General features: G+C 48.1%; 55 protein-coding genes (2 of these 55 running past the window's edge). 50 read left to right on the top strand and 5 right to left on the bottom strand.

The annotated features are described in order from the left end of the window. A protein-coding gene (locus ACWHX8_RS12220; protein ID WP_447968405.1) for a DJ-1/PfpI family protein crosses the window boundary here: on the top strand, window positions 1–386 show its 3' portion. Its footprint begins 235 nt before the window's first position; only the last 386 of its 621 coding nucleotides appear in the window; its start codon lies off the left edge, out of view; the stop codon is at window positions 384–386. A 371-nt stretch (window positions 387–757) separates the two neighbouring features. Here ACWHX8_RS12220 and ACWHX8_RS12215 read toward each other — a convergent pair whose 3' ends face one another. After that, window positions 758–898, bottom strand: a complete 141-nt coding sequence (locus ACWHX8_RS12215) for a hypothetical protein (protein WP_447968404.1) — start codon at window positions 896–898, stop codon at window positions 758–760. Between the two features lie 128 nt (window positions 899–1,026). Between ACWHX8_RS12215 and ACWHX8_RS12210 the strand changes: the two genes are divergently transcribed. The 6 genes from ACWHX8_RS12210 to ACWHX8_RS12185 all read left to right on the top strand — a co-directional run bounded on the left by ACWHX8_RS12210 (window position 1,027) and on the right by ACWHX8_RS12185 (window position 7,783). Beyond that, on the top strand, window positions 1,027–1,917 hold the full coding sequence (locus ACWHX8_RS12210; RefSeq protein WP_447968403.1) for a serine hydrolase domain-containing protein: 891 nt from the start codon (window positions 1,027–1,029) through the stop codon (window positions 1,915–1,917). A 344-nt stretch (window positions 1,918–2,261) separates the two neighbouring features. Further along, window positions 2,262–3,248: an aldo/keto reductase gene (locus ACWHX8_RS12205; RefSeq protein WP_447971909.1), complete on the top strand. Its 987-nt coding sequence runs from the start codon at window positions 2,262–2,264 to the stop codon at window positions 3,246–3,248. 216 nt (window positions 3,249–3,464) lie between these two features. Further along, window positions 3,465–6,005 (top strand): squalene--hopene cyclase, encoded by a 2,541-nt coding sequence (gene shc / locus ACWHX8_RS12200; RefSeq protein WP_447971908.1) that lies wholly within the window; start codon window positions 3,465–3,467, stop codon window positions 6,003–6,005. Between the two features lie 140 nt (window positions 6,006–6,145). Next, window positions 6,146–6,439, top strand: a complete 294-nt coding sequence (locus ACWHX8_RS12195) for an iron chaperone (RefSeq protein WP_447968402.1) — start codon at window positions 6,146–6,148, stop codon at window positions 6,437–6,439. Between the two features lie 57 nt (window positions 6,440–6,496). After that, window positions 6,497–7,183 (top strand): SAM-dependent methyltransferase, encoded by a 687-nt coding sequence (locus ACWHX8_RS12190; RefSeq protein WP_447968401.1) that lies wholly within the window; start codon window positions 6,497–6,499, stop codon window positions 7,181–7,183. A gap of 159 nt (window positions 7,184–7,342) precedes the next feature. Then, the gene (locus ACWHX8_RS12185) at window positions 7,343–7,783 is read left to right on the top strand and encodes a hypothetical protein (RefSeq protein ID WP_447968400.1); all 441 of its coding nucleotides are present in this window, start codon (window positions 7,343–7,345) and stop codon (window positions 7,781–7,783) included. On the opposite strand, the gene ACWHX8_RS12180 is transcribed toward ACWHX8_RS12185, so the two are convergent. Beyond that, complete coding sequence (locus tag ACWHX8_RS12180) at window positions 7,780–8,118, bottom strand: Rieske (2Fe-2S) protein (RefSeq protein WP_447968399.1); 339 nt, start codon at window positions 8,116–8,118, stop codon at window positions 7,780–7,782. The two genes, ACWHX8_RS12185 and ACWHX8_RS12180, sit on opposite strands and share 4 nt — an antisense overlap. Window positions 8,119–8,298: 180 nt before the next feature. Between ACWHX8_RS12180 and ACWHX8_RS12175 the strand changes: the two genes are divergently transcribed. After that, a complete protein-coding gene (locus ACWHX8_RS12175; RefSeq protein ID WP_447968398.1) occupies window positions 8,299–8,829 on the top strand; it encodes an HNH endonuclease in 531 nt (176 codons plus the stop codon). A 374-nt stretch (window positions 8,830–9,203) separates the two neighbouring features. Here the strand turns inward: ACWHX8_RS12175 and ACWHX8_RS12170 are convergent, their stop codons facing one another. Beyond that, window positions 9,204–9,359, bottom strand: coding sequence for a hypothetical protein (locus tag ACWHX8_RS12170; RefSeq protein WP_447968397.1), 156 nt, complete (start codon window positions 9,357–9,359; stop codon window positions 9,204–9,206). A gap of 337 nt (window positions 9,360–9,696) precedes the next feature. Between ACWHX8_RS12170 and ACWHX8_RS12165 the strand changes: the two genes are divergently transcribed. Together ACWHX8_RS12165 and ACWHX8_RS12160 are read left to right on the top strand one after the other, a co-directional pair. Continuing rightward, on the top strand, window positions 9,697–10,725 hold the full coding sequence (locus ACWHX8_RS12165) for a putative zinc-binding metallopeptidase (protein ID WP_447968396.1): 1,029 nt from the start codon (window positions 9,697–9,699) through the stop codon (window positions 10,723–10,725). Next, on the top strand, window positions 10,722–11,744 hold the full coding sequence (locus tag ACWHX8_RS12160; RefSeq protein WP_447968395.1) for a D-alanine--D-alanine ligase family protein: 1,023 nt from the start codon (window positions 10,722–10,724) through the stop codon (window positions 11,742–11,744). Before ACWHX8_RS12165 ends, ACWHX8_RS12160 begins: the two co-directional genes overlap by 4 nt. A gap of 371 nt (window positions 11,745–12,115) precedes the next feature. Here ACWHX8_RS12160 and ACWHX8_RS12155 read toward each other — a convergent pair whose 3' ends face one another. Beyond that, window positions 12,116–12,466 (bottom strand): DsrE family protein, encoded by a 351-nt coding sequence (locus tag ACWHX8_RS12155; protein ID WP_447968394.1) that lies wholly within the window; start codon window positions 12,464–12,466, stop codon window positions 12,116–12,118. A gap of 183 nt (window positions 12,467–12,649) precedes the next feature. On the opposite strand from ACWHX8_RS12155, the gene moaC reads away from it, so the two are divergent. The 8 genes from moaC to ACWHX8_RS12115 all read left to right on the top strand — a co-directional run bounded on the left by moaC (window position 12,650) and on the right by ACWHX8_RS12115 (window position 20,784). Further along, complete coding sequence (moaC, locus tag ACWHX8_RS12150; RefSeq protein ID WP_447968393.1) at window positions 12,650–13,147, top strand: cyclic pyranopterin monophosphate synthase MoaC; 498 nt, start codon at window positions 12,650–12,652, stop codon at window positions 13,145–13,147. Between the two features lie 27 nt (window positions 13,148–13,174). Further along, the gene (locus ACWHX8_RS12145) at window positions 13,175–13,453 is read left to right on the top strand and encodes a MoaD/ThiS family protein (protein WP_447968392.1); all 279 of its coding nucleotides are present in this window, start codon (window positions 13,175–13,177) and stop codon (window positions 13,451–13,453) included. 104 nt (window positions 13,454–13,557) lie between these two features. After that, the gene (locus tag ACWHX8_RS12140; protein WP_447968391.1) at window positions 13,558–14,001 is read left to right on the top strand and encodes a molybdenum cofactor biosynthesis protein MoaE; all 444 of its coding nucleotides are present in this window, start codon (window positions 13,558–13,560) and stop codon (window positions 13,999–14,001) included. Between the two features lie 75 nt (window positions 14,002–14,076). Beyond that, complete coding sequence (moaA, locus tag ACWHX8_RS12135) at window positions 14,077–15,153, top strand: GTP 3',8-cyclase MoaA (protein ID WP_447968390.1); 1,077 nt, start codon at window positions 14,077–14,079, stop codon at window positions 15,151–15,153. Window positions 15,154–15,579: 426 nt separating this feature from the next. Beyond that, window positions 15,580–16,419, top strand: coding sequence for an acetyl-CoA carboxylase, carboxyltransferase subunit beta (gene accD / locus ACWHX8_RS12130; protein ID WP_447968389.1), 840 nt, complete (start codon window positions 15,580–15,582; stop codon window positions 16,417–16,419). Window positions 16,420–16,540: 121 nt separating this feature from the next. Further along, complete coding sequence (locus tag ACWHX8_RS12125; RefSeq protein WP_447968388.1) at window positions 16,541–17,821, top strand: bifunctional folylpolyglutamate synthase/dihydrofolate synthase; 1,281 nt, start codon at window positions 16,541–16,543, stop codon at window positions 17,819–17,821. 11 nt (window positions 17,822–17,832) lie between these two features. Next, entirely contained in the window at window positions 17,833–20,100 is a 2,268-nt protein-coding gene (locus tag ACWHX8_RS12120; protein WP_447968387.1) for an LPS-assembly protein LptD, read from the top strand. Window positions 20,101–20,142: 42 nt separating this feature from the next. Then, complete coding sequence (locus ACWHX8_RS12115) at window positions 20,143–20,784, top strand: hypothetical protein (RefSeq protein ID WP_447968386.1); 642 nt, start codon at window positions 20,143–20,145, stop codon at window positions 20,782–20,784. Window positions 20,785–20,874: 90 nt separating this feature from the next. Here ACWHX8_RS12115 and ACWHX8_RS12110 read toward each other — a convergent pair whose 3' ends face one another. Continuing rightward, the gene (locus ACWHX8_RS12110; protein WP_447968385.1) at window positions 20,875–21,243 is read right to left on the bottom strand and encodes a hypothetical protein; all 369 of its coding nucleotides are present in this window, start codon (window positions 21,241–21,243) and stop codon (window positions 20,875–20,877) included. Window positions 21,244–22,227: 984 nt separating this feature from the next. Here ACWHX8_RS12110 and ACWHX8_RS12105 point away from each other — a divergent pair. From ACWHX8_RS12105 to ACWHX8_RS11950, 32 genes are all read left to right on the top strand, one after another. Beyond that, window positions 22,228–23,691 carry a sigma-54-dependent transcriptional regulator gene (locus ACWHX8_RS12105; protein WP_447968384.1) on the top strand — a complete coding sequence of 488 codons (1,464 nt, stop codon included), beginning with the start codon at window positions 22,228–22,230 and terminating at the stop codon, window positions 23,689–23,691. Between the two features lie 254 nt (window positions 23,692–23,945). Beyond that, complete coding sequence (locus ACWHX8_RS12100) at window positions 23,946–25,991, top strand: tetratricopeptide repeat protein (RefSeq protein ID WP_447968383.1); 2,046 nt, start codon at window positions 23,946–23,948, stop codon at window positions 25,989–25,991. 14 nt (window positions 25,992–26,005) lie between these two features. Then, the gene (locus ACWHX8_RS12095) at window positions 26,006–27,175 is read left to right on the top strand and encodes a sensor histidine kinase (protein WP_447968382.1); all 1,170 of its coding nucleotides are present in this window, start codon (window positions 26,006–26,008) and stop codon (window positions 27,173–27,175) included. Next, entirely contained in the window at window positions 27,172–28,554 is a 1,383-nt protein-coding gene (locus ACWHX8_RS12090; RefSeq protein WP_447968381.1) for a sigma-54-dependent transcriptional regulator, read from the top strand. The genes ACWHX8_RS12095 and ACWHX8_RS12090 overlap by 4 nt, the downstream gene beginning before the upstream one ends. Window positions 28,555–28,842: 288 nt before the next feature. After that, complete coding sequence (gene flgB / locus ACWHX8_RS12085) at window positions 28,843–29,256, top strand: flagellar basal body rod protein FlgB (RefSeq protein ID WP_447968380.1); 414 nt, start codon at window positions 28,843–28,845, stop codon at window positions 29,254–29,256. A gap of 84 nt (window positions 29,257–29,340) precedes the next feature. Next, window positions 29,341–29,784, top strand: a complete 444-nt coding sequence (gene flgC, locus ACWHX8_RS12080) for a flagellar basal body rod protein FlgC (RefSeq protein ID WP_447968379.1) — start codon at window positions 29,341–29,343, stop codon at window positions 29,782–29,784. A gap of 27 nt (window positions 29,785–29,811) precedes the next feature. Beyond that, window positions 29,812–30,117 carry a flagellar hook-basal body complex protein FliE gene (gene fliE / locus ACWHX8_RS12075; protein WP_447968378.1) on the top strand — a complete coding sequence of 102 codons (306 nt, stop codon included), beginning with the start codon at window positions 29,812–29,814 and terminating at the stop codon, window positions 30,115–30,117. A 135-nt stretch (window positions 30,118–30,252) separates the two neighbouring features. Further along, entirely contained in the window at window positions 30,253–31,875 is a 1,623-nt protein-coding gene (gene fliF, locus ACWHX8_RS12070; protein ID WP_447968377.1) for a flagellar basal-body MS-ring/collar protein FliF, read from the top strand. A gap of 1 nt (window position 31,876) precedes the next feature. Further along, a complete protein-coding gene (gene fliG, locus ACWHX8_RS12065; RefSeq protein ID WP_447968376.1) occupies window positions 31,877–32,872 on the top strand; it encodes a flagellar motor switch protein FliG in 996 nt (331 codons plus the stop codon). Between the two features lies 1 nt (window position 32,873). Beyond that, window positions 32,874–33,557 (top strand): FliH/SctL family protein, encoded by a 684-nt coding sequence (locus ACWHX8_RS12060; protein WP_447968375.1) that lies wholly within the window; start codon window positions 32,874–32,876, stop codon window positions 33,555–33,557. Next, a complete protein-coding gene (locus ACWHX8_RS12055; protein ID WP_447971907.1) occupies window positions 33,517–34,878 on the top strand; it encodes a FliI/YscN family ATPase in 1,362 nt (453 codons plus the stop codon). The genes ACWHX8_RS12060 and ACWHX8_RS12055 overlap by 41 nt, the downstream gene beginning before the upstream one ends. Next, entirely contained in the window at window positions 34,875–35,318 is a 444-nt protein-coding gene (locus tag ACWHX8_RS12050) for a flagellar FliJ family protein (RefSeq protein WP_447968374.1), read from the top strand. The genes ACWHX8_RS12055 and ACWHX8_RS12050 overlap by 4 nt, the downstream gene beginning before the upstream one ends. 930 nt (window positions 35,319–36,248) lie before the next feature. Next, the gene (locus tag ACWHX8_RS12045) at window positions 36,249–36,860 is read left to right on the top strand and encodes a MotE family protein (RefSeq protein WP_447968373.1); all 612 of its coding nucleotides are present in this window, start codon (window positions 36,249–36,251) and stop codon (window positions 36,858–36,860) included. A 38-nt stretch (window positions 36,861–36,898) separates the two neighbouring features. Then, window positions 36,899–38,320, top strand: coding sequence for a hypothetical protein (locus ACWHX8_RS12040; protein ID WP_447968372.1), 1,422 nt, complete (start codon window positions 36,899–36,901; stop codon window positions 38,318–38,320). Between the two features lie 61 nt (window positions 38,321–38,381). Further along, complete coding sequence (locus ACWHX8_RS12035) at window positions 38,382–39,056, top strand: flagellar hook assembly protein FlgD (RefSeq protein WP_447968371.1); 675 nt, start codon at window positions 38,382–38,384, stop codon at window positions 39,054–39,056. Window positions 39,057–39,108: 52 nt separating this feature from the next. Beyond that, on the top strand, window positions 39,109–40,458 hold the full coding sequence (locus ACWHX8_RS12030; protein WP_447968370.1) for a flagellar hook protein FlgE: 1,350 nt from the start codon (window positions 39,109–39,111) through the stop codon (window positions 40,456–40,458). Between the two features lie 723 nt (window positions 40,459–41,181). Further along, entirely contained in the window at window positions 41,182–41,688 is a 507-nt protein-coding gene (locus ACWHX8_RS12025) for a flagellar basal body-associated FliL family protein (protein ID WP_447968369.1), read from the top strand. Between the two features lie 94 nt (window positions 41,689–41,782). After that, window positions 41,783–42,766 (top strand): flagellar motor switch protein FliM, encoded by a 984-nt coding sequence (gene fliM / locus ACWHX8_RS12020; protein WP_447968368.1) that lies wholly within the window; start codon window positions 41,783–41,785, stop codon window positions 42,764–42,766. A gap of 48 nt (window positions 42,767–42,814) precedes the next feature. After that, a complete protein-coding gene (fliN, locus tag ACWHX8_RS12015) occupies window positions 42,815–43,234 on the top strand; it encodes a flagellar motor switch protein FliN (RefSeq protein ID WP_447968367.1) in 420 nt (139 codons plus the stop codon). A 69-nt stretch (window positions 43,235–43,303) separates the two neighbouring features. Continuing rightward, on the top strand, window positions 43,304–43,693 hold the full coding sequence (locus ACWHX8_RS12010) for a FliO/MopB family protein (RefSeq protein WP_447968366.1): 390 nt from the start codon (window positions 43,304–43,306) through the stop codon (window positions 43,691–43,693). A gap of 38 nt (window positions 43,694–43,731) precedes the next feature. Then, a complete protein-coding gene (gene fliP, locus ACWHX8_RS12005) occupies window positions 43,732–44,526 on the top strand; it encodes a flagellar type III secretion system pore protein FliP (RefSeq protein WP_447968365.1) in 795 nt (264 codons plus the stop codon). A 115-nt stretch (window positions 44,527–44,641) separates the two neighbouring features. Continuing rightward, window positions 44,642–44,911: a flagellar biosynthesis protein FliQ gene (gene fliQ, locus ACWHX8_RS12000; protein ID WP_447968364.1), complete on the top strand. Its 270-nt coding sequence runs from the start codon at window positions 44,642–44,644 to the stop codon at window positions 44,909–44,911. Between the two features lie 190 nt (window positions 44,912–45,101). After that, window positions 45,102–45,842, top strand: coding sequence for a flagellar biosynthetic protein FliR (fliR, locus tag ACWHX8_RS11995; RefSeq protein ID WP_447968363.1), 741 nt, complete (start codon window positions 45,102–45,104; stop codon window positions 45,840–45,842). After that, window positions 45,835–46,914 (top strand): flagellar biosynthesis protein FlhB, encoded by a 1,080-nt coding sequence (gene flhB, locus ACWHX8_RS11990; protein ID WP_447968362.1) that lies wholly within the window; start codon window positions 45,835–45,837, stop codon window positions 46,912–46,914. Before fliR ends, flhB begins: the two co-directional genes overlap by 8 nt. A 164-nt stretch (window positions 46,915–47,078) precedes the next feature. Then, a complete protein-coding gene (flhA, locus tag ACWHX8_RS11985; RefSeq protein ID WP_447968361.1) occupies window positions 47,079–49,151 on the top strand; it encodes a flagellar biosynthesis protein FlhA in 2,073 nt (690 codons plus the stop codon). After that, window positions 49,132–50,472 carry a flagellar biosynthesis protein FlhF gene (flhF, locus tag ACWHX8_RS11980; protein WP_447968360.1) on the top strand — a complete coding sequence of 447 codons (1,341 nt, stop codon included), beginning with the start codon at window positions 49,132–49,134 and terminating at the stop codon, window positions 50,470–50,472. The genes flhA and flhF overlap by 20 nt, the downstream gene beginning before the upstream one ends. After that, window positions 50,469–51,410: a MinD/ParA family protein gene (locus ACWHX8_RS11975; RefSeq protein WP_447968359.1), complete on the top strand. Its 942-nt coding sequence runs from the start codon at window positions 50,469–50,471 to the stop codon at window positions 51,408–51,410. Before flhF ends, ACWHX8_RS11975 begins: the two co-directional genes overlap by 4 nt. Beyond that, a complete protein-coding gene (locus ACWHX8_RS11970) occupies window positions 51,407–52,186 on the top strand; it encodes a sigma-70 family RNA polymerase sigma factor (protein ID WP_447968358.1) in 780 nt (259 codons plus the stop codon). Before ACWHX8_RS11975 ends, ACWHX8_RS11970 begins: the two co-directional genes overlap by 4 nt. 205 nt (window positions 52,187–52,391) lie before the next feature. Next, on the top strand, window positions 52,392–53,618 hold the full coding sequence (locus ACWHX8_RS11965; protein ID WP_447968357.1) for a PP2C family protein-serine/threonine phosphatase: 1,227 nt from the start codon (window positions 52,392–52,394) through the stop codon (window positions 53,616–53,618). Window positions 53,619–53,758: 140 nt separating this feature from the next. Then, window positions 53,759–54,691: a response regulator gene (locus tag ACWHX8_RS11960; RefSeq protein ID WP_447968356.1), complete on the top strand. Its 933-nt coding sequence runs from the start codon at window positions 53,759–53,761 to the stop codon at window positions 54,689–54,691. Window positions 54,692–54,981: 290 nt separating this feature from the next. Beyond that, on the top strand, window positions 54,982–57,306 hold the full coding sequence (locus ACWHX8_RS11955) for an ATP-binding protein (protein WP_447968355.1): 2,325 nt from the start codon (window positions 54,982–54,984) through the stop codon (window positions 57,304–57,306). A 252-nt stretch (window positions 57,307–57,558) separates the two neighbouring features. After that, on the top strand, window positions 57,559–57,671 hold the beginning of the coding sequence (locus ACWHX8_RS11950) for an STAS domain-containing protein (protein WP_447968354.1). The gene runs 172 nt beyond the window's last position; the window shows 113 of its 285 coding nt (coding positions 1–113); its start codon is at window positions 57,559–57,561; its stop codon lies off the right edge, out of view.

Here is a 57,671-nt window from a genome sequence, read left to right as displayed (position 1 = left end):
AAGAAGTGGGCAATCGAAACCTCATTGAGTTTGTTGTGACGCAAGCCAAAAATGCTAAGGCTGTGCTTTCCGTCTGTACCGGTTCATTTCTTTTGCATGCCGCCGGCTTGCTGTCAGGCAAGAACGCTACGACTCATTGGGGATCGTTAGAACGTTTACGCACACTTGGTGATGTGACGGTGGTCGAGGATCGGTATGTCCAAGACGGCAACGTCTGGACCTCGGCGGGAGTGTCTGCCGGTATCGATCTCATGCTGGCGTTTATTGCCAGCGAAGCTGGCGAGGAGACCGCAGGTAAAGTCCAGTTTGGTGCGGAATATTATCCATCGTCCATCAAATACGGTGGCTTTGAGACGCAAGCATCCGCTTATATCAAACGCTTCTGAGCTTTTGTCATGATACGTCAAAGGTTATAGAGACTGTTAGAGCTAAATCTCAAGTATGAGTGTTGCGTCGTGTCTTTAACATTGCGGCATTACCCACAAAAGTTTCTCATGTTTCATAAGAAACGGAGAGGATTCGCTTCATTTCTTTATGCATTCTCATTCTGCTGCTCATTTTTGCTTCTACGAAAGGGGGCTTGCTATATAGCCTCCTCGCGACGTCATATTCTTATTGAAGATCAACTTCATCTCCATTTGTGGTGCAGAAATCTTTTTGAAGTATCATGGTGATGGTGTGCCTCCGATCTTCTTTGCATGGTAATCCTGATACCGCTGATATCTGAGATGAGGTGATTGCTCACCTTCATCATCAGTTACGTTGCCTGGTTCCCGACTTCCCTGGTTTTGGACGTTCCGAGATTCCTCGCGAGTTCAACTGTTCGTTTGAAGGCCTTGAAGTCTTTGGTCCCGCTCTGAAAGTCGGCATGGTTCAACTGGACTCGAACACCTGTCATGCAGAGATCCGTTGGACTATTGAGTAACGATGTCGAATGTCTGTGAGACGCACGAGGCCTTGCATGTATCGTGTTCAAGCATACTTGATGTGTATTTGGATTCGCTATAATGCTGCGCGGAGATGAACTTGGACAATAGTAATATTTTTACTGTTCGAATTGATGAGAATTATGAATCTCGCATGTGTGAGAATGAACCGCTTGTACCCTGGTGGAGTTTTACGAAAACAGTGCTGGCCGTCTGTGCCCTTCAACTCTTTGCGCAAGGGAGACTTTCACTGGACAGTCAGGTTAATGGAGGCGCTTATACCTTGCGTCAGCTTCTGCAACATCGTGCAGGTGTGAGGTGCTATGGCGGCGTTGCGTCCTATCACCGTGCGGTGAGAAATGGTGAGGAACCATGGTCAGTGGAGCGACTTCTCGCAGAGGTAGAGGTTGAGCGACCAGAGTTTTCACCCAATCAGGGTTGGTCGTATTCCAACGTGGGTTATTTGATCGTTCGACAGATGATTGAGGAGGCGACGGGCGATAATCTCCAGGGAGCGTTAAAGCAAATAATTTTTGCCCCCCTCGGTTTGAGCTCAGCGAAATTAGCGACGCAACCTGAAGATCTTGATGATACGGCCTGGGGCAACGAGAATCGCTACCATCCTGGATGGGTGTACCATGGACTCGTGATTGGTACACCTTATGATGCAACGTGTTTTCTTCATATGCTTATGACTGGCAAGGTTCTTGGTCCTGAATTGCTGTCTCGTATGACTCAGGAACATCGTATCGGTGGACCACTGCTAGGACGCCCATGGATGACGACTGGTTATGGACTGGGTTTGATGATGGGCAAGACTTCTGCCGGATATGCAATTGGCCATTCAGGTTGCGGACCGGGTAGCGTTGCTGCCGTCTATCACTTCTCCGAGCATGAACAGCCCCATACGATATCGGCGTTTACACAAGGCTATGATGAAGGTGTCGCAGAACAAGAGGTTGTACGTGTTGCAGAAAAGAACAGTTACTAGACATGATTCATGTCGTTATTGTGACTCATCATGTTCATGTGAGAGAATTTTTTTGGTGGTTATTTAAGCTGATGCAAGTCTGTATGGCATGGGCAGCACAGTATCCAGAAAAAGTGCGCCGGTGAAGCACTTCGGAAATTATGGGTATTGGTTGCCAGCGGAAGCACCGAATGAAGTTGGAGCGGAGCCACAAAGTTTTTTTAGATTTCCTAGTGATGTGTCTATTCAGTTATCGTGAACGATTGGTGCGAATGTGGTGTATAAAAGCCCCATGATCGTTTAGGAGAAGTTATTTGGGAATGATGGGAACAACCAGGGGATAGTTAGAAAGAGGAAGCCATATGATGAAGACGCAGCTTTTAGGACGCACTGGACAAGAAGTTTCCACCTTGGGTTTGGGATGTATGGGGATGTCTGAATTTTATGGACCGGCAGATCAAGAAGAGTCGATCGCGACGATTCACTATGCCTTGGATGCTGGCCTGAATTTTCTGGACACGGCGGACATTTATGGGATGGGGCGCAATGAAACCTTGGTTGGGCAAGCTCTGAAGGGGAGGCGAGAGCAGGCGTTTCTTGCGACCAAGTTTGGCATTGTTCGGGATCGGGAAGGAAAGTTTATTGGAGAGAATGGACGACCAGAATATGTTCATCAGGCGTGTGAGGAAAGTCTCAAGCGGCTGGGAGTGTCGGTGATTGATCTCTACTATCAACATCGAGTCGATCCACTCATTCCAATCGAAGAAACGGTTGGCGCGATGGCGCAGTTAGTGGAGCAGGGGAAGGTCCGCTATCTTGGGTTGTCGGAGGCGAGCGTTGCCACGATTCGCCGAGCGAATGCCGTGCATCCGATTGCGGCGTTACAAACTGAGTATTCGTTATGGAGCCGGGAACCTGATGATCATATTTTGGCTGCATGTCGAGACCTTGCTATCACGTTTGTGGCGTATAGTCCGCTGGGGCGTGGAATGTTAACAGGGAACATTTCTCAGGTAGAGATGCTGTCGTCTGATGATCGACGTCGTCAGTTGCCGCGTTTTCAAGGAGAGAACCTGGTACGCAATGTCGCGCTCGTCGATCAACTGAAGGAGTTTGCCATGGCACGAGGGATTACGCCCGCACAAGTTGCATTGGCTTGGCTCTATGCGCAAGGACGGGGCATTCTTCCGCTGGTAGGAACCAAGAGACGACGTTATCTGGATGAGAATCTGAAGGCCGTGGATGTAACCTTGAGTCCAAAAGAATTGGAGACTCTTCAGGGTCTGTGGTGTCCGAATGAGGCTGCAGGCGAACGATATCCTGAATCTGGTATGCAGGCAGTGAATCGTTAAGCTGTGGAGGTTGAAATATCTAAGCCTTGGAAGAAGAAATGTGAAAAATTTCTATTGAATTTTACTTAGGACTTTTCTGTATGGTGAATTTATTGCACCTGGCAAACTGAATTTAAGTTGTAGAAATATAAATAAATATTTTTATTATTTGAAAATTTAGTATTCAGAATAATTTTCCATTGAAAACTGTACCAGCTGGACGGTATAGTCGTGGCTATGCAAACTTCTACTCGCCATTCGATACTTGAAACCGCAATTGATGTGTTAGTCAGTGATGGCGTCGGAGCCTTGACGTTAGAACGTGTCGCGCAAGACGCAGGTCTCAGTAAAGGTGGATTGCTCTATCACTATGAGGGGAAGGAACAATTACTTGAGGGACTCATAGACTTACTCGTCCAAGACTTGGATCGTGAACGCTTTGACCATTCTGCGATCAACTCGACTGCGCAACAACCGCCTCATGCATTTCTCCCAATAGACCTTGCGACAGATACTGTCGATGAGGGCCCCGTTGAGAGTCGCCCCCTTCGAGGACATGAAATTGCTTCCATCCTAATGGGGGCCATGGCGATTAACCCGCAACTTCTTGAGCCGGTCCGTGAGCGATATCGGCAGTGGCAGAGCGTCTTACTCACCGAGGGAACCGATTCGACTCGTACCCTTGTCGCACGGTTGGCTTTAGAGGGCCTGTGGTTCAGCGAGGCGTTGGGATTGGCTCCGCCAACTCGTGAGCAACGTTTGGCGTTAAGTCAGGAAATTCATACACTCGCGCAAAATGGAGATTCCATGAGAGACCTATCCGCTATCATCGAACCTGCACAATCCGCAGACATTGTGGAGACTTTGTCAGCTGTCAGTGCAAGTGTTGAAGAACTCAAGCAACGTACGCTTGAATCTACTCGCATTTCAGCGCAGACATTATTGAACAAGCAAAATGCACAGGGATTTTGGCAGGGCGATTTAACAGCAGATACAACGTTGGAGTCTGACTATGTGCTGCTTTTGTTGTGGCTCTACCCACCTGCTGCGGGAAAATGGGATGACGCCATTCAAGCCAAAATCGATAAATCGATGCGCACGATCCTCGACCGGCAGCTTCCCGATGGTGGATGGAATATCTATTCGGAGGGACCGGCTGAAGTGAACGCCACGACTCGCGCCTATGTAGCCTTACGGGTGTGTGGCTATGACTTTGAGCATCCACTAATGCAACGTGCACGCGAATGCATTCTTTCGCTTGGCGGTCTCCAGGCGACGAATAGCTATACGAAAAATAATTTGAGCATGTTTGGGTTGTTTCCACGAAAGTTTACCCCGAGTGTGCCTCCAGAACTTGTCTTGATCCCGGGAAATGTGTTGTACGAAATATCCTCCTGGAGTCGTGCCATTGTTGTTCCACTTTCCATCATCCAGGCTACTGGTGTGCAACGCCACGTTCCTGGAAGTTGGACAGTTGATGAACTCTTGTTGCCGAATCGTAAATTGATGTTTCCACGGAAAGATCCTTTTTCCATTATGTTTCATCAGGTCGATAGAGTCTTGAAGCTGTGGGAGAAACGCGGTTTTAAAGATATTCGGGCTAAGGCGATTCGCGAAGCTGAGAAGTGGATGTTGGACCACATGCGATTTACGGACGGGTTGGGTGCCATCTTTCCTGGGATGATGTATGCGTTGATGGCCATGGATGCGCTTGGCTATGAGCGTGACCATCCAGATTTTATTGAAACCCTGAATCAACTTGAAGGTCTCATTATCGAGCGCGAAGAGACGTTGCAGTTCCAGCCAAGTTTATCTCCGGTTTGGGATACGGCTATTTCGATGTTTGCGTTGGGGGAACTTGGAGCTGGTGACTCAGAAGCCATGCGGCATGCTGCAGATTGGTTATTGAGTAAAGAAGTGCGGCGTAAGGGAGATTGGTCGGTGAAGCGGCCTAGTCTCCAGCCTGGAGGTTGGCCATTTCAGTTTGCGAACGAACTGTATCCCGATATTGACGATACCGCGATGGTCTTGCTTGCGTTTGAGCATGCAAAAGCTTCAGACCCTGAACGTCAGACTCGTGTCGAAGGTCGTGCTATTAATTGGTTACTCGGCATGCAATCCTCTGATGGTGGTTGGGCTGCGTTTGATGTTGACAATGATTGGGAAGTCCTGAATAAGGTGCCCTTTGCTGATCATAACGCCATGCTCGATCCAAGTTGTCCCGATATTACGGGACGAGTGGTCGAAGCGCTCTGTCGGCGTGGGTATGATTATCAACATCAAGCCATTGCGCGTGCGGTCCAATATCTATTGGGGCATCAGCAGGTCGATGGGAGTTGGTATGGACGTTGGGGAGTTAACTATACGTATGGGACCTTTCTCGCTGTGCGTGGCCTTCGGGCGAGTGGTTCGCCGACTGCGACAGCAGCAATACAGCGCGCTGCATCTTGGGTGTATTCCGTTCAAAATCCAGATGGTGGTTGGGGGGAAAGTTGTGCCAGTTATGAGCAACATGCATTTGTGGCAGCTTCCAGCACACCCTCGCAAACCGCATGGGCGTTACTGGCACTGCAGTCTGCTGGCGATCGAACGTCTCCTGCGGTGCTCCGAGGCATTGAGTGGCTGCTCACCAGACAGAAGCAAGATGGCGGATGGGACGAAGAACTCATGACCGGCACCGGATTTCCCAATGTTTTCTATTTGAAATACCATTTATACTCGCACTACTTTCCACTGCTTGCGCTCGGCACCTGGCGACGTGGCGTGGAGACTCGTTGATCATCTATCGCATGGAGGTGCCGATGATGAGGTCGTTCAACAAAAGTCTGAAATGAAAAGGACATAATGGTTGCATTCGCTTGATGAAGCGCACCGTGATGAGCTAGCGACAAGCTGTACCTCTCAAAAGACAGCAGCGTTTGCAGTCGTTACATGACATGATTCTTGAGCTGTACCCCGATGCGACCGTCGACATGACATACAAGATGCCGACGTATCGTGTGAGGGAGGGATGGGTTGCCATCGCGAATCAGAAAAACTATGTGGCACTGTACACGTGCGAGTCTCACCATATTGAAGCATTTAACAAGAAGTATCCCAACATCAATACCGGAAAGGGCTGTATCAGGTTTAAGGATCGTGACAGTCTACCGCTTTCAGATGTAAAGCCGGTTGTGAAACATGCCATCGAGCATCTGAAGCCACATTCCTAGATTCCCGCATCTGCTTTCGAGGCTTTTCTTTCCGTCCAACAAACGCTGAAAATGGTCATGAAGCTTGAACAAGTGGTGCCGTTTGGCCGTTCTCTTGGAGAATACCAGGCGATGTTTGATCTTTCACCCAATGACTTCTCGAAAAGAATTCTTGGGGTAGGCGATGGTCCGGCTAGCTTTAATGCCGAGATGACGGCATTAGGTCATGATGTCACGTCAGTCGATCCGCTGTATGGATTTACCGGGCAAGAGATTGAACGACAGTTTGATGCTGTCGTCGATGATATCATCGCGCAAGTCATGAGTACGCCCGGAGATTGGGTATGGAGCTACCATCAGTCTCCGCATGATCTTCGGCACAATCGAGTCACGGCACTTCAAACATTTCTTGCCGATTATGATCGCGGAAAAGAGCAGGGGCGATACACGATTGGAGAATTACCGTCTGTGTCGGCAAGTGTTGATCTTGGTTTTGAGTTGGCGTTATGTTCGCATTTGCTCTTTTTATATTCAGCGCAGTTTGATGCGCAGTTTCATGAAGCCGCATTACTGGATATGTTGGGTATTGCAGCCGAGGTGAGAGTGTTTCCGCTCCTGACGTTACGAGGCAAGCGGTCGGAATACGTTGAAGTCATAATGCGTCGACTTCAACGTGATGGGTATGCTGTTGGCATTCAACAAGTTGACTATGAACTGCAACGAGGCGGGAATGAGATGCTGTGGATACGGAACGAAGCGCAGTAAAGCAATGCGGGATCGTGAAGGTATTCTGCTATGCGTAGGAACCTACTGTACTGCACGATGCATTCAGTGGTAAGACGGCTTCGCGTTCTGATGAATGCGAAATTATTATGCGTAGGATCTTTACGGGCATGGTAGGCCCCTGATATAGAGAAGGTACGTATGGCCAAACCACTTCTTTTTTTTCTTGCACTTCTGGCAATGGGAGCACTCTGGGTCTATTCCACCCAGCCACCTCCAGGGGTTCCACTCCCTGATGATCCCAAGGCGCTTGAGGCTTTAGAGAGAGTCAAAACCCATGGGGCACGCGATTCGCCAACCATTCAGGAGGCTTTGAACAAAGTGATTCAAGACATCGAGCATCTCGGGCATCCGATTCGAGTGGGAGAATGGCGGGTGGCTATGGCCGGGGAAAAGGAAAAAGAGACCTATGTTGTGAGCCGGTTGATTCGCGAAAAAGGCGAAACGGGGTGGATTGAGCGAGACTTTGCCTGGCGGGTGAATTTACAAGAAAAATGGATAAAAGTCGTGACGTTAGCTGCAGGCAGCATCATGCCGCTTCATGAGCTGGCGCCCCTTCCGCATTCCGAAGAGATTTCTTAAGAGGCGTCCTGAGCGGAAGATGGCACGGACACCTGGATTTGGCCATTGACTTCGCGCACGTCATAGCTTGGGACTTTCCACGATTCAATGGGATTTTTCATGCAGGTTCCTGTTGGAATATCGAACTTCCATCCGTGCCACGGACACGAGACCTGATTGCCTTCGACCGTCCCTTCGCCTAATGGACCGCCAGCATGTGGACAGGTGTTGTCCAATGCATAGGTTTTCCCATCGACATTAAATAGTGCAAGGCTTACCTCCTTGAGCTCGACGGAACGGCAGGTTCCCGGCTCAAGGTCACCCTTTTGGGCCACTGTCACGAATTGTTTTTCCACGACCAGCTATTTCTTTTTCACGAATGATATGGAGGGCAGACAGTCTAGCAAGGGGGACATGTTGCTTCAAGTGTGAAAAGGCATCATATTGATTCCTTATACTTGTCGATGCTATAGGAATAGTAGGTTCAGTATTGGGTAAGTGATCGTTCTGCACTTTCATTTTTCATCCCAATGGAAATGACCTTACTTCTCAATGCGACCTACGAGCCGCTTCGGGTCGTAGGCTGGCAAAAAGCGATTACCTTGTTGTGGCAGGGCAAGGTGGAAGTCCTCGAATTTCACGAACGTGATGTCCGAGGCGTGTCCATCAGCTTTAAGCTTCCCTCTGTGATGCGCCTGTTGAAGATGGTGAAGTTACGAGGGAACTATCACGCTGTCAAATTTTCTCGCATCAATATTTTTACCCGCGATCAATACACCTGTCAGTATTGCTATAAACACTTTCGAACAGAAGAGCTCACCTTCGATCACGTGATGCCCATTGCGAAGGGTGGGAAGAAAACGTGGGAAAACATTGTGACGGCATGTTGGCGTTGTAATAATCGAAAGAGCGGACGATTACCGCATGAGGCTAATATGAAACTATTGAAAAAACCGGTCAAGCCACGATGGACACCTCGCCTTACCTTAATGATTGGTATTCGCAATGCGCCGGAAAGTTGGCGAGACTATCTCTATTGGAATATGGAATTAGATGCTGAGAGTTAACCGTTTCTGACAGTTCTGCCTGCCCCCCTCTTCGTGTTCCTCTTCATTTTTTTAGCTCAGTCGGTCACGTAAGATTAACATATTGCGTGCTTCATGTGTGACCGCATGTGTTTGTTGTTGTCGCAAGACAGACTCTTCCAGTCATAGCGCTGGACGACAGGCAAGGGTGAGTGAAGATAATTATTGATCAATGATGAGGATAGTGAGAGGTCGGTGTGGCTGAGGAAAGCCCGGTCACTGGGTTTTATCTCTTGATGAAACTGACACGCACATATGTCAGGAGATAAAACCCAGAATGACCAATTCCGTCGAAATCGATTGTCTCGGTGGACAGTTTAGTCGATGTGCATAGTCGCATTCGCTTGAGCAACGTATTAGGTCCGAACAAGAGGATTCGGTGCTTGCTCCGCCTGTTTTCGTCGGCCGCAGTTGATACAGACGAACACCATCAAGGCCATGCCGGCTTCCATGTCGACTTCACGATCTAAAATCATCGTGCCTTCACATTTCTCGCAACTTCGCATTGACATATCCCTTTCCTTGCAAACAAAAAACACATAAATGAATAATGAAAACTTCGTAAAAAATAAGGCCTGTGGTGCCTTACCTCGTGTGTCACGCTGTAAAATAAGGCCAAAGCTACCACAGTCGGGCTCTTTTATGCTAGCACAAGATTGTCGTAGCTTTGACGGCTTCACTATGGTCCGACAGGACGTTGCGTGGCGTCTGAGGTCATCTTTGGCCGTTCGTCAGTCAACATATTGAAAACGCATGGAAAATATATTTGTCTTGAAACCATTTCTGACATAACATATTTGTAATGGCGGCAAAAATTCTTGAAACACGGTGTGTTGGGTTGTCCGAACGATGAGCAACGGAAATCATGAACCGGAATGGATCAATTGGTCTGATGAGCAACTTCTTACATTGCGTCTCTGCGATCTCCGTGTTCAAATTAAAGGGACGCCTCTCGCTACATTGATCAAGCAGCTTCATCAGGAACTTGCAGCGAAACAGTTGCTGTTTCGTCCGCATTGTTGGTTGTCGGATGACTGGTATTGTCCTGATGGTATTCCCGGTATTGCCATTCCGTTTTATATGAGTCATCCTCGATTAGCCAAGTTAGAGCAGAGCCAGATGTTGGAAGTCGAAGGTGGGACGCCCGAGTGGGGTATGCGCATTCTTCGCCATGAAGCCGGGCATGCCATTGAAAATGCCTACCGGTTGCGACGCCGTCATCAACGACAACAGTTGTTTGGCAGTACTTCAAAGCCCTATCCAGACTGTTACCTCCCGAAGCCCTACAGTAAAAGTTTTGTATTACATCTTGATACATGGTATGCCCAGAGTCATCCGGATGAAGATTTTGCCGAGACATTTGCCGTGTGGTTGACGCCTGGTTCCGATTGGCGGGAACGGTATGTGGGATGGCCGGCCCTACGGAAATTGAAATACATGGACACGTTAATGACAGAACTGGCTGGCGTCAGTCCGCCAGTCGCCATTAAGCACCGACTCGATCCGCTTCCGGCGCTTCGGAAGACGCTTGGAGAGCATTACCAACAGAAGCGCGAGCGATATGGGCTGGACTATCCAAATTTTTATGACCGTGATGTGCAGCGATTGTTTTCCAATGCCAAGGAGTATCAACACTATCCGACGGCCGCGAGTTTTATTCGACGGTTTCGGAAAGAAATACGTCGGAAAGTGGCCGATTGGACTGGTGAATATCAATACACCATCGATCAAGTCTTGAAAGATATCATCGAACATTGTCGGGAGCGGCAATTGCGGCTGACTGTTCCGGAAGAACACGCCAAACTTGATTTCACGATTCTCGTAACTGTGCAAACGATGAATTATCTTCATGGCGGACAGCACCGAGTTGTACTATGAGAAAACTTCGCGTTCTCACCCTCATGCACGAAAACCTGGTTCCGCCCGTCAATCTGGAGGGAGTAGATTTAGCGACCGTGGAATGGAAAACCGAGTTTGACGTGATTACAACACTCCGGGACATGGGGCATGATGTGCGAGTCGTCGGAGTGCGGGATGAATTGGATGTTCTGCGAGAAGCGGTCGAGGATTTTAAGCCGCACATTGCGTTTAACTTACTCGAAGAGTTCAATGGATTTGGCGGGTTTGACCAAAATGTCGTGTCGTATCTCGAGTTGGTTGGTGTGCCGTATACCGGGTGCAATCCACGCGGAATGGTGCTCACGCGGGATAAAGGGTGGTCCAAGAAAATTCTGACGTATCACGGTATTCTGTGCCCGAAATTTGTGGTGTTTGCACTCGGTCGTTCAGTCAAGTGGACGGAGGAGATTCCATTTCCTGTCATTGTGAAATCAATATCCGAAGAAGCGTCATTGGGCATTTCTCAGGCCTCCATCGTAGAAGATGCCGAGAAGCTCGAAGAACGGGTGAAATTTATTCATGAGAGTATCGGAAGTAGTGCGATTGTCGAGCAGTTTATTGAAGGGCGGGAATTGTATGTTGGCGTACTCGGCAATAAACGATTGCAGGTCTTTCCGGTGTGGGAGCTGATCCTGAAAAATTTGCCGGACGATGTGCATCGCGTGGCGACGCAGCGGGTGAAATGGAGTGTGAAATATCAAAAGAAATACGATATTACCTCTCAGGAGGCGAAAGGGCTGACTAAGTCCATGGCCGGCAAGATTCAGCGGTTGGCCAAAAAAGCCTATCAAATTTTGGGATTGAATGGGTATGCCCGCTTAGATTTCCGTTTGGATAAAGACGGGAAGCTGTATTTCTTAGAAGCCAACCCAAATGCCCAAATTGCCTTTGGCGAAGATCTCGCTGAATCGGCCGAGCATGCAGGCATGTCCTACGAGCAACTGCTGCAACGTGTGCTGAATCTCGGTTTGCGATGGAAACCAGAAAATGTGCGGTAAATTGCCTGATCATCAGTCCATTCCATTACCTGTGTAATTATCTCAGGTGTTGTCGACACATTACTAATTTAGTATTTCGATTCCCTATGCAAGGCAATCGTGTTGCTACTTTTTTGCTGCTGGTAACTCTATTGATTATTGGTGCTGGTCTCTACATGGTGTCTGTAGACGAAGTAGTTCTTCGTAGCCGAACCTTAGATTATGGGGAAGCTCAACTTCCGGCTGGTTTAAAGATATTATTGGTTGGACCTTAGTCGTTGGTGGGGCTTACTTGGCTTGGCAAGCAGTGTCAGCAGATAAAGAGTCGAAAGTTTACCTTCCTTGATTCCTCCATTAGACGTCTTTTTGTATCTGAAGAATTGCCCCTCCCTTTAGTTAAATGCCAGAAAGCGGTCGCAGCCGGTGATGATATTTGAGAGTACGACGAGTCCGCAGAACGTCACTTCTTTGGGGTAGCCTTCGGTGGGTACCTTATGTTGTTGGCACCCATAGGCGCATACGAAGAATTTGGCTCCCGAGGAAGCGAGGTTGACGAGGGGAGGGTTGTTGAGATTTTTGACGCCTTCATCTATTAAATAGAGATACACATCCACGCCGGCTGCAAGGGCTTCTTCGCTCAGGCGAGTCACCGTGTGAGCATTAGCGTTTTCGGGGGGAGTTGAGAGTAGTATGCCGAGTTTTTTCCCTTGTAAGGAAAGGTCTGCAGGGAGTTCAAGTGCCATGAGGTCGTGTGTGGGGTAACCGTGAAGAAAAGTGTTAACTGATGAATTTACGTGGAACGCGATGAGGTGTCAAGGGTGTGTTGTTTGACTCTTGCTTGACGATGTTTTTACGTCACTTCTATAATGTGCTAGCTCAAATTTTCTCGTTAGGGCAGGGGGTTAAGGAAGTCGTAGGAGTATGCAATGGCTGAGTTGACGCACTTTAATGAAGCAGGACGTGCTCGCATGGTCGATGTGACGCAAAAGGCATTGACTGAACGAATTGCGACGGCCCAAGGGCACGTGTTTGTTCTGCCTGAAACGCTTAAGAAAATTCAAGAAGGTCAGATTGCCAAGGGCGATGTGTTAGCGGTGGCGCAAGTTGCTGGAGTGATGGCTGCGAAGCGAACACCGGACTTGATTCCAATGTGCCATCCTCTGTTACTGACCAATGTAGATATCGATTTTAAGGAAGAGCCTCAGCCCGATGTGTCTGGACGCTGTTCGATCTCCATTTTTGCGACCGTGAAAACAACTGGGGGAACCGGTGTGGAAATGGAAGCGATGACGGCGGTATCTGTCGCCGCTCTGACAATCTATGATATGTGTAAAGCCATTGATAAGGGAATGAGTTTTGGTGATATCTGTCTGCTTGCAAAGTCAGGCGGGAAGTCCGGGACGTATACTCGATCAAGTCAATAACGATACGAACGACTGCGTAACATCTTTATGCTTTCTATAAAATTATTCGGGATGGTCAAGACCTTAGCGCGGCAGCAGAAAGAGTTAACGCTTGAATTTGCTGACGGCCAAAAAGTTAAGGACCTTGTTGAGGTTTTGCAGGTGAAGTACCCAGAGATTGGGGACTTAGTTCTCACGAAAAAAGTTTTAATATCGGTGAATCATGAAATCTCTCATCCTGATACGGTGATTTCTACGGCTGATGAAGTGGCGCTCTTGCCTCCCTTCGCCGGTGGCTCCTTGAAGCGAATGCAAAAGGCAAAATGAAAAATGCAAAAGTATCAAGATAGAGCAATAGTTTTACAAAACAACTCTCGCGTTTTGTACTTTGCAATGTAAATCTTTCATTGCCCTGTGGAGGAATTTTCACGATGGCTGTCGAAACAAAAGAGTCGATGCTGGTTCGGGTGCAGGCTGAGGATTTTTCCGTTGATCAAGAAATTGACCGGGTGAAGGCTCGCTCAACTCGCATTGGGGGAATTGCCACATTCTTAGGGACTGCGCGTGATCGCTCGAAAGGTCGAGATGTCAGTCTTCTCACCTTTGAACATTATGAGGGTATGGCGCAAAAAACACTTCGTGATATTCGAGAGCGGGCGTTACACGACTTCGATGTGATAGAAGTGTTGATTCTTCATCGATATGGTGCCATGAACATTGGTGATAATATTGTGTTAATTGTTGTAGGAGCTGAGCATCGTGCCGATGCCTTTAAGGCGTGCGAATGGTGCATTGACGAATTGAAAAAAATTACCCCAATTTGGAAATTGGAAGAGACGCCGGAAGGCGAAGTCTGGGTGGAAGAACATCCATAAAGGCAAGAGCAAAATGCAAAGTGTTAAATGCAAAGTGTTAAATGCAAAATGAAAGATGATCAAGATTAGGTCAAGATGCGAGAGAAGACGACAAAGACAATGAATGCATACGAGTCAGAGCCTATGGTTTTAGATACGTTGGGGCGTCCTCTGCGAGCATTGCGTGTGTCAGTAACGGATCGATGCAACCTGCGCTGTCAGTATTGTATGCCCGAAGAAGAGTATGTCTGGCTGCCTCGGGAAACGCTGCTGACATTTGAAGAAGTTGTCCGTCTGACGAAGGTCTTTACCTCTTTGGGTGTCGACAAAGTGCGTATTACGGGTGGAGAACCGTTATTACGGAAAGATCTCCCGTCCTTGATTGCCTTGCTCCGCGAGAATTCCAAGATCAAGGACATTGCGCTCACGACGAATGGCATTCTCCTCAAGGATCAAGCGCAGTCTCTTTATGATGCGGGATTACATCGAGTTACCGTGAGTCTTGATACCTTACAGGCTGACCGGTTTAAAGCGCTGACCAAACGCAACACATTTTTACAGGTTCTTGAAGGCATCGATACGGTGAAGGCTCTTGGGTTTCAAGATTTAAAACTTGATACGGTGGCGATGAAAGGAATTAATGACGACGAATTGATCGACCTGATTGAATTCGGAAAAACGGTTGGTGGCGAAGTTCGGTTCATTGAATATATGGACGTTGGAGGCGCGACTGATTGGTCTGTCGATAAGGTGTTATCCTGTGCGAGTATTTTACAAATATTAAGTCATCATTACGGGCTCATTGAGCCAATCATTGAAGATTCCTGGGCTCCGGCCAAACGATTCCGGCTGCTTGATGGAACCACCTTTGGCGTTATCGCTTCGACGACGCTTCCGTTTTGTTCCACTTGTGATCGTAGCCGTCTCACGGCCGATGGTCTGTGGTACCTGTGTCTGTATGCCAAGACAGGCATCGATCTTCGGCAGCCGTTGCGTGACGGTGCGACCGAAGAAGAATTACGGGCGTTGCTTGTCTCAATCTGGAACGCTCGCACCGATCGCGGTGCAGAAGAACGCAAAGAGCTTGAACGCGTCGATACTCGTGGACGATTTGTTGAGATCGAACGTCTTCGGCAAGATCCTCATTTGGAAATGCATGCACGTGGTGGGTGAGAGCCACCCATTGCCTGCTCCCTTCTCTCCGTAGATATCTTCCTTCCTTGTTCATCCAACGTCTTTTTCAGTTGTATGTGAAGAAACTGCTCCGTCTTTTTCCTCTTGGTCGAACCACATGTGAAGGGTGAGACCGTGAGGACTCATAAATGCTGATGACAGATTGTTCTCTTTGTCACATGCATTTTTCAGCACACAAATTATTTGTTTCTTATATTCAGGTTGAGATATCTTTCTTGCTGGGACATTGGTCCTATGATAAGGTGCAGACTGCTGTGTGAATTCCCAATAGGTCAAGTGTGTGATTATTGTATGACTGTCGGTTGCATGCTCCGCAGGCGAGGCTGCGCGTCATGCATAGATATCGAATATTTCAGAATTATCAGGCCATTCTACTCGTTGAGTCTTGAGTGAGAAGGAGTCGTCATGGGGTGGTTTAAGCGCCAAAAATCGACAGAGGAGCAAGAGAAGTCTTCAAAAGCGATAGAGGGCATGTGGCTAAAATGTAATTTGTGCCGAGCCATTATCTATGCCAAGGAAGTTGAACGAAACCTGAAGGTCTGTCCGAAATGCGATTATCATTTTCCTCTATCAGTGGAAGAACGCATTGAGCTGTTAGTCGACCTTGGATCTTTTGAAGAATGGGACGCGGAATTGGTTCCTGAAGATCCCCTCACGTTTATCGATACGGTTTCCTATTCAGAGCGACTCTATACGGCGCAACAGAAAACCGGAAAACAAGAAGCTATTGTGGCGGGACGCTGTGCCATTGGAGGGCATGGTCTTGGCGTGGGAATTTTTGATTTTCGGTTTATGGGTGGAAGTATGGGGTCGGTCGTAGGCGAGAAAATCTGCCGTGCGATCGATCGTTCATTGGAGGCACGAATGCCATTTCTGTTGGTCACGACATCAGGAGGCGCTCGGATGCAGGAAGGCGCGCTTTCCCTGATGCAGATGGCCAAAACGGCTTCGGCTCTTGCTCGGTTTCATGAAGCCGGCCTCCCGTTCTTTGTGTTGTTAACCGACCCGACCTTTGGTGGGGTGACGGCAAGTGTGGCGATGCTCGGAGATATCATTTTAGCCGAACCCAAGGCGTTAATTGGATTTGCTGGACCTCGTGTGATTGAGCAAACGATTAAACAACGGTTGCCCGAAGGGTTTCAGCGTGCAGAGTTTCTCCTTGAGCACGGCATGGTTGATCGCATTGTGACTCGAAAAAATCTCAAGACAGAAATGCAAGTATTGTTACAGCATGTGATGGTGTAAGGCCCGACACTTTCGTGCTCGTGTTGTGATTCGCCATCGGCTTCTATGAATGTGCCAGCGAAGAATGCTCCCTCCACTCCAACTGTCTTGCTCTTGTTCAATAGCGATCTTGTGACGTGTCATGGACTATAAAGATACGACGGAATTTCTTTATCGTCTGCATCGACATGGGATTAAGCTTGGTCTCGAATCAATTCAATCTGCGTTAGGCCATCTCGGGAATCCTCAGCTTCGCTACCATACGCTCCATGTCGGAGGAACAAATGGGAAAGGTTCGACTGCGGCGATATTGGCGAACATTCTTCAATCCTCAGGATATCGAGTTGGTCTCTATACGTCACCTCACCTCGTTGACTTTCGAGAACGTATACGAGTCAACGAACGATTGATCTCAGAACGGCATGTGGTCGAACTGACACAACAATTTCAAGTTTCAATTCCCATCTCGCTCACATTTTTTGAATTTACAACGGCCATGGCATTTCAGTATTTTGCTGATGAATCGGTAGATGTTGCCGTCATCGAAGTCGGAATGGGTGGACGGTTCGATGCGACAAATGTCTTAACCCCACTTGGTGTCGTGATTACTTCTATTGCCCATGATCACGAATCATACCTTGGTTCATCACTTTCTGAAATTGCCTTTGAAAAAGCTGGAATTATTAAACCCAACATTCCAGTCATTGTCGGTGAGATGCCAACCGAAGCCGATGAGGTCATTCGAGACGTGGCGGCTTCTCGTCATGCTTCCTGCTATGGATTAGGATCGGCATTTCAAGTTGTGCCGGAATCGGTTGCGTGTTTTCAATATGATGGAATACAGACACGCTATGCGCATCTTGCCTGTTCTCTTCCTGGAACGCACCAAATGCATAATGCCGGTTGCGCCTTGGCATTGCTCGAGAGCATCGAACTGAAAGGATTCACCGTTCAAGAGGCCACCGTTCGATCAGCACTGTCCCAAGTGATGTGGCCGGGAAGGATAGAAACGCTAGAAGAGCGGCCGCGCTTGATTATTGATGGAGCGCATAATCCTGCCGCAGGCAAGGTTTTGGTTGATACCTTGATGCCTGTGCTTCATCAGAATGATGCTCGGTTCATTGTCGTGTTGGCCATGATGCACGATAAAGATTGCGCGAATTTTCTCCGTGTGCTGTGCCCGATCGTCGATCACTTGATTCTGACTGAAGTGTCTATGGCGCGAACGGCAACAGTCAGTGAGCTAAAGCAGGGTGTTCCGGAGGGGACCTTTACGCTTCATGAAGTTCCAGAGCTTATTGAGGCTGTGAACTTCGCTAAACAATTAGCAAAAACTTCTGATGTGATTTGTGCGACTGGTTCATTATTCTTGGCTGGTGAGGTCAGGCATCTCATACAGACGGGCCAATTGTCTTCATTGTGATGAGCAACTCTGTGAGATTCCGATTGAGGTCTTTTCGAACGTGTCTGTCCTGGATGGCGGTGTTGGTAAGCTTTTTCTTTTCTGCGCAGATTGAAGCGCAAGAGACATCTCTAGAAGGCGCACAATCACCGTCGTCTGTTTCGTCCACCACCTCCGCCTCTCCCACGTCTTCCACCTCCTCTCCTGTTGAGCTCACGGCAGACAAACTTGACTACGATCAAGTGACCGAAGTCTATGTTGCCGAAGGGTCGGTGGTCGTCATTCAAGGCCCCATTCGTCTGACGGCGGATCATGTCACGCTCCATAAACTTTCTGGCGATTTACTCGCCAAAGGGCATGTGTACCTTCGTGATCGGAATACGGATGTGTGGTCCGAGCAATTAGACTTAAATCTCAACACCGAAGCTGGAGTCATTACCGACGGGGATGTCTACATGCGAGAGAAAAACTCGTTTATCACCGGGCAACGACTTCGACGGTTTTCTGAAACGCACTATCGCGGTCAAGATGGATCATTTACCAACTGTGATGCAAAGGACGGGGAAGTCCCCGCATGGCGATTTACGTTTCAGGATATGGACTTTGACTGGGATGACAGTCTCTATGGCGAAGGCGTGTGGTTTAACATCAATGATGTGCCGATCATTCCGCTTCCAACATTTCGCTACCCGTTAGGAAGTAACCGCAAGACCGGGTTGTTGATTCCATCGGTAGGGATCGATAATGTGTTTGGCCTTCGCTATCGCCAGAGTTTCTTCTGGGCGATCAATCCGAGCCAGGACTTAACCGTGTCTCCGCTCATTCTCAGCAAGCGAGGAGGCGGGAGTGATTTTGAATATCGCTATATACTGAACCGGCAGTCTCAGGGGAGCTGGCTGGTCAGCACCTTATATGATACGGATCAAAGCCGGGGGCGGGCGGATATTAATGGAGTGCATATTCAGGAGGTGAATCCAGACCTTTCTGTGAAACTGTTGGTCAACTACTCTACTGACCGTTCGTTCTTGCAGGATTTGAGTAGTTCCGGGTTTCTCCGAGCCTTGCCTAGCCAGGCCTCCCTTCTGAATATTAATCAGCGATTGGACTATGGAAGCTTATATCTCTTGGGGCAATATCTTCAACCTTTGGGAAGCGGCGGAGCGACAACGTTTCAACGAGTTCCCCAGATTGGTCATATACTCCCGAGTTACTCACTATTCGGGAGTCCTCTGGCCGTGAGTATGGATTCCACCTTTGTCCACTTTTTTCGAGAAAAAGGGTTCCAAGTTAGTCGCATGGATTTTTTGCCTGGTGCATCATTGAACGGTCTTCATCTCGGAAATGTGTTAGGCATTAAGCCGCAGGTGAAATTTCGAGAAGTGGCCTATACCCGAGGGGTTACGTCGAAAAAAGTACAAAGTCGAGAGACCTTTTGGGCTGCGTTAGAAGCCTACTCGCATTTGAGCAAACGTTTCAGACTTGATGAGCAGACACGACTGCGTCATTCAATCGAACCGCGGGTCATCTATGAATTTGTTCCCCCAACTGATCAATCGGAGCTTGTGCTGATTGATGCCACGGATGATCTCATCAAAAAGAGTCTGGTGACGTATTCGTTGCAGTCCCGCTTAAGTGAACAAAGTATGACCGGAGGATCTGGGACGTGGCTTGACCTGTTGGTGGCGCAAAGTTATCACGTGGGTGACCCACCGGGTGAAGCTGAGTTATTTTCTGATATTTGGGGACGTGCGACATTCAATCGGCCTATCAGTTTTTCTCCAGTATTTTCTGATTTTCGGGCGTCGATCGATGCATTTTATGACCCTAACCGTAGGCGTTTTAGTCAATGGAATACCGATTTTCGGCTGCAAGCTTATGAAACTTGGTATGCTGAAGTGGGACAACGATATACTCGATCTGGTCCACGGGTGAGACGAGGTGACATTTGGACTCCAACGTCTTTTAACGAGGTTTTGGACGCACAGACAGGAATTTTCTTTTTAACTGCAGGCGGGGCTGTCCGACTTCCACTCGGGCTGTCTGTCGGTGCACGAGTCTATCGAGATGTTCGCCGAAACGAAAACTCCGAACTTGATATTGTTGGACTTTACCAGAATCCATGCCGTTGCTTTTCCTTTGGCTTGTATTACATTGAGTTTCCGGATCGAACGCAGTTTAATTTTATATTCAGCTTGACTGGGCTTTGGGCTGGGACTGGAATTGGCCAGACGTTAATGGAAACAATCTTGGGGCCATTATTTATTAGTGACAATAAAGGTGTGCCATGGTCTTCTCAGTAATCTGGTTCTCGTGTTCTGAAATGATAAGTATGGAGACAACGCGTGCGTAAACAAATTGTTCTGGGGGTAGTCGTCTGTCTAGGTATTGCCTTGGCGCTTTCTGGTGCCAATGTCTGGGCTCAAGAGCGCATTACGGATCAAGTGGAAGTGACGGTCAGCAAGGGGCGAGTCTTAGGTGTTCACCGTGGGGAAGGCATCGCCAGAATTCCTTTGGCTTCAGGGGAAGAGATTGTGAATCTTCAAGCAAAAGGGATTACGGGTTTTGTTCAGACATCATTGCGGTTGCTCGGATATTCTGGTGCGTTACAGCGTTGGAGCACACAAGAATTAGAAGTGTCTGAACACGTAGTGAAATCATATGTGACTCCACGATTGATTCTGGTCGTGGGTGAACAGCGTATTTATGGATTTCAGGGAGAAGTTGGTCGGTGGAAGGTTCTGGCGTTACGTCCTCGAGAAACGCTTCGTCAAGTTCTTGTGAGAGATCATGTCGCCGTATTGGTTACTGCCAATCAAGTCTTAGGATTTTCTGCATTCACCGGTGGATTCTTCTCTAAAGATCTGCCTCTTTCACAAGAGATTGTCTCAAGCCGAGCCAACGATAATATCGTTATTCTACAATTGAATGACCGGCAATTACTCTTTAGGTCAGGGCTTGCAATTTGGGCAGAGCTTCGAGAGTGACGAAGAAGGCAAAATCAAAATGAAAACTGAGATGTGCGTCGTTCTTACTCCGACACTTTGCACTTTTCATTTTGCAATTGTCTTTAGCTATTAGTTAGAAGAGAGCGTGTTTGAGGTGACACTGTTTTGCGTGAGTCCTGGATAATCAACGCCGATAGGGTTGGTTGAGCAATGGGCCCCCCACCATTCTACGACTTCATGTAAAAAGGGGTCTTCGGGCCCCGTGGCGAAGAGGTGTCCGTAGAGATAGCCAGTTTTCGTATCAAACAATATGAAAATTGGCATTGATGTTTTCTCGGGCACCATAATCTCCTTCGAATTATCAGAAATGAAGCGCATTTCAGGATTTTTCCTGAGGTCTATCAATCCTTTCGGTTGATCCTCCTGACATCTTGAGTATTCTGATGCCGCAAGGCAGCCAAATTGTCGGAAGATACAGAGCGCGAGCGTCTTACCCATGTTCTCCCCCTATCAAAGTGATGGACTTGAGGAATTTTCTGTTTAGAATGAGAATAGCGAATCCACATGCACAGTAATATGCTTGAACACGGTAGTTGGATAACAGAGAGCGTTTGAAATACCATCTACATTGGAGTCAGATGCCGGTTGATGTGTTGATTCCAGGTGTTCAAGTGGACACGATAGTTGGATAACGGAGAGCGTTTGAAATACCATCTACATTGGAGTCAGATGCCGGTTGATGTGTTGATTCCAGGTGTTCAAGTGGACACGGTAGTTGGATAACAGAGAGCGTTTGAAATACCATCTACACTGGAGTCAGATGCCGGTTGATGTGTTGATTCCAGGTGTACAAGTGAACACGGTAGTTGGATAACAGAGAGCGTTTGAAATACCATCTACATTGGAGTCAGATGCCGGTTGATGTGTTGATTCCAGGTGTACAAGTGAACACGGTAGTTGGATAGCAGAGAGCGTTTGAAATACCACCTACATTGGAGTCTGGTGCCGGTTGATGCGTTGATTACAGGTGTTCAAGTGAACACGATAGTTGGATAACGGAGAGCGTTTGAAATACCGCCTACATTGGAGCCAGATGCCGATTGATGTGTTGACTACAGGTGTACAAGTGAACACGGTTGGTGTGTGCTGTATGGCTTCTGAGCAGCATCTTCTGTTGCCTTCCTATTTCAGTTGCGTTTTTTATTTCAGGTGTTCAAGTGGACACGGTTGTTGAGCGAACGAGATGGGCCTGACAGGCAATCATTATTGCGATCTGGTCGGCTACTTATATCTCGATTAGAGGACTTTCAAGGAGGTATCAAACGCTTCAAGAGGACGGAAATTCATTGAATCGGCTATAGATACGCCTTGGAATTCTAACCTTTGACTTGACCTTTGTTGCACAAATAATGTTAGCTATCAACCTATTCCTGTTGTTTTGTTTAAGTTTTTCTGTGAAAAGAGTTAAAACTAGGAGGGTTTATGGGCTCCTCTGACGCACATACGTCCACTCAAGGTCTCTCGCATGCACAGATCTTACTCGTTGAAGATGAAAAAGATGTTCGAGAAGCCCTCAGTGCACAACTTCAAGACGAAGGTCATCATGTTGTCGAGGCAGAGTCGGGAACGGAGGCATTTTCTTTGTTGCAACAATCCCCGTTCGATATTCTTCTGACTGATGTGATGGTCCCAGGTATCAATGGGATTGAACTCGTTGAACAGATTGCGGAACTGCCGACACAACCCGTGACTATCGTGATGACGGGCTTTGGATCTGTGGAGATGGCAGTGAAGGCGATTAAAGCTGGAGCCTTTGATTTCTTGCAGAAGCCGTTTTCCGTTGAAGTGCTCAGTGCGACAATCGAAAGCGCGCTACGCGTCCAATCGTTACGAAATGAAAATGTAGAGTTACGTCGAACGGTCAAAGGTCAATTTGGTTTAGGCAAGCTCATTAGTTCGAGCGAAGTGATGAAGGAAGTGTTTCGACTCATTGAATGTGTTGCGGATACGGATAGTACCGTATTGATATTGGGAGAAAGTGGAACCGGGAAGGAGCTGATTGCGCAAACGACGCACTTCCACAGCAACCGAAGAAAAGGGTGCTTGATTCCCGTCAATTGCGGTGCGATCCCGGAAGCGTTACTCGAGAGTGAACTATTTGGTCATGAAAAAGGTGCCTTTACCGGAGCGGTCGCCACACGGGTTGGACGATTTGAGTTGGCGGCCGGCGGAACGATTTTTCTTGATGAAATAGGGGATCTTAGCCCTCCCTTACAGGTGAAAATACTCCGTGTCTTACAAGAGAAAACATTTGAACGTGTGGGTGGAACCCGAACCTACAAAGCCGATGCGAGGGTGATTGCGGCGACCAATCAGGATTTAGAAGAATTGGTGGCCAATAAACAATTTCGTGAGGATCTCTACTATCGATTGAATGTCGTTCCTATCGTGGTTCCGCCGTTACGACACCGTTCGGAAGATATTCCGCTGTTGATTGAACATTTTATGAATATTTTTAATGAACGGCGATCGTCAAAATTAACGGGAATTTCCCCGGAGGCCATGACGTTGTTGTGCAACTATCAGTGGCCTGGAAATGTTCGTGAGCTGGGAAACATCATTGAGCGGATGGCCATCTTGAAACGAGATGGGCAAATAGATCTCTCAGATCTTCCTGAGAAAATCCGTTCCCCTCATGCTGTTCCTGCGTCGAATGTTTCAGCAGCGATTCCCGTGGGGGGCATCAATCTCTCATCGACAGTGGAAGAATTTGAAAACCGGTTAATTATTGAAGCACTTGAACGAACCAATTGGGTGAAAAGTAAAGCGGCTCAATTGCTCCACATCAATCGCACCACGCTTATTGAAAAACTCAAAAAGAAATCATTGGCAGAAATTGTAGCCAATCGAACTGGACGAGAGTCGAATCCAGCTCCCTCCATGTAATCTTCAGTGTTCTCACCACCTTTCCGCAGTATCCATCTCAATCAAACGTTCATTCACTGAAAGACGATGTTTCTGACCTCTCCGTCAAGCAATTGACGGAATAACCTTCAATATCGCTCTTTGTGTCTTTCCTGTATTTGTGAATGTTTCCAATATGTTGTCTGTCTTCTTTTGCGTGAATGTTCTCCAAATCACTCTCGGTCTAGTTTTTGCTATTCACCTTGATACTGAAAAACTATCAAGGATGATTGTCTGTGTATTGGAGCATTATTGTCGCGAGTCTTGTTGTGTCGCCTATGTTGAGTTATGCCTCACCATGCTCGGAATTCGAATGGCACTATCCTTCTGAGATTGTCGAGCCGGAAATATTTCAAAAAGCTCAAGAGTCCATGATTCAGGGAGAACTTCCTGAGGCACGAGAGTATTTTCTCACATTTCTCCAGGAACAGCCTGAGGGAGTATTAGCGGAAGGTGCCTACTATGCCGTCGCGTCCTTACCCGATCCAGAGGATGCTCCGGATGCCAAAGTGTTGAAAATCATTGAACGTTTATTCGCACAACGTAAGGAACGGCCGCAGAGTCCTTATGCGCCTTGGGCGCTGTGCCGCGTGGGTGAACTCTTTGAGCAGATGGGATGGTCGGTGGAATCCAACGGTGTCTTCGAGGAGTTTTTGACTACGTATGCGGAGCATCCCTTGGCAGGAGGCGTGCTATTGAACGCCGGGATAAATTTCATGGAAGAAGGTAAATATATTGAAGCGTCACTTATATTTCGACGATTAGTTCAAAGTCCAAAATGGAGCCACTATCATCTTGCCGGAGCTCTGGGATTAGCCGATGCCACCGCTTTTTCGCATGCCTGGGATCAAGCCTACTATTGGTACCAGGTGGTCGATGTCGAGAAGCCTGAACTCATTCGGGCATCGGCGGCTTCTGCCTATTATTATGGATTAAGTACTGATCAACGTGGGAACCCAGGAGAGGCCATACAGTGGTATCTCACGACGTATAATCTTCATCCAGGGACAATCGAGGCCGGAAATGCGTTAAATGAGATTGGTCAATATCTGCTTGAACAGGGTCATGAAATGGCGGCGCTGTGGTTTTTTCAAGAGGCCTCGCTTCGGTATCAACAGCTTGAACCAGGTCGTCGAGGTCTCGCGTCGTTAACACGATGGGTTATTGCTTCCCTAGGCGCCGAACATTCTCAAGAATCTTGGAAAGCCTTATATGATCGATTGAATGAGCTTGAGATCTATTTGTCAGTATCGTGGGATGGGGTTGTCGAGTCCTCCAGAGTGTTAGCGCAAGCTCCTGAGGTCGACGTGGCCGATGAAGCGCAATACTGGTTGGCAACGGGATACCAAGAAATTGGAGATACATCCGGAGCATTGGCAGCATTCACGCAATTGCTGCTCGTTGGTCAGACGGAACCCTGGAAAACGAAATCCCAAAAAATCCTGAGTCGCACAGTATCGCAAGCCTTTCAGGCGCATTACCAGCAACAGCAATGGGTCGAACTCATTCAATATTATGAACAACAACACATGATCGTTCGCGCGCTTCCTCAAAATCTTGACTGGATGAAGATGTTAGCAGAATCCTATCGTCACATTGGACTCGCAAGAGAGGCGAAGAAGTGGTACGACATGATGCTGACGCATAATCCAGACAACAAACTGAAGGAGCAGATTCTTTCGAGTCAAGTCATCGTGGCTCATGAACTGGGTGAGTCTGATCTGATTCGTCAAGCAGCAAAGAGGTATACACAGGCATATCCCAAAGGCCACTTACACGATGATATTTTGTTGATTCTTGGAGATTTGGACGTGGATGAACAAGGCTTCCAAGAAGCTGTCACGCGGTTCAGCCGAGTGATTGAACATGGCACGGACGGTCAGAAGCGCGCGATTGCGCGAAGTCAACGGGCTCGAGCTTACGCGGCGTTAGAGCAATATGATTTAGCCATTCAAGACTATCGTCATCTGCTTGATCATGAATCTGCATCAACTGGTACACGATTATCCTTCGCAGACCTTTTGTATGAACAGAAACGCTACGCCGAGGCTGAGCCCCTGTATCAAGGCATTGCTGAGTCGGAGACGGTGGCCGAAGCCAAAGCCTGGGCGCAGTTCCGATTGGCTTTATGTTTTCAACAAACAGGAAAACAGGATGCCGCTATTACACTCTTGGATCGTCTTCGGCAACCAGGTCAAGATGTGAAAGAGTTAGAAACGACAATTCAAGCTGCAGCGTCGGCTGTCCTTGATGAATATTATCGCACCAGCAAGGCTTCCTAGATGACGACCTATCTATGAATCATTCTTTAGCCCATACGATACAGGGATATTTTGAGGATGCTCATCAGAGTGTGCTCGATCGGGTGCAGCATCTTGATCTTGAATTACAAGCGGTCTCCATTGGGCTGAAAAATAAGTTAGCCGAAACGCAAAGCCTTCGTGACCAAATGCATCGGTTTTTCGAGTATCTCCCAATTGCGGCCATACTCATGAATCATGATCGAGTCATTCAACACGTGAACCGAGCAGCGAGAACGATACCTGAGCTGAAAGAACAATTGGTGGAGGGACAGTCACTAGATACAGCGTGGCGACAATTGGGCTGGCCATCTGTTCCGTTTGCGCACGTGAGTCATCATGGACGTCTTTTGCACTGTTCCGAAGAAGTTCTTGGAGAACCCGGAACCATACCGTGCTTGATCGTGCGATTTATTCGCGAAGAACCAATGAAGGCGTCGCAGAGTCAGATGTTGGATAACGAACGTATGAGAATGATGGGAGAACATGTGGCGAAAGTTTCCCATGATCTTCGCAATTCCTTGACGAGTATTGAGTTATTTGCCTCATTGGTTGAACGACGTGTGTGTAATGACACTGAACATCAACGAGTGGCTCATCATCTCGTTCACGCGATACAGACGCTTGAGCAATTTGTGGGTAATTTGTTGGCCTCAGCGAAGACACGCAAAGCCAGCATGGACACGATAGAGGTTCACACGCTTCTTGATCAAATCGAAATGCTACTCACCAAACCTTTGGAAGATCGTCAGGTCTCTATACGGAGGAAGGTTGCCACGGAGGCTGAAGTCATCGTAGGTGATCACGTCCTTCTTCAGCGAGCCTGTCTCAATGTGGTACGCAATGCGATTTCAGCATCTCCAGATGGAGGAATTATTGATATTGATTGTCGGCGAATCACAGAAGCACAGTCAAAAAATCGGAAACACGAGAGAGGCCATAACGTCCAACTCTCTGTTCGCGACTATGGTTGTGGAATCAAAGCCGATGCGCTTCCTCATGTTTTTCAACCATTTTATTCAAAGGAACACAATGGAACAGGACTTGGTTTATCTATTGTCAAAGATGTGATGGATGCGCATCATGGAACGATTGATGTCCGAAGCCAGGAGCAGCAAGGGACAACGGTGTCCTTACGCTTTCCACAACAGAGGAGATCTGCATGACCCAAGCGGAATGGTATGACAAGCAACCCATTTTAGTGGTGGAAGACGATGTGCATTTACAAACAGCGTTATCACAAACTCTTGGAGGGCACGGATATGCTGTGTCGGTTGTGAATGATAGTCGGGAGGGTCTGGAGTGGCTTCAACGCAATGGGGCAAGCTTGATCGTGGCTGATGTCAATCTCCCAGGTAAAAGTGGCATAGAAATGTTACGCGATATCAGGATGGCCGGGAATCAAGTGCCGGTGGTGATGATGTCAGCATTTGGTTCAGTAGAAACGGCGGTGGAAGCTCTCAAGTTAGGGGCAACTGAATTTCTTCAAAAACCCTTTCGTGCGGAAAAATTAGAAGAGGTTGTGTCCAGAATAAAAAATGATGAACAGGAGCCAACGTCAAGCAGTTCGACCACGGGTCATCGAGATGCGACGTCTGTGGGATTTCTCACACGGAATGAACGGGTGATCCAGACATTAAAAACATTAGAGACGGTTGCGGCGAGTCAAGCCACGATTCTTATTCAGGGTGAAAGTGGGACTGGAAAGGAAGTCTTGGCCCGCTATGTTCATCGAAATAGTCCGAGGGCGAATCAACCCTTTGTTGCCGTCAATTGTGCGGCACTTCCTGAAGGCCTATTAGAAAGTGAATTGTTTGGGTACGAAAAAGGGGCATTTACCGGAGCCCTGTCGCGTCGATGTGGGAAGTTTGAGCTTGCTCACCAAGGCACATTGTTATTGGATGAAATTGGCGAAATGACCTTAGGGCTTCAAGCCAAACTGTTACGCGTATTGCAAGAGCGTGAAGTCGATCGGTTAGGGTCTCGCAATCCAATTGCTGTTGATGTTCGTGTGATTGCTACGACGAATCGAAATTTGTTGCAAGAAGTACAGGCTGGACGGTTTCGAGAAGATGTCTACTATCGGTTGAGTGTGATGCCAGTGACGATCCCGGCACTGCGAGAGCGTCCAGAGGATATTGAGGTATTAGTCGAACATTTCGCTCAACAATCCTGTCAACGCAATGGTCGACCGAGTACCAGTGTGACTGAAGAGGCGATGAGCTATCTGAAGACCCGTCGCTGGCGAGGAAACGTTCGTGAACTTGAAAATGTGATTGAACGAGCCGTTCTGCTCTCGGGCTCTGGGCCATTGCGGATGGAACATGTCACATGCGAAGAACCAACAATGAGTGTCGCAACTCCGTCTTTGCAACCGACAGGGTCGATTTGGGAAATGGAGCGAGATCTCATTTTTCGTGTGCTCGATCAACATGGAGGCAATCGAACGCATGCTGCACGAACATTGGGAATCAGCATTCGTACATTGCGTAATAAATTACGTGAATATCGGCAGTTACATGGTGGAGAGAATCTTGAATTGTAGAGAACGACATGCTTGCATTGAGGATGTCCACGCCGTAGCAGGGTCGGCAAATTCTTCCGTATAGGAAAAAAGGGTCATCATGATTTTTCTTCTTTGTCTCGTATTACTGTCATGTCTCGAACAAGAAGATGGGCGTTGATCCTGTTCTGGAGTGAATACTGTCAATATGGGCATACAAAAGCATATGAAATCAATTGGCATCAGGGTTGCTGAAATACTAGAGGTCTGTCCCATGACAGAACGAGCAGATCATGAAGTTGGTCAGTCTATGCGCAAGGAGAGAGAATCATGGTGAGTTCGATTTGGGATAGCGGATCATTACTGTATGAACGAGCCCTCAATGTCCGGAGTGCCATACATGAAACGATTGCATCGAATTTAGCCAATGAAGAAACGCCAGGATATAAAAACCGTATTCTCCCGTTTCAGGAAACGTTGTCGGCGATGCAACAAGGCGAAATGCCGTTAGATACGCGCCGTACTCATCCTCGCCATCTCTCAATTTCGACGCCAGGCAATGAGGTGTTTCAACATGTGAATGTCGTGAATGCAGGAGGGGGCCTGGATGGCAATACGGTAAATTTAGAAGAAGAAATGACTCAGATGGCTGAAAATACCATGATGTACATGGCCGTCAGTCAATTTTTAAAAGGACGGTTTGATGGTTGGCGTTCGGCGATTGGAGAAGGACGCAATGGGTAAAGGCAGAGCCTTGTTTGTCGTACTCGCAGTACGGCTCCAATCACATAGTGCGACCTGGTTCTCTTTGATAAAGGAGGGTGTCTGGTGAATATTGATCGTTTGTTTAATGTCGTAGGGTCGGCCCTGAATTCTCAGCGGCAACGACTCAATATTATTGCCGGGAATCTTGCAAATGCTGAGTCCACGAGATCCCCGAACGGTGGTCCCTATGTGCGAAGAGATGTGGTGTTTCGGACTGAATCACAATCTTCACCCTTTATGTCGGTGTTTTCTCAAGCCTTTGGTCGTTCCGCAGAACCCAATGGAGTGCATATAGAAAAAGTCGTATTTGATGAACGACCATTTCGAAAAGTATACGACCCTCAACATCCCGACGCGGATAGTAAGGGATACCTTGAGTTGCCCAATGTGAATGTTATTGAAGAAATGACCAATATGCTGTCAGCTTCTCGTGCCTATGAAGCGAATTTGGCCGTACTGGAGACAGGAAAGTCCATGACGATGCGAGCATTAGAAATGGGCCGATAATGGGTCCGTGTATTGAGGAATAGTCTGATGGAAAATTTTTCAATTCGTGGTTTTGATCCGATTCTTGAATCTCTTGCGAAAGATGCACTTCGAGGACCGGCTCAAGCAAATGATGCAAGTTTCGGAGATCTTCTCAAGCATGCAGTTGAGACGGTAAATCATCTGCAGCATGAATCTGGCCGATTGGAAGATGCCGTCGCGAGAGGAGAAGATGTCACGATTCATGAAGCGATTATTGCTGGAGAAAAAGCCGGATTGTCGTTTCGACTGATGATGACCATGCGAAACAAGATGCTGGAAGCCTATCAAGAAGTGCTTCGCATGCAGGTCTGAGGGGTGTAAACGGTAAGGAGTAAAAAGTGAAAAATGTAAATTACACAATGCAAAGTAAGAAATACGATCAAAAGGAGACCGATCGTGATTGCTAATTTATCACTTCTCACTTTTTCCTTTTAACATATCGTACTTATGGCTGAAGACACTCAACGACCCAAGACCCTTCCCGAAACGATACTCCATAATTTTCAGGCACTCACGATGCCCCAACGTGTCGGATTGGTGGTCTTGTTGGCCTTGGGAATTGCGGTCATTCCTGTCTTGGCGCTCATGGGAAAAGAGCCGGACATGGGTGTGTTATTTGCTGATCTGGAACGAGAAGATGTCCAAGCTATTGTGGCGAAGCTGGATAGTCAAAAAGTTCCATACCAAGTCACAGAAAGTGGCGATACGATTAAAGTGCCAAGTGAGCAAGTTCATGATTTACGCCTACAAATGGCCTCGGATGGGTTGCCAGAGGCAGGAGGCGTGGGTTTTGAAATTTTTGATCGTGTGGGTCTTGGTGTGACGCAATTTGTGCAAAAAATGAATTACCGTCGCGCTCTGCAGGGAGAGTTAGCCCGAACGATATCGCAAATACGCGAGGTGGAGCGGACGCGAGTTCATTTAGTACTCCCGGAACGTCGATTATTTACTTCAGATAAGCAGCCGGCTCAGGCTGCAGTGGTCCTCACATTACGGCGAGGGGCATCACTGACACAGGGGCAGGTGCAAGGTGTCACACATTTGGTCGCGAGTAGCGTCGAAGGACTGACCCCGTCTGATGTCACAGTCGTTGATAGCCACGGTCAAGTATTAAGTAAAACAGCGGGACAGAAAGATTCGCAGTTGACATCCACGCAAGTCGACATGCAGCGAAATGTTGAACATGATCTTGAACAGCGAGTGCAGACGATGTTGGATAAAGTCTTAGGCCGTAATAGTTCTGTGGTTCGTGTCTCAACAACGCTTGATTTTCGGCAAGTTGAAGTGACTGAAGAAACCTATGATCCTGAAAGCCAAGTTGTTCGAAGTGAAAATCGCAGTCAAGAGAAAGTTATTGAAGACTCTGGTCCGTCTGGAGTCCCCGGTGTGAGAAGTAATGTGCCCAATGATGGACCCGTGGCTGGGGGGAGTGGGAGGCCAAAGGAAGCCAAACGCAAAAATGAGATTCTCAATTATGAAATGAATCGAAAAGTCAGCAAAATTGTTGAACCGACTGGTTCTATTGAACGGTTGTCGGTCGCGGTGTTGGTTGATGGAACATATGTTCCTGCTGAAGGAACGGAGGCTGATGCCGCTGAAGCCGATATGAAGTATGTTCCACGATCGGAAGAAGAAATGAGCAAGCTCGTGGATATTGTGAAAAAAGCCGTGGGATTTTCAGAGACACGAGGGGATGAAATTGAAGTTGTCAATACACCATTTGAGGCTACACCGTTGACTGAGGGTGATGAGCATGTTGCGACCGTTGTGCACTCATTCTTGTCGACATGGGGAGGGTTGATCAAACCTGCCGTCTTCCTTGTGCTGGGCCTACTCGTGTTACTGCTCGTGGTCCGTCCAATGGTGACAAGCCTAATTACGCCTCCCTCTGAACCGGTGCCTGTTCCACAGGACGGATTGCCTGCGACCGTGGCGGAATATGAAGCTGAAATTACTGAAACACCGGAAGAGCATGCGATTAAGTTAGCGTCGGATAATCCGACAACGGCAGCCCATGTGATTCGTACGTGGATAAAGAGCGAGCAGGAAGAAAAGGCGGAGAAAGCCTGAGATGGCACTCGAATTATCCGGTTATGAAAAGGCGGCGATTCTGCTCTTGGCCATTGGTGAGAGTGCTGCCGTGGAAGTATTAAAGGTTTTAGATCAAAAAGATATCCGTGCGATTGGTGCCTACTTAGGCGGGATGGTGAATGTCGGACAAGACGAACACCGTACGGTCTTGCGCGAATTTGTGCAACAGGCAGGGGCTTCCGGGCTCTCTGTTGAAGGCAAAACGTATTTGTCGAAAATTTTGAATTCCGCCCTGGGTAAAGATAAAGCCCGTCGAATCCTGAGTTCATTGAATACCTCGGAAAATGCTGGATTTGAAACATTAAAATCTATGGACTCCGCTTCGATTGCCAATATGTTGACCTACGAACATCCTCAAACAGGGGCGCTCATCCTCTCGAATCTGGAATCCGATCAGTCAGGGCAGGTGTTGGCCTTGTTGCCGAGTCACAAGCGGGACGCCATTGTGTATCGTATGGCAACGACGGAAGAAGTCTCTCCGAATATGCTCGATGAATTAAATGGAGTGCTTCAAGATGAACTTCGTGCTGGAGCGTCGAAGAATGCGGTAGCGGTTGGTGGAACGGGGCTTGTCGCCGAAATTCTCAATAGCGTGAAACGCAATGTCGAAGGTGAAATCATGGCGGCGCTCGAAGAGAAGAATGCAGAAATTGCTGAAGAGATTCGATCGAAAATGTTTGTGTTTGAAGATCTGGAAGATGTGGATGATCGTGGTATGCAGGAAGTCTTGCGCGATGTCAGTAAGGAGGAGTTGATCCTTGCATTAAAAGCTGTCGATGAGGGACTCAAAGAAAAATTCTTCAAGAACATGTCGAGCCGGGCTGCCGAGTCCCTGAAGGAAGATATGGACAGCCGAGGACCGGTGAAATTAAGCGATGTAGAATCGGCGCAGCAGAATATCTTGAAAATTGTGCAGAAAATGGCGGCTGAAGGTCGTGTGGTGTTGGGAGGTAAGGGTGAAGAGCAAATGGTCTAAGGTGATTAAATCTGAAAATCAACGGCTTGCTGTTCACTCGTTTGAGATGGCCGAACTCATCCCGATGTTGGCGAGAGACATGAGTCAGCGTCAGATTGTGAACGTGGAAGAAGACTCTGTCGAAGACGTTGCATTGCCGCACGATTGTTCGGATCTTCAGGGTCAGGCATTTGCCGCAGGAAAAGTGGCTGGGATTGAAGAGGGAAAACGGCAATGTCGTCTTGAAGTCGATCAGGAAACGCAACGCGCGTTGATGCTGGTCGAGCAAATGGCCGCCGCAAGGGCTCATATGCTGCAGCAAGTCGAATCAGATGTCGTGGCATTAGCGTTAGCCATTGCAAAAAAGGTGATTCATCGTGAGGTTTCGATGCATAAAGAGGTCGTGGTTGAGCAAGTCAACCATATCTTTAAGCAACTTTCCACAGCGAGCGGGGTGTCTCTGCATGTGCATCCTGATGATGTCGACTCTCTACAAACACTGCAGGGTCAGCTTACAACGCTTGATGGAACGAGTCCTCCCATTCGCATTGAAAGTGATCCAGCTATCGAGGTTGGAGGGTGTATCTTGCAAACAGAAGGCCTCTATATCGATGCTGGTATCGAGTCGCAATTGAAAATTATTGGTGAAGCGTTACAGCCGGAAGGTGAGTCTGATGAACCTGTCGAGCCTTCTCCCACGTCTTAACGAAACTGATTCCATCACAGTCTTTGGGCGAGTCGTGAACGCTGTGGGTCTGACAGTGGAAGGGACTGGTCCGCCGGTTACTGTCGGGCAAAGCTGTCATATACTGAAAGAATCAGGGGAGACCGTGACGGAAGGTGAAGTTGTGGGGTTTCGACAGGGTCGTGTGCTGCTGATGCCGTATGGAGATATGCAAGGCATTCGTGCGGGCGACCGTATTCTCTATGATTCCCGGTCTTCGCATATACGGGTCGGTTCTTTGACCTTGGGCCGTGTCTTAGATGGGTTGGGGCGAGTCATTGATGGGCGAGGTCCGATTCCATTCACTGAAGCGTATCCGTTCAGCGGACAGATTCCAACGCCATTTGAGCGTGATCGAATTGTACAACCCATGGATCTTGGTCTTCGATCGATGAACGCCCTCCTGACCTGTGGTGTTGGTCAGAAGCTTGGCATATTTGCCGGAAGTGGTGTTGGCAAAAGTGTGTTACTCGGTATGATCAGCCGCCATGCTTCAGCTGATGTGAACGTGATCGCGCTCATCGGAGAGCGTGGAAGAGAAGTGAAAGAGTTTATTGAACGGGAACTTGGGCCCGAAGGATTGCAGCGTTCCGTGGTGATTGCGGCGACTTCCGATCAATCCCCACTCGTTCGATTACGTGGCGCCCTACTGGCGACCGCTATCGCCGAATACTTTCGTGACCAGGGAAAACATGTCCTTCTCATGATGGATTCCGTTACTCGCTTAGCCCATGCACAGCGAGAAATCGGGCTGGCGGTCGGGGAGCCGCCAACCGCCAAGGGATATCCCCCATCCGTCTTTAATCTACTCCCAAAAGTCTTAGAGCGTGTCGGACCGGCTCGAGGCGGATCGATTACGGGGCTCTACACGGTACTTGTCGATGGCGATGATCTCACGGACCCGATTGCAGATGCTGTGCGTGCAATTTTGGATGGACATATTGTCTTGTCTCGAAATTTGGCGACTCAAGGACATTTTCCTGCGATTGATGTTCTGGGCAGTATTAGTCGGGTGATGTCGGATGTCGTGCCTTCTGAGCATCTCAATGCGGCTCGATCATTTCTTGAAATCATGGCGGTGTATCAAAACTCAGAAGAATTGATCAATCTGGGAGCCTATCAGCCAGGGAGTAATGCCAAATTGGATGTGGCCATCACGATGCGTGATTCCATACGTCAATTTTTAACGCAGCAACGAGAGACGCGAGTCAGCATAGAAGACAGTGTTCACGCGTTAGATGAATTATTACAACACGCCAAGCATGTATCCACGGCATATGCGAATGGGAAAGGCCAAGTATGAATTGGACCTCACTTCTCCGATATCGAAAGCAAGTTGAAGACGTCATTCGAGAAGAAGTGATGTTTGCAGAACTGGAGAAGTCACGCGAAGAGTCTAAGACACAAAAATTGCGGAATGAAATCGATCATTTAGCGATATCGTTAGACCGAAGCCTTCAATCCGGAGTCGATACGATATTTGCCGAGCAGCGGTACCGATGGCTGGATGAAACCGGAGGACTATTAGAGATGCAGGCGATGAAGATGCAAGAAATCGACGGAAAACTCGTCGGTCTCAGAAAACGTTTGCAGGCGGCTCATCATGCCAGGCGCGTGGTTGAAATTGTCATTGAGAAAAAAGAGGCCGCGTATATGAAAAAACTTGAGAAACAAGAGCAAGCGATGATGGAAGAAGCCACAGCTCATAAGCATGCAATCACTTCTCGCGAAGGGTTTGCATAAGAAGCGTACACCTATGACGGCAAATATTGTTTTTTAACTTTTTCTTAGTACCTATGCTCTCACGCCTGCAGGCCAGTCCGTTGAGTGAACGCCTCTCATGCTGGACGGGCTTGTTTGAGCGCAGCGAGTTAGCCCGCCCCACCAACCGGGGTTCAGCTCATCCGATGAACCTGGCCTGGGCGTCAATGGTTTTGGGTCCTTTTGCCGAAACAAAAGGGCCTCGGCCGCCGGGACGAACCTCGGCAGGGAGTCAAAACTGAGACGACAAAGAACATAGGCAATGAACAGTGGAGTGAGCAGTGGGCTCGAGCACCATGTCCTCTGACGCAATCGTATCCCCAAAGACTATCGTGGAACCAAATAGCTTCCAGCCAAATGACCCCCACTCACACAGCGCACGGACACACTTCGTACAGACGGAAGGGCATGGCACGGCTATACGTCTTAATGAAAAGTTAAAAAACTATCGTAGGAATAATGACCATGCAAAATTCGTCCAGGCACCAGCGGGCACGGGGTGTTAGCTGTTGATGTTGGGCCTTGGGTGTGAGGCAGATAGCAGGAGTAACGACTATGCAAAATTCGCCAGGCCCCGGCGGGCACCGGGTGTTAGCTGTTGATGTTGGGTCTTGGGTGTGAGGCAGATAGCAGGAGTAACGACTATGCAAAATTCGCCCAGGCTCCAGCGGGCACGGGGTGTTAGCTGTTGATGTTGGGCCTTGGGTGTGAGGCAGATAGCAGGAGTAACGACTATGCAAAATTCGCCAGGCACCAGCGGGCACGGGGTGTTAGCTGTTGATGTTGGGTCTTGGGTGTGAGGCAGATAGCAGGAGTAACGACTATGCAAAATTCGCCAGGCTCCAGCGGGAACAGGGCGTTACCTGATGACATTGGACTTTAGATGTAAGGCAAGTAGTAGGAGTATCGACTATGCAAAATTCGCCTGGTAGAAAAATATTGCCGCGTTTCGGGATTCTTCCCTGGTGGATGGTCTTGATCGTCCTTGGGGGGACTGCCGTTGTTTCAGTCTCCTATTCGGTGGGTGAAGAACATCAAGTGACTGAGGAAACATCTCAAGAAAATCAAAGTGTTGAGAGTACTGAGTCAGTTGAAGAGCTCAGCGAAGAAGCCTCTCTCGTTCAGCAACTGCAAAAGCGGTTGAAGGATCTGGAAGAGCGGGAACAGCGTTTGCAGCAAAAAGAAGCACGAATAGAAGGACTGCAACGTGATGTTGAGGCACTGGCCGAACGTCAAACGAAAGAAGCCGAACGGTTAAAGAGCAAGGCCACAACACTTGATGAAAAAAAACAGCAACAACCCAAAGAGGATCCTGCACTAGAGCATTTAGTGAAAGTCTATGGGGCCATGGACCCGGAAGAAGCTGCACTGAGGATTGAAAAAATGGATGAGCGTTTAGCCTTGGAAATTTTGTCTGGAATCAAGAGTAAAAAAGCTGCCGTGGTGTTGGCGGGAGTCAATCCTGAAAAGGCTGCAGCACTTTCACACGGATTGCGAAACTTTCAGAGATCGGCAAAGAAGTAAACGGGAGTGCGTATGCAGATACGAGGTAGAGACATACGATGATCAGTTCCTTTCTTCCCATCTTTACCAGTTCCCCAAATGATGTCTCAGGACATGTAGGAGCGGGGGCGAATGGTTTACGTCATGAATTGTCTGATCAAGGCGGCGGGCCGCAGACATTTTTTGACGTGTTAGGCAGCCTTCAGCCTGCACTGCAGGACGAAGCCTCGACAGCATTGCTTTCCTTGGATGGCCAGGCCATCCTTTCTGAAACCGTACTGACTGACCAGGAAATTCTTGATGAGCTTGCGGGTCAAGGGTTGATCTTGCTTGAACAACAGGGAACGTTTTCACTTCAATTGGCGTCGACACCCGTATCGAACGGTGAGGCTACTCAACATGGCTTGAATGCCGCGAACACACTCAAGACGCTCTCCGGTGCAGTTTCGAATCAGGATGAAGGTCATGCCTTCATCCTGCAAGCTCAAGCACTTCTCAATCGATTGAATAGTCTTGGATCAAATCTAGGTGAGGGCCTTGCTCCTGCACATGGCGAAGCGGTTCGCGGGATCACGAAGTCGGATACTAATTCTCCGATCCCAGCACAAATTCTGACTCTTACGAGCGAGAAGTCTGGAGCCGTAGCTCAGTCAGTCATTGGGAATGATGTACGGGTGCAGCCTCTTGTCCGTGATACTTCTCAAGGCATTCTTGACCCACGTCTTTTGTCGACCGCTGCGCCGGCAACATCCCCTGATCCTGGTGTTACTGCCCAACGGCTTTCAGTCAGCCTTGAAGGCGTTGGGACGACTCCTCAGGTGATTGCGGAAAACCTGACAGGCGGAACCATACTGCAGACGTCTCGAGATGAACTGACGCAAGGACTCTCTCGCGTTGAGGGAGAGAGTAAAATACTCGGACCTCTTGGTACAACACAGGGTGCTGAAAGTGGGACAGGACATGGGGGGCATGGTCTTCCATTTGGCAATCACACCGGCACTGGCCAAGGACAAGTTTTTGATTCGTCTCCTGGCTCTCACGTATTGACGAGTCAAACGAGCTTGGTCGCCAAAGGTGGAAGTTTTGATGAACGTCTTCAGTTATTCAATGCGTCAGTGCCACATCGTTTGCAAATTGATGTGCAATTATCCGAAGCCGCACGGATGCAGGTCGATATTGGTGTGCAGCAACGACAGGTATATGCAGGGGTCCTTCTTGACAATCCTGTGCTGCGAGCCTTGGCCTCTCAAAATGTTCAGCAATTAGAGGCGCAACTTGGACAAGCGGAGATGGAGTTAGAAGAGTTCGATGTGCATGAAGACAACTCACATTTACACGAAGAACTTGGGAGTGAAAGCTCTGGCGGTCATGAGCAGTCAGGACGATTCAGTGAGCAAGGAGAAGGCTTAGCGAGTTCGCATGAATTGGAGCATGTTCGAACCACGATACAACAGGATCGAGGATGGCATTTGGTTGCTTAAATAGTAAAGTCCGAGAAACAACGTACTGGGATATCATTGTTGACAGAAGGAGACAGCAAACATGGATGCAATCACATCTCTTTTAGAACCTCAAAATCGGCCGGTAAATGCGATTACGGCCGAGAACGTTCAAGAATTGGGACGTGATGTCTTTCTGCGATTATTAGTGTCACAATTGGAAAGTCAGGACCCGACAAACCCCGTCGAAAATGAAGATTTTATTGCGCAATTGGCGCAGTTTACATCGTTAGAGCAAACCACCAATATTAATGAAAATCTTGAAAGTCTCATCGGGCAAAGTTCTCGACAGTCTAACATGGAGTTAGTCAATCTGATAGGTCGGGAGATTAGCGCTCAAGGCAATGTGGTTCCCTTGCAGGAAACCGGAGATGCGACGATGTCGTATGTGTTAGAGGAAAATGCCAAAACGGTGGAAATCGATGTTCTCAATGAAAAAGGCACGGTGATTCGACGACTCACGAATCTAGGCTCTCAAGAGGCTGGTGCACATCAAATTGTCTGGGATGGAGAAGATCAAAGTGGAGATCGCGTCGATGCCGGAACGTATAGTTTTCTTCCTAAAGCCATCAATCCCGATGGAAAGGAAGTGCTCGCGACGACATTCATGCGTGATATCGTCAAAAGTGTGATGATAGGCGACGAACAGCCTCTTATTACGTTAGTAAGTGGGAAAACGTTGTTATCTGATGACATATTATCTGTCCAAACTCAATAATCATGGGTTATGAAATTTAAAGTTATTTTTGCCGGAGAAGGAGTGAACGCACATGGGAATTACTTCAGCCTTTTTTACAGCTACAAGCGGAATTAATGCGACGAGTCGAGCACTCAGTGAAATTGGAAACAATATTGCGAATGCGCAAACGACTGGCTATAAATCGAGAACCGTGACCTTTGGCGATATTTTTGGTGCCTCATTTGGAGGGGGGGGGACCACGAATTCATTAGTTGAAGGCCGAGGTGTTCGTGTCTTAGGCATCGACCCCAGTTTTAGCCAGGGGTCACTCCAAACAACTTCAAATTCTTTAGATTTAGCGATCGACGGCGATGGGTTCTTTCAAGTTGTCGATGCCAATGGCGATAGTTTTTATACACGCGCCGGTCAATTTGGCACGGATACATTAGGCAATATCACCAGTGCCGCAGGCTTGAAACTTCAAGGATATCAAGTCGATGCCAATGGTGTGATTACAGGGTCGATTGGAGATTTGATCTTAACCACGACGCAACAGGTAGGCACGGTCACGTCAACCGTTGACATGTCAGGCAATCTGAGTGCTGGCGCTGCGACCTCGACATTCGATATCGATGATCCAATTAATTCCTCGTCATTCAGTACCGGGTTTGAATTATTCGATTCACTCGGATTTGGTCACGGTGTGACGATGTACTTTAACAAAACCGGCAACAATACGTGGCAATATAACATTGTAGGAAACGCTTCGGAATTTTCCACGACCGGGACTCAAGCCGTTCCCGCAGGGAACTTGTCGACTGATGGAAACTCGAGGCTTGTGGCCACAGGGACCCTAGGATTCACGAACGGCGGCTTGTTGGATGTTGAAGGTGGGGTTACCTATCATAATACTGGTGGCACTGGATTGACTTTCACGAATGGAGCGGCAGATATCGCTGCAGCGAGCCTAGCGTTTAATTTTGGAACCAGTGTCACCACTGATAGTGGCGCAGGATCGGATGGGATGCTCCAGCAAGGTGGTGGATCGGTGATTCTTACACAATCGCAAAATGGATTTGCGAATGGAACGCTGGCTGGGACGTCTATTGGAGAAGATGGGACACTCTTGGGCCGATTTTCTAATGGGACAACAAGGAATATCGGACAAGTCTTACTGACCCGATTCAGTAATGCGGAAGGGTTGCAACCAATCGGGCGGAATCTGTTCATTCAAAGTGGGGATTCTGGAGGTCCACTCAATGGTGCGCCAGGTACCGGTGGATTTGGAAAAATCTTTGCCAACACCCTGGAGGCTTCGAATGTCGATCTTGGCGATGAATTGGTCAACATGATCACGATGCAGCGAGGATTTCAAGCCAATGCCCGAATCATTACCACGACTGATACCCTTCTTGGTGAACTTGTGAATTTGTCACGGTAACCCGTGGTGGGTAAACAGTGAGACGTCAGAGGAATGGTCATATTTTCCTCTGGCGTCTTATTTTTATTGTTGCCCCGCTGGTGATTGTGCTGTTTACTCCTGCCGTATTTTCTTCTGAAATCCTTTGCCTTTCTTATTCAGTCTTTTCACATTTAGTAGTTTGGGTGCTTGAACACGATAGTTGTGTGCTAGAAGGCTCTTGATAGGCAACCTACTCTGGTCTCAGGTAGCTGATGATGTTTTGATTACAGGTGTTCAAGTGAACACGGTCGTTGAATGACTGTGGGCTCTTGACGTGCAACATACGCTGGAGTCATATGCCAGGTGGTGTTTTGTTACAGATGTGCTTGGCCACGGTAGTTGAATGACGGAAAGCTGTTGGAAGGTAGACTAGGCTGCAGTCATGTACCTGATGATGTTTTGATTACAGGTGGCCAAGTGTCAGAGGTTGCGTCGGGTTGCGGTTGAAATTGACAGATTTGCTAGTGAGTCAGCTGGTGGGAGCGGGTCGTTCTGAATACATGCTTGATGAATGGAACGGATGTGCGATGAGGTTTGTCTCCAGTTTCCCGTTGAAAAACATAGGGTTTTCTGTATGTTTTCTAGAAATCAGGCACCTTGGAACGGTGCCTGACTTTTGAATGATGCTTGGCATGAACGTTGCTGACCTTAGGGAATGGAAAAGTCATATTGTAAATAGTCATCTGTGAGTGAGGGGTCACCATGGCCGAGGACGCAAAAGCTGAAGAGTCGGGAGGTAGTGGAGGATCAAGTAAGAAATTATTGATTCTTATTATTCTTGCCGTAGCCGTGTTAGGAGCTGGGGGAGGGGCGGCATGGTTCATGATGGGATCCGGTGAAGAAGAAGAGGCGCATGCGACAGAAAAGAAACATGAAAAGGATGGGACAGAGGGACATGGTGAAGAGCCAGGTCCTATCGTTGAACTTGACCCGTTTGTGTTGAATTTGGCTGATAGAGATGAATTACGTTACTTGAAAATATCTATCAAACTTGAATTAGATCGTGCTGAAGAACAGACAGATTACCCGGTCAAGGTTCCAGCCATTCGGGATGCGTTGCTTGTCTTACTCTCTAGTAAAGAGTCTCAGATATTACGTACGACCAATGGAAAGCGTCGAGTGCGTGATGAAATACTTGCGCGCGCAAATGGAGTCATGAATAAAGGAAAAGTTGCAAATGTGTTTTTTACTGATTTTGTTATTCAGTAAAACGTACCCTCGCTGCTTCAAGGCATCAGTGAATTGTTCCGGATGACAATGCCAGACGAGCTCTGCCATATCATGTGTCCTTGCGTGAAACTATATGGAAAATATTTTATCTCAAGATGAAGTCGATGCCCTGCTTCGAGGGGTCACAGGCGGAGATGTCGAAGAAGTTGCTCCCGAACCCGAGGAGCCACAGGAAGGTCCCGTTCCGTATGATCTCGGGAATCAAGAGTGGATTGTTCGTGGGCGAATGCCCACGCTTGACGTCATTCACCAACAATTTTCACGGCTCTTTCGACTGTCTCTCGGTGAAGTACTTCGAAAAACAATTGAAGTGACGGTGACCAATCAATCCGTCCTGAAGTTTAGTGAATTCACTCGTCGCTTACCTGTCCCTGCCTATCTACAAGTCATCTCGATGGAACCGTTGCGAGGGTATGCCATGGCTGCCACCGATGCGGCGACGGTGTATTTACTGGTGGATCATTTTTTTGGTGGAACGGGTCAGACGCATGTCAAGCCGGAAGGACAGGACTTTACGTTAATTGAACAACGTATTATGCGAAAAGTGATGTTGATGGGACTCGCCAATCTTGAAAAAGCGTGGGAGCCGGTACATAAAGTCAACATCAAAGCTGTTCGGTCGGAAATGAACCCGCAATTGGCCTCAATCGTCCTTCCATCAGACATTGTGATTGTGATTACGATTGGAATTGAGTTGGGTGATGCTGTCGGCGATCTGCATCTCTGTATTCCCTACGCCATGCTTGAGCCGCTTCGTGAACGTCTGCAAGTGAGCTTTCAGAGTGATTTTTATGAAGTCGATCAAGGATGGGTGAATCGATTTTCTGAACGCATTCGAGAAACGTCAGTCACGATGTCGGTGCATTTGGGTTCAACCAAAATATCGGTTGAAGATTTGATGAACTTTTCTGCAGGAGACGTCATTGTCTTAGAGCAACCCACAGATGAACCACTGATTGGAACCATTGAAGGTGTTCCTAAGTTTTATGGATTTCCCGGTGTCACCAAAGCTTCGCAATCGTTTCAGATTCAGTCAATGATGCTGCCGAAAGAGTAATGGGGACGTTGAGTGTTTGCTCACATGTCATGAAAAGGAATCGCGCGTATGAGTGAAGAGAACGAAGAGACTTTCGATCCTGAAATGGACGCCGAAGCAGAAATGGCCAAAGCCATGGCTGAAGCAGTAGCCGCGCAAGTTCCGGCACCACCTCCTGCTCCCGCGTCCACAGCGGTGATGTCTGCACCTGAAGCGGATGAACCGGTGGATATGAGCCTCGATCGAATTCTGGATATTCCATTAGTCATTTCTGCACAACTGGGAAGTGCCAAAATGGTCATTAAAGAACTTCTTCAATTGGGTCCAGGTTCGGTTGTTGAGCTTGATAAATTAGCAGGCGAACCCTTGGAGGTTTTAGTCAATGAAAAACTCGTGGCTCGAGGTGAAGTGGTGATGGTGAATGAGAAGTTTGGTATTCGCTTGACTGATGTGGTCAGTCAAACCGAGCGTGTGAATAATCTGTCATGAAGCGAGAGTCGTACAGCGTGAAGGAAAAACCGAACAACGAGCAACGAGCAACGAATAACGAGTCAAAAAATGGATCTAGCTGATCAAGCATTAAAAATGGCAGGAGCGCTTACGGTTGTCATCACATTGTTGCTTGGAGGAATGTATGTCTTGCGACGAGTGATGGGGGAATCGACCGGTCATCTTGGCAAGTCCGTGCTTCGAATGTTGGGAGGTCTTCGATTAGGCCAAGGAAAAACGATCATGCTGGTCGAAGTGGCAGGAGAAGTTCTTGTCCTTGGAGCCACAGCTCGAGATTTGACGTTATTAACACGAGTGACAGATAAGGCGCAGATCGAACAGCTTCGAACGACGTCAGACAATCCAGTCGTTCGACTTGGATTGTCACCTCTTGGTGTGTGGAAACGAGCGGGTCAGGTGGCGTCAGTCATACAGGAACACCCCAAATCAGTAACCTAATTGCTCTCATCTGTATTGAGATATCCAAGAATGTCACGATGAATATGGTTTATGCACGAGAAACAGTCTTTCGTAGGTTAAGGGGGCTGCACGTTCTTTTGGGAGGTAGTGTATTCGGGTTCGTGCTCATGGGGACACATGCCTATGCACAGGTGAAACAAGACCCGTTGTTAAGTTTTCAATTGTCGGGAGCCGACGGAACGGAGCCGTATTCGATCGGGATAAAAATTCTCGTTCTTCTCACCGTACTCTCCCTGGCTCCAGCGCTCTTGACTCTGTTGACCTCTTTCACCCGACTCGTCATCGTCTTAGGTTTGCTGCGTCAAGCTATGGGTACGATGCATGCGCCACCCAATCAAGTGGTGATTGGGTTGGCGTTGTTTATGACGATGTTTATTATGATGCCGGTATGGGAAGAAATTCGTGTTCAGGCGATTAATCCGTATATCGAACAACAAGTCGATGAAGAGATCGCCATGGAGCGCGCGTTGACGCCCATTCGAGAATTTATGCTGCGGCAAGTTCGGGAAAAAGATTTGACCTTATTCGTGGAAATGGCTCAACTCAAAAATCTTGATGGTCCGAAGGACGTTCCCTTGCATGTGCTGATACCGGCGTTTGTCACGAGTGAACTCCGGACAGCCTTTCAAATTGGATTTCTCATTTATGTTCCGTTTTTAGTTATCGATATGATTGTGGCGAGCATTCTCATGTCGATGGGCATGATGCTGTTACCTCCGGTTATGATTTCATTACCATTTAAGCTTGTCTTGTTTGTGTTAGCTGATGGATGGTTTCTTATTGTGGGTTCACTCATGAAGAGCTTTCAGTAATCGCAGTGCAAATTGAAAAATGTCAAATGAAAATTATTCGGGCACCAAGGAATAGTCAATACTCGTATGCCTCACTTTTAATTTTGCACTTTGCCTTTGTCATTGAGTGTGAATCATGACGCCAGAACGAGTACTCGACATTGGGACTTCAGCCATTCAAACGATTCTTCTCGTAGCCGGGCCAATGCTCGGGCTGAGTCTTGTGGTTGGGTTGATGGTCAGTGCATTTCAAGCGATGACGCAAATCAATGAAGCAACGCTCACCTTCGTTCCCAAAATCGTGACCGTGTTTCTTGTCGTCTTAGTGGGATTCCCGTGGATTTTACAAACCATTCTGGGATTTATGCTGTCGGTATGGACACAAATTCCTGAGTTTGCTCGATAAACGTGAACAATTGTGAAAATGATGAAACGGCGGAACAGGACATGGTGTAGCACGTGAATGATCAACGAGCGTTAGCGAGTCTCATTCTTTTGCAGGACACCATGCGTGTCTCTTCCGGTATGCTGTTCACGTTCTCTGCGCTGAGATGATCAACTTTGAATTCGCGGTTCAAGAGCTATGGAGTTTTATCGTGGTTCTTGTACGAACGGCCGCAATTTTATCGGCGCTGCCACTTCTGGGTGGCCGAAATGTTCCGATTCGAATCAAGGTCGCGATGGCTGCCGGTATTGCCATATTGTTGACTCCTGTCGTCACGGTGCATTTTGACCAGAATTGGTTAGAGCCTTTAACGCTGTTAATGGGGTTAACTGCTGAGATATTTGTAGGCTTTACCTTAGGGTTGACAACGCGGTTACTCATGGCCTCAGTTGAATTTGCTGGGCAGGTGATGGGGTTCCAAGTGGGATTTGGTTTTGCGCAAGCCGTCGATCCAGCCACACAACTTCAGACCCCCGTGTTTGGACAACTGCTGACGGTGATTGCCACGCTACTGTATTTTCAACTCGACGGTCATCACCTGATTCTGTTGGCGTTAGGCAGTAGTTTTAATCTCATTCCACCGTTTGGTTCACGCATACAGCCACCGCTCATGGTCGACATGATTCAACTGATACAAGGCATGATGTTGACAGGTTTGAAGTTAGCCTTTCCCGTGATCGCCGCCACGTTTTTGATACATTTGACGTTAGGTATTTTAGGACGCTTGGTCCCTCAAATGAATGTGTTAGTTACAAGCTTTCCGATTACGATTTCTGTCGGTCTTCTGGTCTTAGGCTTTGGGCTTCCACTCATGGCGATGATTCTTCAACAATCCATTCTCGGGATGGAAACCGTGCTGTGGGATATTCTGAAGGAGCTGGGACGTGGCTGAGAATAAAGAAGGGCAAGAAAAATCAGAACAACCCAGTGGCAAGCGTCTTGAGGACGCACGCCGAAAGGGGCAAGTCGCCACCACCAAAGAGTTGGCGCCTATTGTGGTGTTGTTTGGCGGGGCGGGAATGATTTCCTTGTGGGCGCCTACAGCCTGGCGGCAATTCCAACATAACAGTCAACAATGGTTTGAAATGATCGGGACGTATCAGATTACGCCGGAATCGATTCGAATCTACGTACAGATGATTGTGGAACAAGTGTTTTTCCCGCTTCTGCCGTTTGCCTTAATCATTACGACCCTTGGAGTCATGGCTTTATTGCTCCAGACGGGTCCCTTGTGGGTAGAGAGTGCCTTACAACCAAAAATTTCAAAGCTCAATCCCAAAAATGGATTCAAGAAAATCGTATCCCTTCGTGGAGTCGTGGAGCTCACAAAATCATTGTTAAAGGTGGGGCTGATCGCCTCTATTGTCTATGCCATCGTGCGTCCGAATTTGAAAGCGATCACGCAATTACAAATTGTAAGTCTTCAAGATTCGTTCACCACGACATGGGATATTGCGCTTCAAATTATTTTTTGGGTTGGGGCAGTGATGTTGGTGCTCGCGATTATTGATTTTATCTATCAACGCTGGCAAACGACTGAAGATTTGAAAATGACAAAGCAAGAGACCAAAGATGAATCCAAAGATGTTGAGGGAAATCCGCAAGTGCGTTCTCGACGCATGAGTTTACAACGAGAGCGCGCACGACAGCGAATGATGCAGGCAGTTCCACAAGCCGATGTCATTATTACCAATCCTACACATATTGCGGTTGCATTACGATATGACGCAGACACTATGGAGTCGCCATTAGTCGTCGCGAAAGGTGCTGGTGTGTTAGCGGAAAATATTAAAAAGATTGCCCGTCATGCTGGTGTGCCGATTATTGAAAATCGTAGTTTGGCTCGTGGTCTCTATCGTATCGTGAAAGTTGGAGAAACCATTCCTGGTGATCTCTATCGTGCTGCCGCTGAAGTCTTGGCCTATGTCTATCGATTGCGACAGGGTAATGAACAAGCGAGTTAAAACAATGCATAGTGCAAAATGTAAAGTGAAGAGTGAAGAATCTGGACAAAATACTATTGTCTTTTGAAGGTTGGCTCTATGTTTGCACTTTGCATTTTTCACTTTGCATTCTCACGTAAAGGAAGTCCATGGCATTTGATAGCAAATCATTGAAGGAGCAACTCATGCCCTCACACTATGGGGATATGTTGCTCCCTATTGGCGTCGTCGGCATTCTCCTGATTATGCTGTTGCCGCTTCCGTCTTTTCTCCTAGATTTACTTCTTTCTTTTAGTCTCGTCCTGGCCATTTTAGTGCTCTTGGTGACCATGCATGCCGGTCGTCCCGCAGACTTTTCGGTATTTCCCGCCGTGCTGCTTTTGGGGACATTATTTCGACTGGCTCTCAATATCGCCTCGACTCGTGTGATTCTCTTGAATGGTCATGAAGGCACTGCGGCCGCAGGAGAGGTCATTCGTGCCTTCGGAGACTTCGTGGTCGGTGGAAATTTTGCAGTGGGGTTGGTGGTGTTTTCCATTTTGGTGATCATTAACTTTGTGGTGATCACCAAAGGTGCCGGACGTATTGCCGAAGTCGCTGCACGCTTTACCTTGGATGCGATGCCTGGACGGCAAATGAGTATCGATGCTGATCTGAATGCCGGGATTATCGATGAAGCAGAAGCCAGGAAACGACGAGAACTCATCTCACAAGAAGCAGATTTTTACGGATCCATGGATGGTTCGAGTAAATTCGTACGTGGCGATGCTGTGGCAGCCCTGCTCATCATTTTTATTAATATTGTGGGAGGGCTTGCCATTGGCGTCTTAGAGCATGGGATGTCGATCATACAAGCTGCCCAGACGTTTACGCTCTTAACGGTTGGTGATGCGGTTGTTGCTCAAGTGCCTGCCCTCATTATGTCAACGGCTGCCGGCATTATCATTACACGAGTCAGTACCAAGACGAGTTTAGGCCGTGACCTAACGGATCAGATTCTCTTCAATCCACATCTGCTTGCAGTGGTCTCAGGCATTTTTGTGTTTCTCGGGATTATTCCAGGACTGCCACATCTGGCATTTTTATCATTAGGCGGAGTCGCAGGAGGAGTCGCCTATGTCTTATGGCATAAAAAGACTACGGAAGAAGAAACGCCAAAAGTGCCGACAACTGATGCCAAAAAACCGTCAGCGACAGAGGCCGAATCTGTTGAGTCCGTGACACCGCCGGACTTGTTAGAGTTGCACGTAGGGTATGGCCTAGTCTCCTTAGTCGATACGGCACAAGGTGGTGAACTCCTTGATCGTGTGCGGGCTATTCGCCGGCAAACGGCACAAGATTTAGGCTTCGTCGTACCGTCGGTTCACATTCGAGACAATCTTCAATTAAAACCACATGAATACAGTGTGTTGTTGAAAGGAATACAGGTCGCAAAAGGCGAACTCCTTCCTCGTCATCTTCTTGCCATTAATCCAGGTTCTGCGAAAAAAGGCATTGAGGGGAAACCCGGAAAAGATCCATGTTTTGGTTTGCCGGCATTGTGGATAACTCCGCAAGATAAAGAACGGGCGCAGATGGATGGCTACACGGTGGTCGATGGTGCAGCTGTTATTGCGACGCATTTAACCGAAATCATTCGTGCAAGTGGGCATGAAATCCTCGGTCGTCAAGAGGTCCAGAACTTGCTGGATAATCTAGCCAAGGTGTATCCAAAAGTTGTGGATGATCTCATTCCGACTCAAATTTCATTAGGAGCTGTTGTGCGAATACTACGGAATCTCTTACGTGAACGCGTGTCGATTCGTGATTTACGAACAATTCTGGAATCGGTGGCAGATTATGCCTCCCAGACAAAAGATCCCGATTTGTTGACAGAATATGCCCGGCAAAATTTATCTAGGACGATAACGAATCAATATGTCACGCCAGAGGGGATGGTGCATGTTATCAGTTTAGATCCCATATTGGATCGGCGGCTCGTGGAGTCCATTAGCCCGGGACATGGCGGAGGGGCAGGTATATCTCCCTCGCTCATGAGTCAATTGATCGAATCAATTAAGAAAGCGATTGAGCGCACCGTGAGTCAAGGATATCAACCTATAGTTTTATGCTCTCAGGCCATACGAGGTTATATGTATAAAATGGTTTCGCCGGGATTACAAACGTTAGCAGTGCTTTCGCCGAATGAAATAGATGGGAAAGCCAAAATTCAAGCCATCGAAGTTGTGAGGTTGCCGCATGAAGCTGAAACGGTTTGAAGCACTGACATTACAAGGGGCGCTGCAGTCGGTCAAAGCTGAGCTTGGTCCGGATGCCGTGATTGTCTCAACCCGTCGTATCCATAAAGGTGGTGGGTTATTTGGGTTGCTGAGTCAGCCCGTGGTTGAAGTGACGGCAGCGATTGACCGGGCTAAAAAGCAGAGAAATATCGGAGAAGATATCCTTGCGCGAGTCCGTCAAACGGAAAAGGCGGTTGCCCCCGATCGCCGCACGTCTACTCAAGCCGCTGAGCCGGATCACGCAACGAAGTCTCGTACAGATTTTGAAGAACAACTACGAATGGCGACTCTGTTAGATCCATTTACTGAGCAATTAACCGCCGTTCGTGAAGAATTGCAACGATTGCGAGCAGAACGAGAGGACCCGGAGTCGGTGGTGAGGCCCCTGAAGCAAGAACTTGAAGGTCTTCGGATTATTGTGGGGGAGGCCTTGGGTGACCGTATGCGGAAACAGGTTGATACCTTGCCAGGTAATTTGACTGCAGAGTATGAACGATTGGTGGCGGAAGGCATTCAGGCGCCTTTAGCTCATGAATTGCTTCGATCCGTTGCCGAGACGCTCGGCACGTCACGGCTTGAGGATCGTGAAGCCGTACATGAAATATTACGAGAACGAATGGAGCAGTCGATCTCCGTCTCTGGATCGCTTTCTGGGACCAGAGGACTTCAACAGGTTGTCATGTTGGTTGGTCCAACGGGGGTGGGAAAGACGACGACGGTCGCCAAGCTTGCGAGTTGGGCGACACAAGCGGAGCAGCCTCGAAAAACCGTACTCATTACGCTCGACACATATCGAGTTGCAGCCGTTGAGCAACTTCGGGTTTTTGCAAAAATCCTGAAGCTCCCGTTAGAAGTCGCGATGTCTCCGCGTGATCTGACTGCCTGTATTAATCGACATCCTCAAGCTGAATTGATTCTCATTGACACAGCGGGCCGAAGTCCGCGAGATCGAACGGGGCAAGAAGAGTTGAAAGCCATCGCGCAACAACAACTCAAGATCGAAACCCATTTAGTCTTGGCTGCGCCAACGACCGAATCCGTCTTGCATGATGTTATTCAGCAATACAGAACGATTCCGATTCACAAACTCTTGTTTACGAAACTCGATGAAGTGACCCATCTCGGTAAATTATTTAATGTCTTGCATTATACGGGATTACCACTTTCGTATATGTCGATGGGACAACGCGTGCCAGAGGATTTAGAGGTTGCGACCAACGGACGCGTCGTTGATCTTGTCAGTGCTCACCCTCAACAACGCCCTGTAGAACAGTCTGCAGTGTTAGGAGCTTCTTCGTGATTGATCAGACGCCTCAGCCTATGTTTGCAAATATGAAACGTCGACAGCCACCAGTCTTGGACCAAGCGAGTGGCTTGAGAGCTGTGTTGCAACCTGATATTCCTCACCATCGTCCGGTCCAAGTCGTGGCGGTGAGTTCAGGAAAAGGGGGAGTGGGAAAAACAAATGTCGTGATCAATGTTGCAGTGGCCTGTGCTCGTCAAAAACGAGAAGTGCTTGTGTTGGATGCAGACTTGGCATTAGGCAATGTTGATATTCTGTTAGGCCTGGCTCCCACGCATACCATTGAAGATGTCCTGAGTGGTGAGCGGACATTAGAGGAGGTCATGGTGAAAGGGCCGGAAGGCATTCGAATTCTTCCAGCGGCTTCAGGGATACACGAATTATCCAATTTAACCTATGACCAACAATTAGTACTGCAATCAGGATTTCTGCAACTGGAACATCCTCCGGATCTACTTGTGATTGATTGTGCAGCTGGACTGTCTGCCAACGTGTTGTATTTTAGTATCGTGGCGCATGACACATTAATTGTCGTGACTCCAGAGCCGAGTTCTTTGACGGATGCCTATGCGCTCATCAAAGTGCTTTCGACGCGGTATCAACAGCGACGGTTTCGATTACTTGTGAATATGGTGCGAAAGCCCATGGACGCCAAGGACGTATTTCGAAAATTGAGTTTAGTGACTGACCGATTTCTCAATGTGTCATTGGATTATATTGGGGCGATACCGTGTGATGACTGTGTCCCACTTGCGGTCTCTCAACAACGTCCGGTTATGACGGCCTTTCCACGATCGACAGCGAGTCGAGCGTTTGCCAGAGTTGGCACGGCAGTGGGGCAATGGAAACGTGATCATCCTCTGAGAGGGGGCTATCAATTGTTTGGGGCCGCAGGTCTTGGTCCGCTACATGAAGAAATGGGGAAAACAGCATGAAGCGAGCAATCATTGAAAAAACACCGGTGCACACCAAGCAAGCTATACCGACCAAAATGATATTGGAAGGGGATGAACGTGAACAACTCATCCAAGATTTTGTCCCGGTTATTAAGTATATGGCGTTACGCTTGGCTATCCGCGTATCAAGCGGATTAAATGTCGAAGATTTAATCAGTGCCGGAACCGTCGGGTTACTCGATGCCATTACCAAATTCGATCCTTCTCGCGAAATTAAGTTTCGTACCTATGCGGAGTTTCGAATTCGAGGAGCCATGCTGGATGAAATTCGTGCCATGGATTGGGTGCCGCGATCGATGCGGGAGCGTATTGGCAAAATTCAACATGCGGCGAATGAATATACGAAACGAAAAGGTCGTCCACCGACGGAAGCCGAGTTGGCCAATGAATTGGGAATAGAGGCGGAAGAAGTCGATGAGACGTTGCTGCAAGCCAAGGGATCGGTCGTGTTGAGTCTGGAAGACTTAGGCAGCCATGACGATGATTCCCATCCAATTCTTGATGCATTAGCAGATCGTGATCACCCGAATCCTCTCGAGTCACTGCTTTCAGAAGATACGAGAAAAGTCTTAGCTGAAGCCATCGACCGTTTGCCTGAACGACAGCGTTTGGTCCTGACGTTATATTACTTTGAGGAATTGACGATGAAAGAAATTGGCGCGACGCTCAATGTTACGGAATCGCGAATTTGTCAATTACATGCCCAATCGATGATACGCCTCAAAGCGTATCTCCATAATCGCTTGTCACGGTAATGACGTTCTGTCGTGTTGGTGTGTCTTCATCCCTTCTCCTCTATCTTTCCTGCCATCATTGTTCGTGTCTATTTTCTAAGAGATTCTTCTCTGTTGTGTTGACGATGTGAGCAATCGCATGCTCGCTCCATAGACACGTGTAGACGCGTGAAGTTTTCCGATAGACCAACCGAAGAGACTCGGTAGATCTTGGAGGTTGCTCGCAATGTCTACGTCAGATATTCCACCCATCATCGATCAGTCTGTTTCCGATGTTTCGAGTATTGTCGGAGATCAGAAGCCCACGATTTTGCTTGTTGAAGATGAGAAGGTGGTCAGGATGATCACCCGGCGACGACTTGAACGTCTTGGCTATCATCTCATTGAAGCAGAAAATGGGCACCAAGCATTGGAAGTGCTCGAGTCGGAGTCGGTCGATTTAATCATTTCCGATTGGATGATGCCGGAGATGGATGGTCCGGCGTTGTGTGAAGCAGTCAAATCCGATGAGCGGCTTCACTCCATCTATATCATTTTAATGACGGCACTCGATCAACCGGCACAGATTGCAGAAGGGTTAATTCGCGGCGCTGATGATTTTTTGACCAAAGCTGCGACAGAGGAAGAACTGAATGCCAGGGTTAATGCCGGCTTACGGACCTGTCATCTTATCAAGAAGTTGGCGCATTCTCATCAGGTGATTTCGCAACAACAGGCTGAATTAGATGCAGAATTGCAGTCAGCCGGAGAGTTTGTCGTATCCTTATTGCCTGCGCGAGGCACTCCTGTCCCGAACGTACACGTCGGCTGGCAGTACTTACCGTGTTCGCGTTTAGGAGGAGATTTATTTCAAGTCACGCCTTGGGGTGAAGAACATCTCGGCTTGATGATCCTTGATATGTCAGGTCATGGAATTGGACCGGCTCTTCGCGCAGTCTCACTCGCGATCATGTTTCGCGATGAGCATATTGCGCAGCAACATCCTTCCTACGACCCAGGTGAGATCGTTGAACGGTTGAATCGAGAAAATCCACTGACCGAGCAAGGTGAGTATTTTACCATTTGGGTCGGGAGTCTCCATTTACCGACTCTCCAGTTGCGTTATGCGTCAGCCGGTCATCCTGGAGCGATTGTGACACGAAATGGGAACATGTCGGATACACTCGGAGCGAAAACCTGGCCGGTTGGGTTTGGTTTGACGCAGTCGTATCAGAGCCAACAGTATACACTCTCCTCTGGGGATCGGCTCTATTTGTTCAGCGACGGCATCTATGAAGTCATGTCGCCTGATGAAAAATTATGGGACCGAGTCGGATTAGAAGAGGCATGCCGTGCGGTTCATGGAAAACCCATGAATCGAGCCATTGATTGGGTGGTTCAACAAAGTCAAGCCTGGCAGAAGCAACAAACCTTTAGCGATGATGTGGCATTGGTCGCCATCGACATTGAATAAGACGTATGAACCAAGAGCACGGGGAGCGAGCAGATCATGGTGAAGCAGTATTGTCAGATAGCATGAAAATTCAAGAAGATGTTCCATCTGGATCGACTTGTGGACGAATTCACATGTGTCATGAAGTAGGATAGGACCCTATGCGGCTTTTATTGGTAGACGACGATTCTGTCAATCTTCAAATTTTGCATGAATATTTGGAAGACGAGGGCTATTCACTCGTTGAGGCACAAGATGGTGATGAGGCCTGGTCGATTCTGGAAGCCGAAGGAGACTCATTCTATGCAGTTCTTCTAGATCGAATGATGCCAAAACTTGATGGGCTGATGGTGTTAAAACGAATGATGGCGCATGAGACGCTACGCGAAATTCCCGTCATTATGCAAACGGCTGCAGGTGCCGTTTCCCAGATACAAGAAGGGATTGAGGCTGGAGCCTTCTACTACCTCACAAAGCCGTTCGATCGCGACATGTTGTTGGGTATCGTCGCCTCATCAGTTCGAAAAGCGGTGAAGCAGCGTGAGGTTCACAATGATTTACTTCGGCAATCACGTTCCGTTCGCACGATGCAGGCTGGGACCTTTCGCATACGGACTCTGGAAGATGTTCACAACTTGTCCGTTCTGTTAGCCAATGCCTGTCCAGAGCCAGAACGAATTGTGATGGGGTTGAATGATTTACTCATGAATGCCATTGAGCATGGCAACCTCGGGATCTCCTATGATGAAAAAACTCAATTACAAGATGCAGAGGAATGGGAGATGGAAATTCATCGTCGTCTTGCGATGCCAGAAAACATGGCGAAGTATGTTGAGGTAACATTTCAGCGATTGGCTGAAGAGATTCATGTAGTGATTACAGATCAAGGGGAAGGGTTTGATTGGACTCGATATGAAAATTTTAGTCCAAATCTGGCTTTGGCCAGTCATGGTCGCGGGATTGCCATGGCGAAAGCGTTGTGCTTTGATCAGCTGCACTATCGCGGGAAAGGCAATGAAGTCCTCTGTGTCATTCATACGCCCACCGGCGCTGTCCACCCTACGCCCACCCCCGAGTGTTTGACCAGATCGTAAGACGTGTTGCCCCATCATTCCTTATCTCTGAATCTCCTGTGTGCGCATATACATGTAAGCAGAAATCCATTTACCCTACTGGCCGGGGTATCCAGGACCATCTGTGATGAGAATAATCTTTCGGTTCGAGGGCTGATCAGTCTCTGAGTCGTCTGTATGTCCATCAGTTTATAGCGAAACCAAATAACTTCCAACCGAATGTACATCATGTCCACAGCGCAAAAACACATGTCGTACAGACGGAAGTAAATTGGAACGGCTATAACGGAATGTGAGCCGAAACTCTTGTTATGACACCTCCATTATCTCAAACAATACGGTGGTTCACGTGCATCAGTATTGCTCTGGTGAGTGTCATTGGGGTGTTGTGCATCATGGCTGGGAATTGGGTGAAGGTTGACCGGATTGAGCAAGAAGGCAAAGTCTTAGCCACCACGGCTACAGCATTAGGCAAGCGCATCGATCGAATCCTATTTGAACGATATGGAGACATGCGAGTGCTGGCCGCCATGAAAAAACTCGATGACACCAATGTGACACGGATCACCAAGGTGTTACAGGGTGTTCAATATGCGTATGGGAACGCTTACGACGCACTTGGTGTCACGGATCGCGACGGTCGGGTCATTGCGAGCACGAATGCTTCATTCATTGGAATAGATCTCAGCGATCGTCCACTGTTTATCGCTATTCAACAACAGGGTGAGATTTACATGGATGATGCTCGTGCTCGAGACTGGTCCCCTGACACCTTGAGCATTCTGTTCGGTGCACCACTGATGCTTCAGGATGGGAATGTACAGACTGTTGGGATGGTGTTTGCCTCCATACCCTTGAAGTATCTGATTGCCGAATTTGAGCGGGAGATAGACGTGCGACAGCAACACACCCGACACACATCAAAAATTGAATGGCAGCTATTGCGTCATGATGGTGTGGTGTTAGCGGATTCCAATGTAGGAGAGCATCGTACGGTCACGCACGGCCAGTTGAATCATTCATCCGTTGAGGCTGTCAGTCTGGGGTATTCCGGGTTTCTTGTCGAACGGCATGAACAACGAGATGCCGATGTGATAACCGGGTATTCCCAATTGACAGGATTCGCCGAGTTTCAGGGGTTCAAGTGGGGAATCCTATTGCGGCAAGATGTTGAGGCTGTTGTGGCTTCGGCAAGAACGTTGCGGAAGATATTGTTGTGGTTGGGACTGTCATTTCTGCTGCCTCACTTCGGTCTTCTCCTCTGGGCTCGTCGGCAATTTCACAAGGCTGACAAAAATGACCAGGAGGTCAAGCAAGCCGTTCAACGAATGGCCGATGAATCTCGAGCGATTGTTGAAGCGTCTCCTGTCGCAATGCTGGTAGTCACCAGCGGTGGGCGCATTGAACTCATGAATCACATTACTGAACAGATCTATCAATATTCGCAAGAGGAGTTGGTCGGAAACACGATTGCTATGTTAATTCCGGAACGTTATTGGACGGCCAATTCCTGTCCTGAATCGTTGATTGAACAGTGGTTGCTCGATGTATCGCCTGAGTCCCCCATGGAATTGTATGGATGTCGTAAAGATGGATCGGAATTTCCTATCGAAATACGAATCAATCGCTTGGAGCATAGAGAGAGGCATTATCTGAGTGGTGAAACACATAGGGAAAAGGTGTTGATGAGTATTCTGGATATTACCGAACGTAAACATGGTGAGCGTGTTCAGGAACATCAGCTCTCGCATTTAGAAGAATTGGTCCGACATCGAACCGCCGACCTTCAACATGCCAAAGAGGCTGCCGAACAGGCCAATTCCTCACAATCGGTATTTCTTGCCAATATATCGCATGAATTGCGGACTCCCATGCATGCGATTCTTAGTTTCGCGTCCTTGGGAATTGATCGCTTTGATCGGGCCACTCCGGAGAAAATTCAATCATACTTACGGCAGATTAAAGAAAGTGGCAACCGTCTCTTATTACTCGTGAATGATCTCTTGGACCTCTCAAAGCTTGAAGCGGGAAAAATGCCGTTGACATTTCAACCGTGTCACATCAATGCGTTACTCCGTTCCATGGAAACCCAAATTGCTCCGTTGCTTCAGGCGAAGGAGATACAGCTTGTTGTTGCCGAAGAGCATGAGGTTATCTGTGTGTGTGCAGATGCTGACCGGATTACACAAGTCTTATGGAATCTTATGTCGAATGCGGTGAAATTCAGTCCCCCGGGAAGTCACGTCCGGGTGTCGTGGCAGGCTACGTCTGTACGGCAAGGACGACGTACCTCAGACCTCTCCACGATCCCAGGGGTACAGGTCACCATATGGGATGCTGGTCCAGGAATCCCGGAACATGAATTATCCACAATTTTTGAAAAGTTTGTGCAAAGTAGCATGACACGAACCGGTGCAGGAGGGACCGGGCTCGGCCTCTCGATTTGCCGTGAGATTATTCACGGTCATGGAGGAAATATTTGGGCTGAAAACCACCCTGATCATGGGGCGATGTTCCACTTTACCCTTCCGCTGAATCCACGTCAGATGGCGCAGAGCGAGTCGGGAGAATCGTCTATCGTCAAGAGCACCCATGCTGCTGAAAACACCTTTCCTACGACATCGGACATTTCATGAATAAACCGCTTAAGTCTCAAGTGTAAAGACCGATAAATTCATTGAATTAAGCAAAAACACTCGTAAGCGAGTCTCAGTGCTCAGTCCGAATTCTTTACAAAGTCAACCCGGATGGGATGGTCGTCTACAGGTGGTACGAGACGAAAGTTACCAGAAGTCGGGAGTCTTGGATGCTTTCCAATCAGTGCTTGAAATCCTGCCACTGTCAACATTGTCAATTACTCATTCCCAACTCGTGAAATGGAGTTTGCCGTGGAGGTCAAAGAACAAGCTGAGGGTCATGTGTTACGTCCGGAAGGTGATCTCACAATTTTTGAAGCCGCCGAGTTTCGAGAAGCCTTACTGGCGTTAATCAAGCATGACGG

The organism is Nitrospira sp. M1 (genome assembly GCF_965152605.1).
The sequence above is the reverse complement of the archived record's forward strand: the minus strand, read 5'-3'. Positions and strand labels throughout refer to the sequence as shown.

What these genes read in the sequence shown, in the direction of transcription:
- ACWHX8_RS12215 (WP_447968404.1), bottom strand. Translation starts at nt 898, where the DNA reads ATGACAGGTGTTCGAGTCCAGTTGAACCATGCCGACTTTCAGAGCGGG.
- ACWHX8_RS12205 (WP_447971909.1), top strand. Translation starts at nt 2,262, where the DNA reads ATGAAGACGCAGCTTTTAGGACGCACTGGACAAGAAGTTTCCACCTTG.
- shc (WP_447971908.1), top strand. Translation starts at nt 3,465, where the DNA reads ATGCAAACTTCTACTCGCCATTCGATACTTGAAACCGCAATTGATGTG.
- ACWHX8_RS12190 (WP_447968401.1), top strand. Translation starts at nt 6,497, where the DNA reads ATGAAGCTTGAACAAGTGGTGCCGTTTGGCCGTTCTCTTGGAGAATAC.
- ACWHX8_RS12185 (WP_447968400.1), top strand. Translation starts at nt 7,343, where the DNA reads ATGGCCAAACCACTTCTTTTTTTTCTTGCACTTCTGGCAATGGGAGCA.
- ACWHX8_RS12175 (WP_447968398.1), top strand. Translation starts at nt 8,299, where the DNA reads ATGACCTTACTTCTCAATGCGACCTACGAGCCGCTTCGGGTCGTAGGC.
- ACWHX8_RS12170 (WP_447968397.1), bottom strand. Translation starts at nt 9,359, where the DNA reads ATGTCAATGCGAAGTTGCGAGAAATGTGAAGGCACGATGATTTTAGAT.
- ACWHX8_RS12165 (WP_447968396.1), top strand. Translation starts at nt 9,697, where the DNA reads ATGAGCAACGGAAATCATGAACCGGAATGGATCAATTGGTCTGATGAG.
- ACWHX8_RS12160 (WP_447968395.1), top strand. Translation starts at nt 10,722, where the DNA reads ATGAGAAAACTTCGCGTTCTCACCCTCATGCACGAAAACCTGGTTCCG.
- ACWHX8_RS12155 (WP_447968394.1), bottom strand. Translation starts at nt 12,466, where the DNA reads ATGGCACTTGAACTCCCTGCAGACCTTTCCTTACAAGGGAAAAAACTC.
- moaC (WP_447968393.1), top strand. Translation starts at nt 12,650, where the DNA reads ATGGCTGAGTTGACGCACTTTAATGAAGCAGGACGTGCTCGCATGGTC.
- ACWHX8_RS12145 (WP_447968392.1), top strand. Translation starts at nt 13,175, where the DNA reads ATGCTTTCTATAAAATTATTCGGGATGGTCAAGACCTTAGCGCGGCAG.
- ACWHX8_RS12140 (WP_447968391.1), top strand. Translation starts at nt 13,558, where the DNA reads ATGGCTGTCGAAACAAAAGAGTCGATGCTGGTTCGGGTGCAGGCTGAG.
- moaA (WP_447968390.1), top strand. Translation starts at nt 14,077, where the DNA reads ATGCGAGAGAAGACGACAAAGACAATGAATGCATACGAGTCAGAGCCT.
- accD (WP_447968389.1), top strand. Translation starts at nt 15,580, where the DNA reads ATGGGGTGGTTTAAGCGCCAAAAATCGACAGAGGAGCAAGAGAAGTCT.
- ACWHX8_RS12125 (WP_447968388.1), top strand. Translation starts at nt 16,541, where the DNA reads ATGGACTATAAAGATACGACGGAATTTCTTTATCGTCTGCATCGACAT.
- ACWHX8_RS12110 (WP_447968385.1), bottom strand. Translation starts at nt 21,243, where the DNA reads ATGGGTAAGACGCTCGCGCTCTGTATCTTCCGACAATTTGGCTGCCTT.
- ACWHX8_RS12105 (WP_447968384.1), top strand. Translation starts at nt 22,228, where the DNA reads ATGGGCTCCTCTGACGCACATACGTCCACTCAAGGTCTCTCGCATGCA.
- ACWHX8_RS12095 (WP_447968382.1), top strand. Translation starts at nt 26,006, where the DNA reads ATGAATCATTCTTTAGCCCATACGATACAGGGATATTTTGAGGATGCT.
- ACWHX8_RS12090 (WP_447968381.1), top strand. Translation starts at nt 27,172, where the DNA reads ATGACCCAAGCGGAATGGTATGACAAGCAACCCATTTTAGTGGTGGAA.
- flgB (WP_447968380.1), top strand. Translation starts at nt 28,843, where the DNA reads ATGGTGAGTTCGATTTGGGATAGCGGATCATTACTGTATGAACGAGCC.
- fliE (WP_447968378.1), top strand. Translation starts at nt 29,812, where the DNA reads ATGGAAAATTTTTCAATTCGTGGTTTTGATCCGATTCTTGAATCTCTT.
- fliF (WP_447968377.1), top strand. Translation starts at nt 30,253, where the DNA reads ATGGCTGAAGACACTCAACGACCCAAGACCCTTCCCGAAACGATACTC.
- fliG (WP_447968376.1), top strand. Translation starts at nt 31,877, where the DNA reads ATGGCACTCGAATTATCCGGTTATGAAAAGGCGGCGATTCTGCTCTTG.
- ACWHX8_RS12050 (WP_447968374.1), top strand. Translation starts at nt 34,875, where the DNA reads ATGAATTGGACCTCACTTCTCCGATATCGAAAGCAAGTTGAAGACGTC.
- ACWHX8_RS12045 (WP_447968373.1), top strand. Translation starts at nt 36,249, where the DNA reads ATGCAAAATTCGCCTGGTAGAAAAATATTGCCGCGTTTCGGGATTCTT.
- ACWHX8_RS12040 (WP_447968372.1), top strand. Translation starts at nt 36,899, where the DNA reads ATGATCAGTTCCTTTCTTCCCATCTTTACCAGTTCCCCAAATGATGTC.
- ACWHX8_RS12035 (WP_447968371.1), top strand. Translation starts at nt 38,382, where the DNA reads ATGGATGCAATCACATCTCTTTTAGAACCTCAAAATCGGCCGGTAAAT.
- ACWHX8_RS12030 (WP_447968370.1), top strand. Translation starts at nt 39,109, where the DNA reads ATGGGAATTACTTCAGCCTTTTTTACAGCTACAAGCGGAATTAATGCG.
- ACWHX8_RS12025 (WP_447968369.1), top strand. Translation starts at nt 41,182, where the DNA reads ATGGCCGAGGACGCAAAAGCTGAAGAGTCGGGAGGTAGTGGAGGATCA.
- fliM (WP_447968368.1), top strand. Translation starts at nt 41,783, where the DNA reads ATGGAAAATATTTTATCTCAAGATGAAGTCGATGCCCTGCTTCGAGGG.
- fliN (WP_447968367.1), top strand. Translation starts at nt 42,815, where the DNA reads ATGAGTGAAGAGAACGAAGAGACTTTCGATCCTGAAATGGACGCCGAA.
- ACWHX8_RS12010 (WP_447968366.1), top strand. Translation starts at nt 43,304, where the DNA reads ATGGATCTAGCTGATCAAGCATTAAAAATGGCAGGAGCGCTTACGGTT.
- fliP (WP_447968365.1), top strand. Translation starts at nt 43,732, where the DNA reads ATGAATATGGTTTATGCACGAGAAACAGTCTTTCGTAGGTTAAGGGGG.
- fliQ (WP_447968364.1), top strand. Translation starts at nt 44,642, where the DNA reads ATGACGCCAGAACGAGTACTCGACATTGGGACTTCAGCCATTCAAACG.
- flhA (WP_447968361.1), top strand. Translation starts at nt 47,079, where the DNA reads ATGCCCTCACACTATGGGGATATGTTGCTCCCTATTGGCGTCGTCGGC.
- flhF (WP_447968360.1), top strand. Translation starts at nt 49,132, where the DNA reads ATGAAGCTGAAACGGTTTGAAGCACTGACATTACAAGGGGCGCTGCAG.
- ACWHX8_RS11970 (WP_447968358.1), top strand. Translation starts at nt 51,407, where the DNA reads ATGAAGCGAGCAATCATTGAAAAAACACCGGTGCACACCAAGCAAGCT.
- ACWHX8_RS11965 (WP_447968357.1), top strand. Translation starts at nt 52,392, where the DNA reads ATGTCTACGTCAGATATTCCACCCATCATCGATCAGTCTGTTTCCGAT.
- ACWHX8_RS11960 (WP_447968356.1), top strand. Translation starts at nt 53,759, where the DNA reads ATGCGGCTTTTATTGGTAGACGACGATTCTGTCAATCTTCAAATTTTG.
- ACWHX8_RS11955 (WP_447968355.1), top strand. Translation starts at nt 54,982, where the DNA reads ATGACACCTCCATTATCTCAAACAATACGGTGGTTCACGTGCATCAGT.